Here is a 49,028-nt window from a genome sequence, read left to right as displayed (position 1 = left end):
AATTGGGTCGCTCGGGGTCAGTTCGAGAGGGAATCCGCCGTGTGGGAGATCAGGTCCCAGGCCTTGTCGACGTGGGTCTGGGTGGTCTGGGGGGCGCCTACGGCGAGGCGTAGCGTGTGCCGACCGGCGACCCGGGTGTGGGTCAGGTAGATCCGGCCGGTGGCGTTCACCGCCGCCAGCAGCCGCTCGTTCGGCCCGTCCGGGCCGCGCAGCCGGAAACAGACAAGGGCGTACGGGTGGTCGGCGACAAGTTCGAACCGCTCGTCGGCACGGACCCGGTCGGCGAACCCGGCGGCCAGCGCCACCCCTCGACGGATGTGCTCGCGCAGGCCCTCCACGCCGTACCAGCGCAGCACGAACCACAGCTTCAACGCCCGGAACCGCCGGCCCAGCGGCACCTGCCAGTCCCGGTAGTCGATCACCGCCCCGGAGTCGGTGGCCGCGTTGCGCAGGTACTCCGGCAGTACCGTCAACGCCTCGACCAACTCGCCCGCGTCGGCCACCCAGAACGCGTCGCAGTCGAAGCCGGTGAGCAGCCACTTGTGCGGATCGAAGCAGTACGAGTCGGCGTACTCCAGGCCGGCGTGACCGAAACGCAACTCCGGGCAGACCGCCGCCGCACCCGCGTAAGCGGCGTCGACGTGCAGGAAGACACCCAGCTCGGCGCAGATCGGGCCGATCTCCGGCAGCGGGTCCACGGCCGTGGTGCTTGTGGTGCCGACTGTCGCCACCACCAGGGCGGGCACCGCCCCGGCGGCCCGGTCCGCCTCGATCGCGGCGCGCAGCGCGGTCGGCGACATCGCCCGGGTCACCGGATCCACAGCGATCAGACACACCCTGTCGGCGCCGAGCCCCGCGATGCGGGCGGCCTTCTCCACCGACGAGTGACCCTCGGTCGAGGTGTACACCCGGTAGCGGTTGTCGACGCCGGCCTGGCGCCACCGGCCGCCGCCGGCCCGATGCACCGCGATCAGGGTGGCCACCAGGGTTGCCGAGGAGGCCGAGTCCTGGATGACACCGCCGCCGCTACCGGCGGAGCGGAACCGCGCCGGCAGGTCCAGCAGGTCGGCCAGCCAGTCGAGCAGCACCGTCTCCAACTCGGTGCAGGCCGGGCCGGTGGCCCACAGCATGCCCTGCACGCCCAGCCCGGCGCTGACCACGTCGCCCAGCACGCTCGGCCCCGAGGTGTTGGCCGGGAAGAACCCGAAGAAGCCCGGATGCTGCCAGTGGGTGAGCCCGGGTGCCACGAGCCTGTCCAGGTCGGCGAGGACCGCCTCGATCGGCTCACCCCGGGTCGGCGGTCCGGCCGGCAGCCCAGCGGCCACCGTGCCGGGCGGGTCCTGGGAGGTCACCGGACGCTCAGCGAGCGTGGCCCAGTAGTCGGCGACCCAGTCGACCACCGCGTAGCCGGCCCGGCGGAACTCCTCGGGCGTCATGTGTGCTGCCACCCGGCGAGTGGATCAAAAGACCAGCTCCGGGGGCAAGACAACGGATCGATTGTGTGCAGAAAACGCTTGCCCTAGCATCACTGATGCGCGGGATCGCACTCATGGGCGTCGATCAACTCCGCTAGCGTGGCGCGGTCCACTGGCACGGCCAGCGGACCAACGGCTCGTCGGCTCCGGGCACAGCCGGCCGGCCACCGCACGCCGCGCGTCCGACCTCCACCGGAGGAACCATGCCTCGCACCGCCCACCGGGCGGCGCTGCTCGCTGCCGCCACCGCCACCACGGTCGCAGCCGCCGGCGTGCTGACCACCCTGACCGCCTCGGCCGCCGCCGCTGGATGTCGCGTCGACTACCGCGTCACCAACCAGTGGACCGGCGGCTTCGGCGCCGACATCACAGTCACCAACCTCGGCGACCCGGTCAACGGCTGGACCCTCACCTGGTCCTACGCCGCCGGGCAACAGGTCACCCAGGCCTGGAACGCCACAGTCACCCAGTCCGGCGCCCAGGTGAGCGCCCGCAACGTCGACTACAACGCCGCCATCGCCACCAACGCCAGCGCCAACTTCGGCTTCAACGGCTCGTGGAACGGCAGCAACCCGGCACCGACCAGCTTCGCGCTGAACGGCACCACCTGCACCGGCGCCACCACCCCGACCGCCACGCCGACCACCGCATCACCCACTCCGCCGCGTCCGTCACCCACCGTCGCACCGCCGACGACTCCGACGCCGACCCCCTCACCACCCACCCCGCCGCCCGGGACGATGCAGGCGGAGAACCTGGAACGGGGCCTGGTCAGCGTCCGCTCCGGGTCGGCCAACCTGGTCTCCTGGCGGCTGCTGGGCACCGAGACCAACGGCGTCGCGTTCAACCTCTACCGGGGCACGAATCGGGTGAACGCCAGCCCGATCACCGGCGCGACCAACTACCTGGACAGTGGCGCGCCGGCCGGAGCGAACTACACAGTGCGGGCCGTGGTGGGCGGCGTCGAACAGACCCAGTCCGTGCAGGCCCTGCAGTTCCCCGCCGGCTACCTCGACGTGCCGTTGCAGGTCCCGCCGGGCGGCACCACACCCAGCGGTGAGGCGTACACGTACTCCGCGAACGACGTGAGCGTCGGCGACGTCGACGGTGACGGCGACTACGACTTCGTGGTCAAGTGGGAGCCGTCAAACGCCAAGGACAACTCGCAGTCCGGCTACACCGGCAACGTCTACATCGACGCGTACACCCTGCCGGGCTACCGGCTGTGGCGCATCGACCTGGGCCGCAACATCCGGGCCGGCGCCCACTACACCCAGTTCCAGGTGTACGACTACGACGGCGACGGCCGCGCCGAGGTGGCCATGAAGACCGCCGACGGCACCCGCTCCGGCACCGGCCAGGTGATCGGCAACGCCAGCGCCGACCACCGCAACTCCGCCGGCTACGTCCTCTCCGGCCCGGAGTACCTGACCATGTTCGACGGCAGCACCGGCGCCGCCCTCTCCACGGTCACCTACGACCCGCCGCGCGGCACCGTCTCCTCCTGGGGCGACAACTACGGCAACCGGGTCGACCGGTTCCTCGCCGGCACCGCCTACCTCGACGGGCAGCGCCCGTCGCTGATCATGGCCCGTGGCTACTACACCCGCGCGGTCATCGCCGCCTGGGACTTCCGCAACGGCACCCTCACCAAGCGGTGGACCTTCGACTCCAACGCCTCCGGTAACGGCGCCGCCGCCGGGCAGGGCAACCACAGCCTCTCCGTCGCCCATGTCGACGGCGACGGCCGGCAGGAGATCGTCTACGGCGCTGCCACCATCGACGACAACGGCCGCCTGCTGTGGTCGACAGGCCACGGCCACGGCGACGCCGGGCACGTCGGCGACCTCGACCCGTCCCGCCCCGGACTCGAGTACTTCAAGGTCAGCGAGGACGGCAGCAAGCCCAGCTCCTGGTTCGCCGACGCCCGCACCGGTCAGATCCTCTGGTCCACCCCGACCGGCGGCGACAACGGCCGGGGCGTCTCCGCCGACATCTGGGCCGGCAGCCCCGGCGCCGAATCCTGGTCGTCCGCGGTCAACGGCCTGGCCAACACCCGGGGCCAGAACATCGGCCGCAAGCCGTCCTCGACAAACTTCCTCGTCTGGTGGGACGGCGACCCGGTCCGCGAACTGCTCGACGCCACCCGGATCGACAAGTACGGCACCGGCGGCGACACCCGCCTGCTCACCGGCAGCGGCGTCGCATCCAACAACGGCACCAAGTCGACCCCGAGCCTCTCGGCCGACATCCTCGGCGACTGGCGGGAAGAGGTCGTCTGGCGTACCACCGACAGTCGGGCCCTGCGCATCTACAGCACCCCGACACCGACCAGCATCCGGATCCACACCCTGATGCACGACCTGCAGTACCGGGTCGCCATCGCCTGGCAGAACACCGCCTACAACCAGCCCCCGCACCCGAGCTTCTTCCTCGGCGACGGCATGAGCACGCCACCGGCGCCCGATATCTACCTGCGTTGACCGCCGGGGTGAACAAGCGGTAGAAGAAAGGAGAAGGCACCGGGCCGCAATCGCGGAATCCGCACAACTGCGGCCCGGTGCCCCACACCGCGGCACCCCCGACCCGTCCCGACCGGGGAGTGCCGTACCACCACCGGATACAAAGTTAGGCGGCCTCCGCGTCGCGAGGGTGACGCTGTCGTGAAGATCGTGTTTCGCGGCGCCGGAAACGCTGTGACCTGGGCCACCATGGCATCCCGGTCGCCGGAGCCCGCCCGGCGCCGGCCACCGCCTCAGCGCCGCAGGCCGCCGGCCACCTCGGACGCGATCAACTCGAACGAACGCACCCGGTCGGCGACGTCGTACACCATCGTGGTCAACATCAGCTCGTCCGCGCCGGTGCTGGCCAGCAGCTCACCCAACTGCCGCCGTACCGTCTCCGGGGAACCGCTGGCCTGACCCTGCCGGCGCTGCGCCAGGAACTCCCGCTCGAACTCGGTGTACGGGTACGCCGCCGCCTCGTCCGGCGTGGCCAGGGGCTCCGGCCGCCCCGACCGCAACCGCAGGAACGACAACCCGGCCGGCCCGGCCAACCACTCGGCACGCTCGTCGGACTCCGCACACACCGCGTTCACCGCCACCATCGCGTACGGCCGCTCCAGCCACCGCGACGGGCGGAAACTCTGCCGGTACAACGCCAGCGCCGGCAACGTGTTCTGCGCGCTGAAGTGGTGCGCGAAGGAGAACGGCAGACCCAACGCGCCGGCCAACTGGGCGCTGAACCCACTCGAACCCAACAGCCACACCGCCGGTCGCTGCCCGCGCCCCGGGGTCGCGGTGATCCGCCCCGACCCGGTCTCGTCGAAGTAGCCCATCAGGTCGTTCAGCTCCCGGGGGAAACCCTCCGCCGACAACCCCTCCATGGTCCGCCGTAGCGCCAACGCGGTCACCTGGTCGGTGCCGGGCGCGCGGCCGATGCCCAGGTCGATGCGGCCCGGATGCAGCGCCTCCAGGGTGCCGAACTGCTCGGCCACCACGAGCGGTGCGTGATTGGGCAGCATCACCCCACCCGAACCGAGCCGGATATCGCTCGTGTGCGCGGCCAGATGCGCGATCAGCACCGCCGGCGCCGAGGACGCGATGGCCGGCATGTTGTGGTGCTCAGCCACCCAGAACCGGTGATAGCCCAGCTCGTCGGTGCGGCGCGCCAGCTCGGTGGTGTGCCGTAACGCCTCACCGGCGGAGGCACCGGCGGCGACGGGGGCGAGGTCGAGGACAGACAACGGAACATCGATCACACGGCTGGCCAACCCGGCGTACGCCCGTTCTGTTCCCGACCCGGCCCACGACGTGATCAACCCGACCCGCGGGCCTGCTCGAAGATCAGGCTGGTCTGGGTGTGCTGCACCGCCGGATCCACCGCCAGATGGTCCAGCACGAAGTCGCGCAGCGCCTCCGCCGAGGCCGCCCGCACGTGCAGCACGTAGTCCTCCGCGCCGGCCACATGGAACACCGACACCACCCCCGGCAGGCGCACCGACCGTGCCCGGAACGCGTCCACCGCCGCCCGCGCGTGCTCGGTCAGGCGCACCGACACCAGCGCCTGCAACGGCAACCCCAACGCGGCCGGATGCACCTCGGCGTGGAAACCCCGGATCGCCCCGCACTCCCGCAACGCCCTCGTCCGCGCCAGACATGTCGACGGCGCCACCCCCACCCGTTCGGCCAGGGCATTGTTCGGCAACCGACCGTCGCCGGCCAGCTCGGTCAGGATGGCGCGGTCGGTGTCGTCGAGGGCCGCGAACGGCCGAACATCGTTCGATACGGGGGGCATGCCAGCATCCTGCACCGAACGCCGCCGCCCCCGAAAGCGAATATGGCGAATAATATTCGGAAGTATTGCCCGTGATGGGCGGGATGTTCGATCCTCTCGACATGACGACCGTGGACACCCGAGCCGTGCACGCCGGCCGCGACGACCTCACCGCCCTCGGCGTCCACGTGCCACCCATCGACCTGTCCACCACGAACCCGCTGCCCTCGGTGGACGCCGGCGGCGACGCCTACGAGACCCTCGCCACCGGCGGCACCCTCCCCACCGGCTCCAGCGCCGTCTACCAACGGCTGTGGAACCCGACAGTCGCCCGCTTCGAAACCGCCCTCGCCGAACTGGAAGACACCACCGAAGCCGTCGCGTACGCCAGCGGCATGGCCGCCCTCACCGCCGCCCTGCTCGCTGCCACCCGCGACGGCCGTCGCCACCTGGTCGCCGTCCGCCCCCTCTACGGCGGCACTGACCACGTGCTCGCCACCGGCCTGCTCGGCACCGAGGTCACCTGGGCCCGCCCCGACGACGTCGCCGCCGCCATCCGCCCCGACACCGCCCTGGTGATCGCCGAAACTCCCGCCAACCCGACCCTCGACCTGATCGACATCGCCGCCCTCGCCGACGCCGCCGGCCCGGTGCCCCTGCTCATCGACAACACGGTCGCCACCCCCGTACTGCAACAGCCCAGCCGCCACGGCGCCCGCCTGGTGCTGCACAGCGCCACCAAGAGCATCGGCGGCCACGGCGACGTCCTCGCCGGAGTCATCGCCTGCGACGCCGAGTGGGCCACCCGACTGCGCCAGATCCGCGCCCTCACCGGCGCCGTCCTGCACCCGCTCGGGGCGTACCTGCTGCACCGCGGCCTCCAGACGCTGCCGCTGCGGGTCCGCGCCCAGCAGGCCGGCGCCGAGAAACTCGCCCTCTGGCTCGCCACCCACCCGGCCGTCCGGCGGGTCCACCACCCAGGCGTCCACGACCCGGCCGGGCTCGTCGGCCGCCAGATGTCCGGCCCCGGCAGCCTCCTCGCCTTCGAGGTACGCGGCGGCGCGCCCGCCGCGGCAGCGGTCGCCGACGCCTGCCGCCTGATCACCCACGCCGTCTCCCTCGGTGGCGTCGACACGCTCATCCAGCACCCGGCGTCGCTTACCCACCGCCCGGTCGAGGGAGCGGCCAAGCCCGACGGCGGCCTGCTGCGGCTCTCGGTCGGCCTGGAGGACCCGGAGGACCTGCGCGCCGACCTGGCGACAGCGCTCGCCACGATCTGACCCGGGCACGATGAGCCGACCTTCCTCGGCGTGCGGGCTGTCGCCGGTCTGCGCTGCCGGTGGGTCACGACTTGGGGCCGACGTGGCGGTCCAGCACGGCGACCGCCTCGCGACGGGCGACCGACAGGCAGTTGCGGCGGTTCATCCGCCAGGCGATGCCGAGCAGGTCAAGCGCCCACTGGCAGAGCCCCATGATGTCGGTGGACTCGTTGACGAACATGTAGCGCGGGTAGACGTACGTCTTTCCCCGAACGGTGACCCGGTTCGCGATCCGGCAACCGTCGGAGTGGAACAGGCCGCGCAGAAAGTCACCGGGGACTGCCCGGACGATGCGCTCCTGCCAGTCGGCAAGAACTATCCGCCGCTCGTGCTTCTTGCCAGGCCCGTGTTGCGGCAGCAGGCAGGGCCAGTGTGTGCCGTAGCTCTGCACGCTGACGCAACCTTGCTGCCGAACCCGTTGGACGTTGCTTGCGAGCACCACTCGCATGGCCGCCTCGCAGGCGTCGATCAGGCCGGGCCAGGCGTTGCTGCATGAGACCCGCAGGACCGGCACCCGCGCTGAGGTCACCAGATGCCCGTCGCCGAGGTAGAGACCGAGCAGATAGGCGTAGGCGGCTTGGATTGTCGGGTTGTCGACGTCGGTCCGACATCGGAAGCACCGAAAGGCGGTGGTCCGCATCTTCGGCACCGGCCGATCCCTGCACCAGTGACGGACTGTCGGATAGGGCAGGCCGACGCTTCTGGCAACCTCTGCGACTGTCGCACCAGCCAGGTACAAGCTTCGTGCGCGTGCACGCACCTCTGGGGGATGCATGACGTCATCGTCGAACGCCCGTACGACATTTCGGTGTCCCCGGTGGGATTCGAACCCACACTGTCGGAGGTTTGAGCTCCGTTTCTCTACCGGTTGGAATACGGGGACTTTCGTGCACAACGCCTGTCGCGTCGCCCCATAGGTTACCCACTACGCTAGGAGCGGCGACACCCGGTACCGCGGGTGTCAGGGCGCAGACTGGGTGGGAGTGGCTCGTGGCCGAGACGCAGACGGATGCCGCGCGCAGGCGGGTACTGATCGCCGAGGACGAGGCGCTGATCCGGCTGGACCTGGCCGAGATGTTGGCCGAGGAAGGCTACGAGGTGGTCGGCGAGGCCGGTGACGGCGAGGCCGCCATCCGGCTGGCCGAGGAGCTCAAGCCCGACCTGGTGATCCTCGACATCAAGATGCCGATCATGGATGGGCTGGCCGCCGCCGAGCGGATCGCCGGTGCCCGGATCGCCCCGGTGATCATTCTGACCGCGTTCAGCCAGCGTGACCTGGTGGAGCGGGCCCGCGCGGCCGGTGCGATGGCGTACCTGGTCAAGCCCTTCCAGAAGAGTGACCTGGTGCCGGCGGTGGAGATCGCCCTTTCCCGCTACTCGGAGATCGCCGCCCTTGAGTCCGAGGTGGCCGGGCTGACCGACCGGCTGGAGGTCCGCAAGACCGTCGAGCGGGCCAAGGGTGCGCTGATGACCACGTACAACATGAGCGAGCCGCAGGCGTTCAAGTGGATCCAACGCACCGCCATGGACCACCGGATGACCATGAAGGAGGTCTCCGAGCGGATTCTCGCCGAGACCGCTGGCGGCGAGGTGGCCGAGCCGGCCTCCTGACCGGCACCTGTGCGGGCCGCCGCGAACGGTGGTCGCGCCCGTCGCCGAGGCGCGACGTCAGCGCCTAGCATCTGGCCGCATGGGCATTCGGTGGCTCGCGCGTACCCCGCGCTCTGATTTTCGTCGGTCTGTCCTGATGGTGTACGGCCTGCTCGCGGTGCTGTTGGCCGGTTGCCCCGCGCCCGGCGGTGAGACCGACGAACCGGAGCCGGCGTCGTTGCAGTGGCAGCGGGTCCAGCTGCCGTCGCCGGACGGGCCGGGGCGGGTCGTGCTGCGGGATCTGGCCGTCTGCGGCGCCAGTTGGTACGCCGGTGGCGCGGTGGCCGACGGACCGGGTGGCACCCGACCGGCGGCCTGGTCCAGCCGGGACGGTGCGCGGTGGACGCCGGTGCCGGTGGTTGCCGATTCCTACTACGGGCGGCGGAGCGTGTTGTTCTCGATCGCCTGCCGTGACGGGCGGGCGGCGGCCGTCGGGGGCAAGGTCGGCGGCGCGCACGGCAATCCGCGGGTGAGCACCTGGTGGCAGCGGGCAGACGGGACGCTCGTCGAGGTGGCGGCGTCGTTCGAGACGTACGGCGGGCCGAAGGCGGTGAACGTGTCCCGGCTGGCGGCCGGTCCCGCTGGCTGGCTGATCGTGGGCAACCGGGCCAGTGGGGCGGCGGCCTGGGTCTCGCCGGACGCCGCGGAGTTCACGTTGATCGAGGGTGCGCCGGAGCTGTCCTCCGACGAGCAGGGCGTGACCTGGGCGTTCGACGCGGTGGCCGGGCCGTCGGGGTGGTCGGCGGTGGGTGGGTTGCTGGCCCCGGGGCGGATCGACAGGGATCCAGTGGTCTGGACGTCGGCGGACGGGCGTGGTTGGCGTCGCACGGTGCTGCCGGGCACCGAGGCGTACGAGGAGATGCAGCGGGTGGTGCTTGTCAACGGCACGCCGGTGGCTGTGGGCCTGCGGGGTCGGGGCTTCGGCGCGTGGCGGCAGGAGCCGACGGGCTGGGCGGCGGCCGGGGGGTTCGGTGGGGTGGCCGGTGGGGTGCCCTCGGTTGGTGGGTTGGCGGCTTCGGCTGGGCAGATCCTGGCGGTGGTCTCCGACGGTGAGCGGTACGGCGGGTGGTTGTCGGTGGACCGGGGCGACAGGTGGCGGGTGGTCGAGTTGCCGGTGGCGGCGCCGGTGGGGGCGGGCCGGGCGGTGGGTCTGACCGCGGACGGCGGGCGGTGGTGGCTGGCGGTGGACGACGGGTCGGAGACGTCGCTGTGGGTCGGTCAGCCCGCCGGGACGCCGCAGTGAAGCCGATCGGCTACTTTCCGTAGTTACTTCAGGTGGTGTGGGCGTCCGTCCGGTCGGCGCCTCCGGCCGACGGTGGGGGCGTTTGCGGTGATTGATGACGTCCCGACTGGCGGACGGGTAGCCGCTCAAGGACCGGTCAGCGGATTGACCTGTTACGGGAGTGGCGGCATTCGGGGCCGTCTTCGTAACGGTTTCGCAGACCCCGCCCCAGCCTCTTCCGAGACCGTATGAGTGTGGGTACGCTCCGCCATCACGAGCCGTAATGCAGGGGGTCTCCTTGCTGGGCCGGTGGTGCCGCGCCACAGCCGTCGCCGCCGCCCGGATCAGGTGCCTGTCCTGCTTCTGGAGGAGGTCAGGAAGCCGTGAGGCGAAGCTATTCAAGGGCGCTGGGTACTGCCGCGCTCGCCGCGGTGCTGGTGGCCGCCGCGGGCTGCCAGGACACCGGCAGCAGCAACGGCGATGACGCCGCGTCCGGGGACTGCGGTGGCAAGATCGCCATCTTCGGTGCGTTCACCGGCGACAACGCGGGTCTGGTGCTGCCGTCGCTGAACGGCGCCAAGCTCGCGATCAAGCAGCACAACGACGCGAACGCCGACTGCCAGATCGAGATGATCGAGTTCGACACGCAGGGTGACCCGGCACAGGCCACCCCGGTGGCGAACCAGGTCGCGGGTGACACCTCGTTCCTCGGTGTCATCGGTGGTCACTTCTCCGGTGAGTCGGACGCCACCATGCCGGTCTACGAGGCCGCCGGTCTGGTGATGGTCGCCCCGTCGGCGACCCGTACCGACCTGACCCAGAAGGGCAACAAGTCCTTCTTCCGGGTGGTCGGCAACGACGGCACCCAGGCGGGTGCGGTGGCGACCTACCTGAAGTCGCAGAACGCGCAGCGGGTCTTCCTGATCGACGACGCCAGCGCCTACGGCGCCGGCATCACCGCCGAGCTGACCAAGAACCTGGGCGCCACGGTCGCCGCCAGCGACAAGATCCAGGAGCGGCAGTCGCAGTTCGAGGCGACCATCTCCAAGATCAAGGCGGCGAACGCCGACTTCGTCTTCTACGGTGGCTACACCCGTGAGGCCGCGCCGCTGGTCCGCCAGATGCGTGCCGCCGGTGTCGAGGCCAAGTTCATCGGTCCGGACGGTCTCTACGACCCGGCCTTCCCGGCGGGTGCCTCCGGCGGTGCCGAGGGCTCCATCATCACCTGCCCGTGCCTCCCGGCCGACAAGGCCGGCGGCACCTTCACCGCCGACTACCAGGCCGCGTACGGCCAGGCGCCGGGTTCCTACGGTGCTGAGGGCTTCGACGCCGCGCAGATCTTCGTGGACGCCTTCAAGGATGGCAAGAAGTCCCGTGCCGAGATCCTGGAGTACGTGAAGAACTACGACAAGCAGGGCGTGTCGAAGTACATCAAGTTCGACGCCAACGGTGATGTTGACCCGTCGCGGGTTGTCATCTGGTCGTACGAGATCAAGGGCACGGCGTTCGAGCCGCTGCAGGAGCTCAAGCTCAGCTGACGACCGGCACCGAGTGCGGCCGGGGTGGTTCGTTGCCCCGGCCGCGCTCCATGCAAGGAGACCTGGTGAATTTCGACGATCTCTTCGGCCACATCGGCCAGCACACCGTCGACGGGTTGTCCAAGGGGGCGATCTACGCCCTGATCGCCCTGGGCTACACCCTGGTGTACGGCGTCCTGCGCCTGATCAACTTTGCCCACTCCGAGGTGTTCATGGTCGGCACCTTCGCGGTGCTGGGTCTGTGGACCGCTTTCGGGGTGGAGAACAACCCGCCGATCGGCCAGGCGGTGCTGCTTCTGGTGCTCGGTCTGATAGTCGCGGGGCTGGCTTCGGGTGGCACCGCGCTGGCGATCGAACGGATCGCCTATCGCCCGCTGCGGCGCAAGAACGCGCCGCCCCTGATCTTCCTGATCACCGCCATCGGCCTGTCGCTGGTGCTTGTGGAGATCTTCGGCCTGGTGCTGCCGAAGCTGCTGGGCGAGGCGGTGCCCTCGATGTTCGGCCGGGCCCGGATCATCCTCGGCATGCCGACGATCATCGAGTCGAAGACGCTGTTCACGGTCTTCGGCACGTCGGTCACCAACATCCAGGTGATCGTGTTCGTGGCGGCGGTGGCGATGATGGCGCTGCTGGACTGGTTCATCAACCGCACCCGGTACGGCCGGGGCGTGCGGGCGGTGGCGCAGAACCCGGAGACGGCGGCGCTGATGGGCGTCAACCAGGAGCGCGTGATCATGCTGATCTTCGTGCTGGGCGGCATCATGGCCGGCGCGGCGGCGCTGCTGTGGAGCATGCGGTTCGGCTTCACCCAGAGCAGCATCGGCTTCGTGCTCGGCCTCAAGGCGTTCACCGCGGCCGTGCTCGGTGGCATCGGTAACCTGCGCGGCGCGCTTGTCGGCGGGCTCTTCCTCGGCATCGTCGAGGTCTACGGCGCCACCCTCTTCGCGTCGAACTGGGAGGACGTCATCGCCTTCGTGGTGCTGGTGGTGGTGCTGATGTTCCGGCCGACCGGCATTCTGGGTGAATCGCTGGGGAGGGCCCGAGCATGATCAACAAGATGCGAGAGCTGGACCGCGGCCGGGTCAACGCCCTGCACTCGGTCGCCGACCGGTGGAAGGCGTTGCCGAAATGGCAGCGGTCCCTGGCGTTCGTCGCCTTCGTGGTGTTCCTCTACTACCTGCCGCTGCTCGGCATCCCCGGCCTCACCTGGTTGCGTACCGACTCGATCTCGGGCGGCAGCAACTGGGCGGGTGTGCTGTTCACCTGCGCGGTCTACGTGCTGGTGGCGATCGGCCTCAACGTGGTGATCGGCCTGGCCGGTCTGCTCGACCTCGGCTACATCGGCTTCTTCGCCATCGGCGCGTACGCGGTGGCGTTGTTCGGTTCGGTGAACTCCCCTGTCGTGCAGTACTTCCAGCGGGAGTTCGACCTGCCGCCCACCTGGGCGGTGACCTGGGCCATCTGTGCCTTCATCGCGCTGGTGATGGCACTGATCTCCGGGGTGCTGCTGGGCTGGCCGACGCTGCGGCTGCGCGGTGACTACCTGGCCATCGTGACGCTCGGCTTCGGCGAGATCATCCGTATTGTGGCCCGCAACATGGAGGGTGTCACCCGGGGCCCGCAGGGCATCTCGGCGATTCCCGGGCCGGAGGGTCCGCCCTCACCGGACAACCAGATCTTCGGCCTGATCGACATCAAGCCCTGGTACTGGCTGGCGATCACCGTGGTGCTGCTCATGGTCTTCGCGGTGCGGCGGCTGGAGCACAGCCGGGTCGGCCGCTCCTGGCTGGCCATCCGGGAGGACGAGGACGCCGCTGCGGTGATGGGCGTCTACCCGTTCAAATTCAAGCTCTGGGCCTTCGCCATCGGCGCGGCCCTGGGCGGCTTCGCCGGCTTCCTGTTCGCCAGCCGGTACGCCTTCATCGACCCGACCCAGTTCAACGTGAACCTCTCCATCCTGTTCGTGGCGATGGTGGTGGTCGGCGGGTCCGGCAACATGGTTGGCGTGTCGGTGGGCGCGGTGCTGTTGGCGTACCTGCCGGAACGGTTCCGGGAGATCGCCGACTACCGTTGGCTGGCCTTCGGCCTGGCCATGGTGCTGGTGATGATCCTGCGGCCGCAGGGTCTGATCCCGAGCCGGCGGCGGGCCCGCGAGTTGAAGGACCGCGCGGCGGAGGCAGAGGAGGCGCCCGCTCATGTCTGATGAGACGAACACCCCGGCGGCGCCGAAGATCCCGGCCCAGCCGGGACCGGCCAGGACCCTGCTGGAGGTCGACAACGTCACGCTCCGGTTCGGTGGCGTGGTCGCGCTCAACGAGGTCAAGTTCGAGATCAGGGAAGGCGAGATCCTCGGCCTGATCGGGCCCAACGGGGCCGGCAAGACCACCTGCTTCAACGTGATGACAGGGGTGTACAAGCCGACCTCGGGCGCGGTGCGGTTCCGTGGCGAGCGGGTCACCGGTCGCAAGCCGCACCAGATCAGCCGGCTGGGCATCTCCCGGACGTTCCAGAACATCAGGCTGTTCCCGGAGATGTCGGCGCTGGAGAACGTCATGGTCGGGACGGACTCCCGGCACAAGACGAGCGTGCCCGGCGCGTTGTTCCGCCTCTACCGGGTGCGGCCGAAGCCTGAGGAACTGCCGGAGGTGACCGCCTCCGGTGGCATCGTGCGCACCTGGCAGCAGCTGCGGCGCTCCTTCGCCAAGACCTTCGGCCTGTCCCGGCACATCCTGGAGGAGCGGGCGGCCGAGGACAAGGCGATGGAGCTGCTGCGCTTCGTCGGCATCGCCGACCGGGCCAACGACGCGGCCCGCAACCTCCCGTACGGCTACCAGCGGCGGCTGGAGATCGCCCGGGCGCTCGGCACCGAGCCGAAGCTGCTCTGCCTGGACGAGCCGGCGGCCGGGTTCAACCCGGCCGAGAAGGAGGATCTGCTGGGGCTGATCCGCCGCATCCGCGACAAGGGCATCACGGTGCTGCTGATCGAGCACGACATGCGGCTGGTGATGGGTGTCACCGACCGGATCGTGGTGCTGGAGTTCGGCAGCAAGATCGCCGATGGCCTGCCGGACGAGGTCAGCCGAGACCCGCGGGTGATCGCGGCATACCTGGGGGAGCCCGCCGATGCTGCTTGAGTTGGACAACGTCAGCGTCTCGTACGGTCGGATCGAGGCGTTGCACGGCATCAGCCTCACCGTCAACGAGGGGGAGGTGGTGGCCCTGATCGGCGCCAACGGCGCCGGCAAGACCACCACCATGCGGGCGATCTCCGGCACCCGGGCGTTGTCCGGCGGTCGGATCACCTTCAACGGCGAGGACATCAGCAAGCTCCGCGCCGACCTGCGGGTGGTCCGGGGCCTGTGCCAGTCGCCCGAGGGTCGGCAGATCTTCCCTGGCATGACCGTGTTGGAGAATCTGGACATGGGGGCGTACACCCGGCGTGACCACGCCGGCATCGCCGCCGATCTGGAGCGGGTGCTGGAGATGTTCCCCCGGCTGCGGGAGCGGCGTAAGCAGGCCGGCGGCACCCTCTCCGGGGGTGAGCAGCAGATGCTCGCCGTCGGCCGGGCGCTGATGAGCCGGCCGAAGCTGCTGCTGCTGGACGAGCCGTCCATGGGCCTCGCGCCCATGATCATCCAGCAGATCTTCGACATCATCGTGGAGATCAACCAGCAGGGCACCACGGTGCTGCTGGTGGAGCAGAACGCGCAGCAGGCGCTCTCCCGGGCCCACCGGGCCTACGTGCTGGAGACCGGTCGGATCGTCAAGGAGGGCACCGGTCAGGAACTCCTGCACGACCCGTCGATCAAGGAGGCGTACCTGGGCGTGGCCTGAGGTACGTCGTACGGCGCCGGCCGTCCGCCCTGGTGGGTGGGCGGCCGGCGGCGTTCCGGCGCTGCCACGCCAGCCTTGTCGGCGGTACGGACTAGAGTCGCAGCCGTGACAGCTACGACCCCGCGCCTGCTCCTCGTCGACGGACACTCCCTGGCCTACCGGGCGTTCTTCGCCCTGCCTGTGGAGAACTTCTCCACCACGACCGGGCAGCCGACGAACGCGGTCTACGGCTTCACCTCGATGTTGATCAACGTGTTGCGGGACGAACAGCCGACCCACATCATCGTCGCCTTCGACGTCTCCCGCCGCTCGTTCCGCACCGAGAAGTACGCGGAGTACAAGGCGGGTCGCAGCGAGACCCCCACCGACTTCAAGGGCCAGGTCAGCCTGGTGAAGGAGGTCCTGGCGGCGCTGCGCGTGCCGGTGGTGGAGAAGGAGGGCTACGAGGCCGACGACGTCATCGCCACCCTGGCCTGCCAGGCCCGCGACCAGGGCATGGCGGTGCTGATCTGCACCGGCGACCGGGACGCCTTCCAACTCGTCGACGAGCAGATCACCGTGCTCTACCCGCGTAAGGGCGTCTCCGACCTGGCCCGGATGGACCCGGCCGCGGTCGAGGCGAAGTACGGCGTGACCCCCGGCCGCTACCGCGACCTGGCCGCCCTGGTCGGCGAGACAAGCGACAACCTGCCCGGCATCCCCGGGGTCGGCCCGAAGACCGCGGCGAAATGGATCAACGCCTACGACGGGGTGGAGGGCGTGATCGCCCGGGCCGACGAGATCAAAGGCAAGGCGGGTGACAGCCTCCGGGAACGGCTCGCCGACGTGATCCGCAACTACGAGATCAACCGGCTGGTCGCCGACCTGGAGCTGTCGCTGCGTCCCGAGGACGCCCGCTGGCCGGGATGGGACCGCGAGGCGGTGCACCAGGTCTTCGACACCCTTCAGTTCCGCATCCTGCGGGACCGTCTCTACCAGTACCTGGAGTCGGTCGAGCCGGAGGCGGAGTCGGGCTTCGACCTGACCGGTGAGGTGCTGGCCGCGCCCGGCGCGCTCGTGGGCTGGCTGGAGACACACGCGCCGGCCGGCACCGGCGTGGGCGTCGCGGTCAAGCTCGACACCGGCCCGAACCGCCGGCACACCGCAAGCGTCACCGGGATGGCCCTGGCCACCGCCGACGGCGCGGCTGCCTGGTTCGACCCGGCTCAGCTGGAGCCCGGCGACGAGGCGGCGCTGGCCGCGTGGCTGGCCGACGAGACCCGGCCCAAGGTGCTGCACGACAGCAAACCGGCAGTGCTCGCCTTCGCCGCGCACGGCTGGGACCTCGCCGGCATCGCCCGCGACACGCAGATCGCCGCCTACCTGGCCCGCCCCGACCAGCGGTCCTACGACCTGACCGACCTGGCCCTGCGCTACCTGCACCGGGAGCTGCGGGTCGACGCCCCGGAAACCGGCCAGCTGACCCTCGACGGGCTCGGTGGCGACAGTGAGGCCGAGCAGAACCTCATGCTGCACGCCCGGGCCACCCTCGACCTGGCCGACGCGATCGACGCGGAGCTGTCCCGCGACGGGGAGCAGTCGGCCCGGCTGATGGCCGGGGTGGAGCTGCCACTGATGCGGGTGCTGGCGCAGCTGGAGCGCACCGGCATCGCCGCCGACACCGACTACCTGACGGAGCTGGAGGCGCACTTCGCCGCCGAGGTGAAGGCCGCCGCGCAGGGCGCGTACGAGGCGGTGGGGCGGGAGTTCAACCTGGGCTCGCCCAAGCAGCTGCAGGAGATCCTCTTCGGCGAGCTGGACCTGCCCAAGACCAAGCGGATCAAGACGGGTTACACCACCGACGCCGACGCGTTGCAGTGGCTCTACGCGCAGAACCCGCACCCGGTGCTGGCCCACCTGCTGCGGCACCGCGACGTGGCCAAGCTCAAGTCGACTGTGGACGGGCTGCTCAAGTCGGTCTCCGACGACGGGCGCATCCACACCACCTTCAACCAGACGGTGGCCGCCACCGGTCGGCTCTCCTCCACCGAGCCCAACCTGCAGAACATCCCCATCCGCACGGAGGAGGGGCGTCGGATCCGCCGCGCCTTCGTGGTGGGGGAGGGCTTCGAGTGTCTGCTCACCGCCGACTACAGCCAGATCGAGATGCGGATCATGGCGCACCTGTCGGCCGACGACGCGCTGATCCAGGCGTTCAACTCCGGCGCTGACTTCCATGCCGCGACGGCGTCGTCGGTCTTCACGGTGCCGCTGGCCGAGGTCACCCCGGACCAGCGGCGCAAGATCAAGGCGATGAACTACGGCCTGGCGTACGGACTCAGCGCCTTCGGCCTGTCCCAGCAGCTCGGCATCAGCGCCGAGGAGGCGCGCGGGCTGATGGAGAACTACTTCGCCGGATTCGGCGGCGTGCGGGACTACCTCCAGGAGGTGGTCGCCCGGGCCCGGCAGGACGGCTACACCTCCACCATCCTCGGCCGTCGGCGTTACCTGCCCGACCTGGTCAGTGACAACCGGCAACGGCGGGAGATGGCCGAGCGGATGGCGCTCAACGCCCCGATCCAGGGCTCCGCGGCGGACATCATCAAGGTCGCCATGCTGCACGTCGACACCGCGTTGCGCGACGCCGGCCTGCGCTCCCGGATGCTGTTGCAGGTGCACGACGAGTTGGTCTTCGAGGTGGCGCCGGGAGAACGGGCGGCGCTTGAGGATCTGGTCCGTCGCGAGATGGGCGGGGCGTACCCGCTGTCGGTGCCGCTGGAGGTGTCGGTGGGTGACGGCCGCGACTGGAACAGCGCCGACCACTGATCCTTTACGGCGGGCCTGGAAGGGTCCCGGGACAGCCCCGCCTGGAGGGGGTTTCGGGGAAGTTGCTGCCTCGCGGGCCGGCTGACCCAGCGACTTCGCCGAAGGTGTCGCTGGTGCTGGTGCTGGTGCTGGTGCTGGTGCTGGTGCTGGTGCTGGTGGGGCGCGTGGTTCGTGGGTCTCAGCGGCCGGGGCCTCGGCGGGACTTGGGTGGGGAGCCGTGCCGTTCGAGGGCCTTGCGGGAGGGCCCGCCGGGCGGTGGCAACGGGGCCTTGACCGGGTCGTGACCCCAGTTCATCAGCGAGTACCGCCACCGGGTGTCGCGCACGTCGCCGCTGGGACGCTGCGCCATGTGCCGGCGGACGTAGCCGACCACCTTGCGCATGTGCTTGTAGTCGGCCTCGGTGAGCTGGCCGCGCTTGCGGCGGAGCAGGTCGATGATCCGGCGACCGGACTCGTGCCCGACCGTCTCGCCACCACCGCTGCCCTTGCGGCGCCAGCCCACATGCTTGGACTCGTCGCTGTTCAGCCACTTGGACAGCTCGCCGGGCTTCATGTTGACCGCCTCGGTGAACTCGCGGTAGGTCTGGTCCGGGTCGTCACGACGGCTCACGGCGCAACACCTCCGGGCGGTGGGCCACGTCCCGGCCCGAGTCGTCGTTACGGATGCGGTACTGCGGCTGCTCCGGTGTGGCGTTCACGGCGTGCCCGCGTACGTGGGTGCGTTCGGTCAGCTTCTCCTTGACCACACCGTGGGCCCGGCCGCTGTGGCTGGCCCAGGAGACGTGGTCGCCCGTGCGGAACTCCTCGTCGGCCATGGCGCTCGGGTACCCGGGCGACCCCGGCGGAAACGCCGCTGCCCCGTCCACCGGGTCCACGGGGACGGGGCAGCACTGTGGCTGTCGGCTTACCTGAGGACACGCCGGTCCGGGTCGAGTGAACGGGGCAGCGTGATGACGATCCACTCGTTGTCCTCGGCCACGCCGGGGGTGCGGCCGGTGGAGAACGGGAAGTTGTTGTCGTTGAGTACCGCCACCCGCCGCTTGTCCAGAATCACCACGTTCTCGATGGTCTGGAAGGGGAACGTGAAGGTGGTGTCGAAGCCGCCCAGCCGCTTGGGGTTGGCGACGTTCATCAGGTCGACGAGCAGCGTCTTGTCCAGCAGGCCGTCCCGGTCCCGGTCCCGGGCGTCGGCGACGTAGAGCCGTTTGACCACGGCGGTGGGGCCCTGACCGCCGTCCCGCTCGATGATCAGGAAGCGGTGTCTGTCGATCGCGATCGCGTCGCCGATCGCGAGGTTCGGCGCTTCGAGTCGGTAGGTGAGGTACTTGCCGGTGTAGCGGCCGGTCCGTCTGTCGAACTCGTTGAGCCGCAGGTGGCCGGGAGCGTCGCCGGCGACGGTGCCCTCCAGCAGCGGGTAGAGGTAGCGCCCGTCGGGGGAGGCGGCCAGGCCCTCGAAGCCCCGGCTGCTGGTGAGGGTGGCGGGGACGCCTGTGCGCGCGGCGGTTTCCGGGGCGACCACACCGTCGAGCGGGATCGGTGCCCGCAGCAGCCGACCGGCCCGGTCGACGTGCAGCAGGTACGGCCCGAACTCGTCACCGATCCAGTAGGTGCCGTCGGCCGCCTTGACGATCGACTCGACGTCGAAGTCGGCGCCGGTGAGCACTCGGTCGGTGCGGGTCAGCTGCCACGGGACGTGCCCGTCGGGGTCGGTGAGGTTGATCCCGCCGACCACGTCAACCTCACCGGTGGCGAACACCGGGGCGAGCCGCTGGATGCGCAGCAGGAAATCCGCCGAGTTGGCCTGGTTGCCGTAGCCGTTGTCCGACAGCACGTCGAAGGTGCCGTCGCCGTTGTCGGCGATGCCGGAGAAGCCCTGGATCGGCTGGTCGGCGAAGGGGGTCAGGTAGCCGTTCGTGGTGCCGGTGACGAGACTGCCGGAGGGTTCGCTGCCCGGTACGAAGGTGGCGGCCGGCAGCGACGCGAAACCCGTGAGCGTCGGCCTGGCCGTCGTCGGCGCACCCGCGAAGGACGCGGTACCGCCCAGGGTGAGGGCGAGGGTGAGGACGCCGGCACCGGCGAGTGCCCGCCGTAGACGTGCGGTGGTGATCTGTCTCATGTGCCCGGACGTTAGGGAGCGGGGGTGAACTGAGGGAGACATCAGGATGGCGTCCGTCGGGCGTCCGGCGACCGGTCTGCCGGGGCTGGACGGCTACGGAACGATGTCGCTCACCGGAAGCTTGATCTCGAAGGGCTCGGTCAGCTCGATCAGCTCCGCGCTGTCGGCGACGAGTTCGTACTGCCGCTCCCCGCCCGGCCCGATCCGGTCGCCGAGGCGGTACGCGTACACGTGCACCGGATCCTGTTCGATGCGCCAGTAGTAGGGGATACCGGCGGCGGCGTACTCGCCAGGTTTGGCGAACCTGTCGACCCGGCGGGTGCCCGGCGAGACGACCTCGACGGCCAGCACCACATCGGCCGGCCGCAGTCGGGACCTGTCGGACGGCAACCCGGCGCGGCAGAGCAGCACGTCCGGTTGCCGGCTGCTGTTGTGGCTGAGCCCGACGCCTACCGCCTGGGCGGCGCGCAGGTGTGCCGGTGCGTGGGCTCGCAGCCACGACGTCAGCAGGAACGAGATGTCCTGATGGCCCAGGGTGGGGGAGGGTGTCACGTGGACGACTCCGTCGACGAGTTCGACGCGGGGGGCGTCGTCCGGCAGGGCGAGCAGGTCCTCAAGCGTGTAGTCGGCACGCTGCTGCCGCATCGGATCCGGACACCAGGGGCCAGGTGATGTCGGGATGGGCTCGGCGCTCATGCCGGCCCTCCGCCGCGCTGCGGGCCGGCATGAGACACCACGGCATCGAGTCGATGATTCGCTCGATGGCGCTCGCTCATGACGTGAGCGTAACGCCACCCCGGGACGACGGCGTCGCACTCGCTGTCCGGAACGGCGTCGGCGACAGCCGGCCGGCTCAGCCGGCCGGCTTCTCGGTGACGAAGATGGCGGTGCCGGGGAAGAGTCGGCCGCGCAGCGGGCTCCACTGCCCCCAGATCCCCTCGTGTCCCTCCGGCCACTGCGGTTCCACCAGGTCCAGCAGCCGGAAGCCGGCACCGACCAGTTCGCGTACCCGGTCGCCGAGGGTGCGGTGCTGTTCGACGTAGCTGGCCCGGCCGTGTTCGTCCTGCTCCACGTACGGGCGGGTGTCGAAGTACGAGTGCACGGCGGTCAGCCCGCCCTCACCGGGGTCGTCCAGGAAGATCCAGCGCATCGGGTGGGTGACCGAGAACACCCACCGGCCGCCGGGACGCAGCACCCGGTGCACCTGGCGCATCAGCGCCGCCGAGTCCTCGACGAACGGGACCGCGCCGAACGCCGTGCAGGCGATGTCGAACGTCTCGTCGGCGAAGGGCAACGCCAGCGCGTCGGCCTGGGCCAGCGGCACGCGTACTCCGCTGCGGGCGTTGGCCTGCGCCGCGTGCCGCAACATGCCGGCGGAGAGGTCCAGCGCGACCGGCCGGGCCTGCTGGGTGGCCAGCCAGCGGGAACAGGACGCGGCCCCGCAGCCGACCTCCAGCACCCGCCGTCCGGCCACGTCGCCGAGCAGCCGGGCGTCGGCCTCGCGTAGTCCCTCCGGGCACCAGACGAAGTCCACGTCGCCCAGGAAGCTGCCGTGTTCGGCCTGGTACGCGTCGGCGTCGGCATCCCACCAGCGGCGGTTGGCGGTGCGGGCCTCGGCGTCACCGACCTGGCGCCGGGTCACCCGGTCGTCGTCGTCCACCAGGCCACGCTAGGCCCTGACGACGGGATGGCCGGCGGCGGCCCGCCGCCGCCGTACAGCGTGTCTGGTCGAAATCTCCGCTTTCGCGGCTGGTGCGCTGATGAGTAGGCGGGAGGGCTTGCACGCTGTGGTAATGCAGCAGGTAGGGTAGACGATGCGCTCGCGGATCGTGTGCCTCGGCAGGGAGCAGGTGCGCGGTCGACGGAGTCACATCAAGATCTCGTTCAGCGATTTCCAGGTGGGCCCGCCGACGGATCCGTTGGCGCGCACAGGTCACCGCGACACCAGCCTGCTGTGACACACCATCCGACCGGAGCAACCGCCCACATGACGAGCAGCATCGAGGCCCCCTCGAGCGCCACCAAGGTCACCGTCGACGATCTCGGCTCAGAGGAGGCTTTCCTCGCCGCGATCGACGAGACCATCAAGTACTTCAACGACGGCGACATTGTCGAAGGCACCGTCGTCAAGGTCGATCGGGACGAGGTCCTGCTCGACATCGGCTACAAGACCGAGGGTGTCATTCCCTCTCGGGAGTTGTCGATCAAGCACGACGTGGACCCGGCAGAGGTCGTCTCGGTGGGCGACCACATCGAGGCCCTTGTCCTCCAGAAGGAGGACAAGGAGGGTCGGCTGATCCTCTCCAAGAAGCGGGCGCAGTACGAGCGGGCCTGGGGCACGATCGAGAAGATCAAGGACGAGGACGGCGTCGTCCGCGGTTCGGTCATCGAGGTGGTCAAGGGTGGCCTCATCCTCGACATCGGGCTGCGCGGCTTCCTGCCGGCCTCCCTGGTCGAGATGCGGCGGGTGCGCGACCTCCAGCCGTACGTCGGCCGCGAGCTCGAAGCCAAGATCATCGAGCTGGACAAGAACCGCAACAACGTGGTGCTGTCCCGCCGGGCCTGGCTGGAGCAGACGCAGTCCGAGGTGCGCACCGAGTTCCTCAACAAGCTCCAGAAGGGGCAGGTCCGCAAGGGCGTCGTCTCCTCGATCGTCAACTTCGGCGCCTTCGTCGACCTGGGCGGCGTGGACGGCCTGGTGCACGTCTCCGAGCTGTCCTGGAAGCACATCGACCACCCGTCCGAGGTCGTCGAGGTGGGCCAGGAGGTCGAGGTCGAGGTCCTGGACGTCGACCTGGACCGCGAGCGGGTCTCGCTGTCGCTGAAGGCGACCCAGGAGGACCCGTGGCGTCAGTTCGCCCGTACCCACGCCATCCAGCAGATCGTGCCGGGTAAGGTCACCAAGCTGGTGCCGTTCGGCGCCTTCGTCCGGGTGGACGACGGCATCGAGGGTCTGGTCCACATCTCCGAGCTGGCCGAGCGTCACGTGGAGATCCCCGAGCAGGTCGTCCAGGTCGGCTCCGAGGTCATGGTCAAGGTCATCGACATCGACCTGGAGCGTCGCCGGATCTCGCTGTCGCTCAAGCAGGCCAACGAGGGCTTCGTCGAGGGCGAGGAGCACTTCGACCCGACCCTCTACGGCATGGCCGCGACCTACGACAACGAGGGCAACTACATCTACCCGGAGGGCTTCGACCCGGAGACGGGCGAGTGGCTCGAGGGGTACGACAAGCAGCGCGAGACTTGGGAGAACCAGTACGCCGAGGCGCGGCAGCGTTGGGAGGCGCACCAGAAGCAGGTGCAGACGTCCCGGGCCGCCGAGGCCGAGGCCGCTGCCAACCCGCAGCCTGCCCCCGCGGCCGGCGGCACCACCACCTCGACCAGCGCGGCACCCAGCCGCCAGGCCGAGGAGCCCGCGGGCACGCTGGCCACCGACGAGGCGCTCGCCGCACTGCGGGAGAAGCTCGCCGGCGGCAAGTGAGCCTGCGACACCTCCAGGGCCGGCGGGTCTGACCCGCGCCACGACCTGGATCTGTCGGCTGACGACGACGGGCCCCGCCCCGACCCGGACCACCGGGTCGCGGCGGGGCCCTTCCTCGTCAACCCCTCCCGCCCCGCCCATCCCGTTGATCATGGGGTTGGCGGCACTTTCAAGATCAACAACTGCCGTCAACATCATGATCAACGCTGGGTGGGAGGGTGAGGGAGGGGTGGGTGAGGGTTGGCGGGAAGGACATGATCGGGTTGACTGGGTGCCGTGCTGAGGGTGGGGTTGACCGGCGGGATCGGTTCGGGCAAGAGCGCTGTGGCGCGACGGCTTGTCGAGCGGGGCGCGATGCTCATCGACGCCGATCAGCTCGCCCGCGAGGTGGTCGCGCCCGGCACCGAGGGTCTCGCCGAGGTCGTCGCCGCGTTCTCCGACCGGGTGCTGAACACCGACGGGGCCCTGGACCGGGCTGCCCTGGGTGAGCTGGTGTTCGCCGACGAGCCGGCCCGGCGCAAGCTGGAGGCGATCATCCACGGCCGGGTCCGGGCCCGTACCGCCGAACTGACAGGTGCCGCCCCACCCGACGCGGTGGTGGTAAACGACGTGCCGCTGCTGGTGGAGGTGGGCTTGGCGGCCACGTACCACCTGGTGGTAGTGGTCCAGACGGAGGCGGAGACCCGGTTGGCGCGGCTGGCCCGCGACCGGGGGATGAGCCGGGCGGATGCCCAGCGTCGGCTCGCCGCGCAGGCCGACGACGCCCGCCGGGCGGCGGTCGCGGACGTGCTGCTGACGAACGACGGCACCCTCGATGACCTGCACGCCGCTGTCGACGCGCTCTGGCGGCAGCGGCTGGTGCCCTTCGAGACCAACGTGCGGCACCGGCGGGCGGTGCGGGTGAACCAGGTCAGGCTGGCCGAGCCCGACCCGACCTGGCCCCAGCAGTACGCGCGGCTGGCGGACCGGATCCGGCACGCCATCGCCCCGGCCGACCTGCGGATCGACCACATCGGTTCGACAGCCGTGGCTGGCCTGGCCGCCAAGGACGTCATCGACATCCAGCTCAGCGTGCCGTCTCTCGCCGACGCCGACGGTGCGTTGGCCGAGCGGCTGGCCGACGCGGGGTTTCCCGCCCTGCCGGGCCAGTGGTGGGACAGCCCGCGACCGGCCGGCAGCGGCCGGTGGGAGAAGCGGCTGCACGGCAGCGCGGACCCGGCCCGCCCGGTTCACCTGCACGTGCGGGTGACCGGTTCGCCAGGCTGGCGGTACGCCCTGCTGATGCGTGACCACCTGCGGGCCGATCCCGACCAGCGGTCCGCGTATCTGGTGCTCAAGCGGGAACTGGCGGCGTCCGCACCGGACAGCGGCGCGTACGCCACGGCGAAGGACCCGTGGTTCGACGAGGAGCACCTGCGGGCGGAGGAGTGGGCCGCGCGCACGGGCTGGCGTCCCTGAGAAGTGGCACCCGTCAGCGCTTGGCGGGCGGCGGCGTCAACCGTGGTACCCGGCCCGGGGTCAGGTCGAGCTGCGCCCAGGCGCCCGCCCGCGTCGGCAACTCTAGCCGGCGCAGCATCCCGTCCCGATCGACCCAGTAGCGCAGCGGCCCTCGGGCGGTGTCGACCTGCACCACGTCCACGGTACTGCCGGCGAGGGTGTCGCCGCGTACCCGTTGTGCGCTGCCCGGCACGCCGGAGCGCTGCGCGGCCCGGAGCGCGGCGGCCACCAGCGGGTCGAGGGCTTCCGTGCGATGCGGTCCGGCCCGCCATCCCGCGGTCGGTGGCGGCAGTGGTGGACGTGCCGCCCCGCCGGTCGTGGCGTCGTCGATCCGGGTGATCTTGCGACCGTGGTGGCGGACCAGGGTGCGTCGACCGTCGGCGTCGAGGTCGGTGACACAGAGGTACGCGGTGCCTGACGTCCAGCTCAGCCAGCCGCTGCCGCGCAGGTTGGTGGCGGCCGAGACGGGCACGGTCAGGGCGACAGTCGCCCCACCGGCGCTCCGCAGGCGGGCCGGCAACCGGCGCCACCGGTCCCGTTCGGCGGCGGTCAGCGCGCGGGGCAGGCCGGGCCGACCACCGAGCGCCTCCACCGGCCGCAGCGTCGGTCGGTCGGCCCGGTTCAGGGCCACCGTGACCGGTCCGACCCCGGCGACGTCGGCCTGAACCCGGTGCAGCCGGCCGGCCGGGTCCAGCCAGTAGCGGGTCGGGGTACCGGCATCGGAGGCGGCGGGGGTGCGGGTCGGCGACGCACCGGGGCCCGGCGTCGAGATCTCCAGGACGTCGACCGGCTCACCGTTGAGGTGTTCCCGGTCCACCCAACGGCCGAGCCAGCCGTCCACCTCGTCGGGCCGGTCGGCGGCGAGCGCGAAGATCAGCCCGAGCAGTGGATCGAGGCGCCGGTCGGCGGGCAGCCGCCAACCGTCGGCCGGTGGCACCAGCGGCGGCATGGCCGGCGTCGGCACGGCCGCCGGGTCGGGTCGGACCACCAGCACCGTGGGGGTGGCCTGGGCCAACCCACGGGACGCGCCCGCGCCCGGTCCCCCCACGTCGAGATAGGCCAACCCCCGCGCCCAGTCGACCCAGCCGAGCAGGTCGGTGCGGGTGGCGCCACTGCCGGCGGTGACGTGCAGACCGGCGCGCAGCTCCCGATAGTTGGTCACCCGCATGGCGGCCAGGCGTTCTCGTTCGCCCGTGGTCAGTTCCCGTGGCGGTGGCCCGTCCGGCGCCCAGTTGACAAGGGTCGCCACCAGCATCACCGCGGAGAGGACCGCGGTGAGGACCAGCCCGGTGAGGGTGAGGCGACGTCGGCGGTTGCCGTCGCGCCGCGGGCCGTCCGCCGCCGTGGCCGATCCGGCCAGATCCTCCTCCTCGGCCCGGTTACCGGCGGCCAGGTCGAGCAGCCCGCCGGGCACCACCGCCCGGCGGACGCCCGGCCGTGACTCCGGTAGCCGGGTGGGCGGCTCGGCGACGGCCAGCTTGAGCACCGCGGGCGGCACGATGCCGGCCCGGTGACGACGGTTGACCGCGCGGCGACGGCGGCTGTCGGACGGCGGTTGTGAGCTGCTCTCCACGGGAGGATGAACGGCGCGGACCACGCGGGGGTGACGAGCAGGGGCGCTCGCGGCGGCCGGTCAGCGCTCTCGGCGCGACCACGTCCGGTGCGCACGCCAGGCATGCCGGGTGCTGCGACCCTCGGTGCCGGGGGCGGCGTGGCCTGTGCGGCCCGCCACCGGCCCGGTCGGCCGCCGCGAGCGGCCTACGGGAAAAGCGTAGCGGGGTGAGAAGAACCACACAATGCGAATATCGAAGCCGATCACGTGCTGCACGTAGTCGGCCGGGGCCGCCGTGGGGTGCGCCGCCGGGCCCCCACCGTGGCCGGACTCCCGGTACGCCGCGGGCAGCGGGCGGAAGCGGATCGGCTGTCGTAGCCCCGGCGTACCGTTGACGGCATGGCGCTCGACATACCCCGGCTCGATGGCCGTTTCCAGGTCATAAGTGATTTTCAGCCGGCCGGCGACCAGCCGGCGGCGATCGACGACCTGGAGCGACGGGTCCGCCGTGGCGACCGGCACACGGTGCTGCTCGGCGCGACCGGCACCGGCAAGAGCGCCACCACCGCCTGGCTGATCGAGCGGTTGCAACGCCCCACGCTGGTGCTGGCGCCCAACAAGACGCTCTGCGCTCAGCTCGCGAAGGAGTTCAGCGAGCTGCTGCCGGACAACGCCGTGGAGTACTTCGTCTCGTACTACGACTATTACCAGCCCGAGGCGTACATCCCGCAGACCGACACGTACATCGAGAAGGACTCCTCGATCAACGAGGAGGTCGAGCGGCTCCGGCACTCGGCGACGATGTCGCTGCTCACCCGTCGTGACGTGGTGGTGGTCGCGACCGTCTCGGCGATCTACGGGCTGGGCACCCCGGAGGAGTACCTCGACCGCGCGGTGCGGGTCGCCGTGGGCCAGGAGCTGGACCGGGACCAGCTGCTGCGCCGGCTGGTCGACATCCAGTACACCCGCAACGACATGGCCTTCCAACGCGGCACCTTCCGGGTCCGTGGTGACACGCTGGAGATCATTCCGGCGTACGAGGAACTCGCCGTGCGGATCGAGCTCTTCGGCGACGAGGTGGAGAAGCTCTACTACCTCAACCCGTTGACCGGTGACGTGGTCCGCGAGGTGGACAATCTGTTGATCTTCCCGGCGACGCACTACGCGGCCGGGCCGGAGCGGATGGAGCGGGCGGTCCGCGACATCGAGGCGGAGCTGGGCGAGCGGCTGGCCGAGCTGGAACGGCAGGGCAAGCTGCTGGAGGCGCAGCGGCTGCGCATGCGCACCACGTACGACATCGAGATGATGCGGCAGGTGGGCTTCTGCTCGGGCATCGAGAACTACTCGATGCACATCGACGGCCGACTGCCCGGCAGCCCGCCGCACTGCCTGCTGGACTACTTCCCCGACGACTTCCTCACCGTCGTCGACGAGTCGCACGTGACGATCCCGCAGATCGGCGGCATGTACGAGGGCGACGCCTCGCGCAAGCGGATGCTCATCGACCACGGGTTCCGGCTGCCCAGCGCCGCCGACAACCGGCCGCTGCGGTTCGACGAGTTCCTGGAGCGGGTCGGCCAGATGGTCTTCCTGTCGGCCACCCCCGGCCCGTGGGAGCTGGAGCACGCTCAGGGCGAGTTCGTGGAGCAGGTGATCCGTCCGACCGGCCTGGTCGACCCGGAGGTGGTCGTCAAGCCCACGAAGGGCCAGATCGACGACCTGATGCATGAGATCAAGTTGCGTACCGAGCGTGACGAGCGGGTGCTGGTCACCACGTTGACCAAGAAGATGGCCGAGGATCTGTCGGACTACCTGCTGGAGAACGGCATCCGGGTGCGGTATCTGCACTCCGAGGTGGACACGCTGCGCCGGGTGGAGCTGCTGCGCGAGTTGCGTCGTGGTGACTACGACGTGCTTGTCGGCATCAACCTGCTACGGGAGGGCCTCGACCTGCCGGAGGTGTCGTTGGTGGCGATCCTGGACGCGGACAAGGAGGGCTTCCTGCGCAGTGGTCGATCGTTGATCCAGACCATCGGCCGGGCCGCCCGTAACGTCTCCGGCCAGGTGCACATGTACGCCGACAAGATCACTCCGTCGATGGCGGACGCGATCGACGAGACGAACCGGCGGCGGGCCAAGCAGATCGCGCACAACGAGGCGCACGGGGTCAGCCCGGAGCCGCTGCGCAAGAAGATCCACGACATTCTCGACGACATCTACCGCGAGGCGGAGGACACCGAGGCGACCCGGGTCGGCGGTGCGGTGCGCCAGCTGTCGCGGGGCAAGGCACCGGTCAAGGAGACGCGCAGCCGGGCCCGGGGCGGCGCCGCCACACCGGCCCGCGAGGGCATGGCTCGGGCCGAGTTGGCGCAGCTCATCCAGGAGCTCAACGACCAGATGCTGGCCGCCGCGCGGGAGTTGCAGTTCGAGTTGGCCGCCCGGATCCGGGACGAGGTCGCCGACCTCAAGAAGGAGTTGCGGGGCATGGACGCCGCCGGCGTGCGGTAGGCCCGGCCGGGTGGACAATCCACTTCCTACGGTGGGGGAATAGCGGAATGCGAGCGTCCTATTGCGCTACGTGATCGCCGTGCGTACTCTCCCTCGGTGGGGAGGCAGGGATGCCGTTGCCAACAAGTCCGGTCATTCGACGTGCGCGACTGGGCGCCGAGTTGCGTCAGCTACGCCGACGGGAGGCGCTGACCCTGGAACAGGTGTGTGAGCGACTCGGCTGGGCGTCCACCTCCAAGCTGTCCCGCATCGAGCTGGGGCAGAGCCGTCCCGACCTGGCCGACGTGCTCGACCTGCTCGACATCTACGAGGTGCCGTCGCGGCAACGTGACGCCCTGATCGTCATCGCCCGGGACGCGGCCACCAGCCGGGGCTGGTGGAAGTCGCTCGGCGAGATGGGGGAGCGGCAGCGCACCTACGCCGAGCTCGAAGCCGGCGCGGCGGGCATCGTGGAGTACCAGCCGGCGATCGTGCCCGGCCTGCTGCAGACCCCGGCGTACGCCCGACTGCGCATCGTCGCCGGTCAGCTGATCGACCCGAGTGTGGACGTGGAGGCCGACCTGCGGGCCCGGGCCGCCCGGCAGGGTGTGCTGCGCCGCGTCGAGCCGCCCCGCTACACGGCTCTGGTCACCGAGTTGGCCTGCGAGCCGGGGGATGATCCGGAGGAGGTGTGGCGTGAGCAGCTGCGCCACCTGCTCGACCTGGCCGTCCTGCCGCATGTGACGATCCGACTGCTGCGGTTCGGCGCGGGTCGCACCCCGTTGCCGTTGACTCCGTTCTCCTGCTACTCCTTCCCGGATCCGGCGGACCCGCGCACCGTCATGCTGGAGGCGCTGACCACTGACGTGCGGCTGACCACCGCGACCGACGTCGACAGGTACGAGCGGATGACCGACTGCCTGCTGGAGGCGGCGCTGCCGGAGGAGGAGACGGTGCGGCTGCTGGCCCGCCGGCTCGACGCGTGACGCGCCGGCACCTGTCTGGCTGAGGCCGGCAGGTGGGGCGGGCAGGACCGCGATCGTGGCGTCGGCACCGGGCCCGGCGCCCCCGAAGCCGTCGGGGCCGGTGCCGACGCGAGACGCACAATAGGTGGACGGTGTGACACTTTCTCGGTTCGGTGCGTGGTGCCCCGATGCCGTCAGGCGGGTACGTCGACGAAGTGTTCGACCCGCGGCGGCGCGGCGAAGTGCGGGCCGATCAGCTCACGCCACCCGGCGAAGCGTTCGGTGGCCCGGAAGTTCTGCTCGTGCGCCTCGACCGAGTCCCACTCGACAAGCAGCACGAAGCGGGAGGGGGACTCCAGGCCCCGGGTCATCCGTACCGAGCGGCAGCCGGGCGTGCCGGCCAGCAGCGGATGTCCCTGGGCGTACGCGGCGGCGAACGCCTCCTCGTGGCCAGGGATGACGTCGATGAGCGCTACCTCGAGGACCATGGCGGCAGCCTGCCACATCGGGGCCGGGGCCGTGTCGGCCCGGTCGGGTTTTCCGGTGCCGGCCGTCCGCGCCGCCGCACCGCACCACCTGGTGACCCATCCTCCTAGGTTGCTCAAAGAGGGTGGGGCCGCGGTCACGTCCCGGAGGGCGTACCGTGTGCCGGTTGCTGAGCGGCTGCCGGAGGAATGAGACTGTGAACGTGTCGGGACTGGTGTGGGCGGCCACGCTCGTGGCTCTGACCGCGGTCCTCGTGGTGGATCTGCTCATCATCGGACGTCGGCCGCACGAGCCGAGCGTGCGCGAGTCGAGCCTCTGGGTCGCCTTCTACGTCGGACTGGCCCTGTTGTTCGGCGGTGGTCTCTGGCTCACCGCCGGGGCGAGCGTGGCGGGGCAGTTCTACACCGGCTGGCTCACCGAGTACAGCCTCTCGGTGGACAATCTCTTCGTCTTCGTGATCATCATGGCCCGCTTCGCCGTGCCCCGGCAGTACCAGCAGAAGGTGCTGCTTGTCGGCATCGTCCTCGCCCTCGTCATGCGGGGCGGCTTCATCGCCGCCGGAGCAGCGTTGATCTCGCAGTTCACCTGGGTCTTCTACCTCTTCGGGGCGTTCCTGATCTACACCGCGATCAATCTCGCCCGGCAGGGCGAGTCGAGTGAGGAGGAGTTCACCGAGAACGTCCTGATCCGCTGGAGCCGGCGGGCGCTGCCCATCTCGCGCGGCTACGACGGCGCCCGGCTGACGGTGCGGGAGAACGGCCGGCGGATGTTCACACCGATGCTGATCGTCATGATCGCCATCGGTACCACCGACCTGATCTTCGCGCTCGACTCGATCCCGGCCATCTTCGGCATCACCCACGAGCCGTACCTCGTCTTCACCGCGAACGTGTTCGCGCTGATGGGGCTGCGACAGCTCTACTTCCTGCTCGGTGGGCTGCTCGACCGGTTGATCTACCTGAGTCACGGGCTCGCGGTGGTGCTCGGCTTCATCGGGGTCAAGCTGATCCTGGAGGCGCTTGCGGAGAACAATCTGCCGTTCATCAACAACGGCGAGCACGTCGGCTGGGCGCCGCACATCCCGATCTGGCTGTCACTGCTGATCATTCTCGGCACCCTGGCGGTGGCCACGGCGGCGAGCCTGGTCAGATCCTCGCGGGACCGGCGACGCGAGCTGACCGCGTCCCGTCGCTGAGCCGTACCACCCGGCCCGGCCGCACCGGGTACGCCAGAACGGCCCGCCGCCGGGCGCGGGGCCGGACAGCCGGCGACCAGGCAGCGACGCCGGGCAGCCGGGGCGGCGCTCACCGTGCCGGGCCGGCGCCGAGCCGGTGGGCGCCGAGCAGGGTGGCGTTGCGCTCGACGGACAGCGGCTCCTCCAGCACCCGGCGATGCCCGTGGCAGGCGTGCAGCATGCGTCGCTCGCGCCGCGGCTCGGTGGCCGTGACGATGCCGATGTGGTGGATCCGGCGACCCGGCCGGGCGAAGCTGTACAGATCCCCCACCCGCTCGGTGCCCAGCTCCAACCGGCGGGCCGCGGTGGCCTGGTCGCTGGCGTCGCGGGGGACCTGCACGCCGAGCCGCCGCCAGACCAGGTGCACCAGTCCGGAACAGTCGATGCCGTACGCCGACATCCCGCCCCACAGATATTCGACGTCGAGCAGACGGGCCGCGACGGACAGCACCTGCTCGGCGGTCGGTGGCGTGGTGGGCGCGGCGACCACGTGCGCCGCCGGCAGCCACAGCGCCCCGGTGTGCCCCGGGGCAAGGACGGGCTGCCACCCGTCGACCGGGGCACCGGCCCCGGCGAGCCGGGTGCCGAGGACGACCCCCGGTACGGCGACCGGACCGGCGGCGGTGGCGTGCAGGGCGGTGACAGCGGTGTCGACAACCATCTGGGCGGTGCCGTCGGCACCCGTGGCTGCCGTGGTCAGCTGCGTGATCGGCAACCAGCCCGGATAGCCACGCGGGTCGAGTCGGGCCGACGGTTGTTCGACAGCCACCACGTGCGCCCAGCCGTCCGGCCGGAGTTCGGTGACCAGCACCCGCTCGCCGAGCAGCAACTGGCTGAGCACCGCCTCACCGGCCTGTCGGGCGGCGTCCAGGCCGGCGACCCATGCCCCGACGTCGGCGGGTGCGCCGAGCGCCGGGGCGTCCACCGGCCGGACCGCGTCGGGGGAACTCCACAGGGCAGCCACGGCGACCCGGACCATCGCCTCGGTGCCCAGCGGCACGATCACACCCCCGGTCGGTCACGCCCCCGTTGCTCGGACCATAGGGAAACCCGAGCATTCCATCAATTCGTCAGTCTGGATTTTTACGGCGGCGGTTCGAGCGGTGGCGGGCCGCCCGGCGCTTCCGACGGGACGAGGTCCGTCGCGATCGGCCGGCACCGCAGTGGTCGGGGGGTGGGCGCGTACCGCGACGATCATCGGGTACGGCACGCTGTAGGTGAGGAGGAGTCGGATGAGTGAGCGCGTGGACGGGGCGGACTGGACACTTGTCGGTGCGCCCAACGCGCGGGACCTGGGTGGACTGATCGGGGTCGCGGGCCGGCGGGTACGCCCCGGACGGCTGATCCGTACCCCGGCGTTGGGCCGGCTGACCGACGAGGACCTGCCGGTGCTGGCGAAGCTCGGACCGGCCTGCGTGGTGGACCTGCGAGCCCGGTCGGAGGTGTCGGTGGCGCCGCCGGACCGGCTGGCGGGCGAGCCGACGGTGGTGCACCTGCCGGTGCACGACCCGGCGCATCCGGTCTTCACGTACGTCTCGGCGGTGCTGCTCGGTCACGACCTGAGCGGGTACGCGGAGTTGGCCCGGCAGGGCACACCGGCGGCGATGGCGGCGATCTACCGCTGGTTCGTCACCGGAGCCTCGGCCCGGGAGGGGTTCGCCGCGGCGGTCCGGTTGGCCGCCGACGAGCGGAACCTTCCGCTGGTCTACCACTGCTCGGCGGGCAAGGACCGGACCGGTTGGCTCACAGTTGTGCTGCTGCACGCCCTCGGGGTCGACGAGGCCGCGATCCGCGCCGACTACCTGGCCCACAATCCGATGACCGAGAGTCTGCGCGAGGTGCTCATCGACGCGATGCGGCAGCGGCATCCCGGGCTCGACGAGGCGGCGGTCCGGCCGGTGCTGGAGGTCCGCCCGGAGTATCTCGACGCGGCGTACGCACAGGTGCGGCGGACGCACGGGTCGTTCGGGGCGTACCTGCGCGACGGCCTGGGGATCACCGAGGAGACGGTGGCGGCGTTGCGGGCGAACCTGTTGGAGTGAGCGCGGTCAGGTCGTGGCGGGCCTGCCAGACCTGGCGCGAGATGTCGGCCACCAACTCGCGGGCGTCGGCGTCGGGCCGAGCGTCGGTCTGCTCGTCATCGACTGTGGTGCAGACGACGAGCAGGTAGGCGTCGGCGTCGTCGGGGTAGACCACCGCCGCCCCGTGCCGTACGCCGCGTACCCAGCCGTTCTTGTGAGCGAGCCGGACGCCGGCCGGCAGCCCTTCGGCGATGTCCTGACGGATCTGCTGGGCGCAGAGGACGTCAAGCATGGCGGCACAGCCGGCGGGCGAGGCGATCGGCCCGGGGCGGGTGGCGCCGGTGGCGACGGCGCCGAGCAGTGCGGCCAGGTCGGCGGCGGTGACCAGGTTGGTGATCTGGGCTTCGCGGGCGGCGAAGTCCTCGATGCCGCGCCCGGTGATGCTGTGCCGGGCGTCGACACGGTGCCAGACCTGTGCCACGGCGGGCAGTCCGACGTGTTCGATGACCAGGTTGGTGGCGAGGTTGCTGGAGCGGACGATCATGCGTTCGGCGAGCCAGCGCAGCGACGCCCGACCGTCCAGGCGGTCCCAGACGGCCGCGTCGTTGTCGTAGGCGCGGCGACAGGAGTACGGCGGGGCGTCCGGCCGGGCGGAGGTGAACCTGTTGACGACTTCGACCCGGGCGTCCGGGTCGAGGTGGCCGGCCTCGGCGGCGCGGTACAGCGCGGCGAGCACCGCCAGTTTCATCGTGCTCGCCGCGTAGTGGGTGGCCTCGGCGTGCCGGGTCCAGGTGGGCGGGGCACCGAGGGGCCCCGCCCATACCGAGATCGTGCCGGGCTCCCCGTCCAGCCGCGCGTGGAGGTCGTCTCCGGCCATCGATCGGCTCAGCCGGCGTGCTTGCGACGGGCGGCGGTGCGGGCCCGCTGGGTCTGGTCGAGCACCACCTTGCGGATGCGGACAGCGGCCGGGGTGACCTCGACGCACTCGTCCTCGCGGCAGAACTCGAGTGCCTGCTCCAGGGACAGCTTGCGCGGCGGGATCAGCTTCTCGGTCTCGTCGGCGGTCGACGAACGCATGTTCGTGAGCTTCTTCTCCTTGGTGATGTTGACGTCCATGTCGTCGGAGCGGGAGTTCTCCCCGACGATCATGCCCTCGTACACCTCGGTGCCGGGCTCGACGAAGAGCTGGCCGCGCTCCTGGAGGTTCGTCATCGCGAAGGCGGTGACGCTGCCGGAGCGGTCGGCGACAAGCGAGCCGTTGTTGCGGGTGCGCAGCTCACCGAACCACGGCTCGTACGACTCGAAGACGTGGTGCAGGATGCCGGTGCCCCGGGTCTCGGTGAGGAACTCGGTGCGGAAGCCGATCAGACCGCGCGCCGGGACGAGCCACTCCATCCGGACCCAGCCGGTGCCGTGGTTGACCAGTTGCTCCATCCGGCCCTTGCGGGTGGCCAGCAGCTGGGTGATCGCGCCGAGGTACTCGTCCGGCGCGTCGATGGTGAGCCGCTCCACCGGCTCGCAGGTCCGCCCGTCGATCTCCCGGGTGACGACCTGCGGCTTGCCGACGGTCAGCTCGAACGACTCGCGGCGCATCTGCTCGACCAGGATCGCCAGGGCCAACTCGCCTCGGCCCTGCACCTCCCAGGCGTCGGGACGCTCGGTGGGCAGTACCCGCAGCGACACGTTGCCGACGAGTTCCTTGTCGAGGCGGTCCTTGACCATCCGGGCGGTGACCTTGGCACCCTTGACCCGGCCGACAAGCGGCGAGTTGTTGGTGCCGATGGTCATCGAGATCGCCGGCTCGTCGACGGTGATCAGCGGTAGCGGGATCGGGTTCTCCGCGTCGGCGAGGGTCTCGCCGATCATGATCTCGGGAATGCCGGCGACCGCGATGATGTCGCCCGGTCCGGCGCTGTCGGCGGGCTTGCGCTCCAGGCCTTCGGTCATCAGCAGCTCGGAGATGCGGACCCGCTGGGTGCTGCCGTCGGTGCGGCACCAGGCCACGCTCTGGCCCTTGGCGATGGTGCCCTGGCGGACCCGGCACAGCGCGAGGCGGCCGAGGAACGGGGACGCGTCGAGGTTCGTGACGTGTGCCTGCAGCGGGGCGCTCTCGTCGTACGCGGGCGGCGGGATGGTGTCCAGCAGGGTGCGGAACAGTGGTTCGAGGCTCTGGCTGTCCTGCGGGACGGAGCCGTCGGCGGGTTGGGTGAGCGAGGCGATGCCGTCGCGGGCGCAGGCGTAGACGATCGGGAAGTCGATCTGCGCCTCGTCGGCGTCGAGGTCGAGGAAGAGTTCGTAGGTGTCGTCGACCACCTCTTTGATCCGGGCGTCGGGGCGGTCCACCTTGTTGATCACCAGGATGATCGGCATGCGGGCCTTGAGGGCCTTGCGGAGCACGAAGCGGGTCTGCGGCAGCGGCCCTTCGCTGGCGTCCACCAGCAGCACCACACCGTCGACCATGGTCAGGCCGCGCTCCACCTCGCCGCCGAAGTCGGCGTGACCGGGAGTGTCGATGATGTTGATGGTGACCGGGTCGGAGCCGTCCGCCGGCAGGTAGCGCACGCCGGTGTTCTTGGCCAGGATGGTGATGCCCTTTTCGCGTTCGAGGTCCATCGAGTCCATCACCCGCTCGGTCACCTCGCCCCGGGCGCCGTAGGCGCCGGACTGCCGCAACATGGCGTCGACCAGGGTGGTCTTGCCGTGGTCGACGTGAGCGATGATGGCGACGTTGCGGAGGTCGGTGCGAAGCTGCATGAGCTCCATCCTCCCGCCTGCGCGGGAGCCGCGTGGCGTCGGGGTCACCGGAGGGCGGGGCCGCGCGGTGACGGAGCGCACTGTCACACTTGCAGGGCAGTTCTGCCGAGGTGATCCGGGGGCGCCGTGCACGATCTGCTCAGTTCGGTGCAGAGCCTGCCGCCGTGGCTGATCTACGTGGTGGCGGCGCTGGTCGTGGCCGCCGAGACGGCGTTGATCATCGGGCTGGTCGCGCCCGGTGAGGCGACCCTGCTCCTGGTGGGCTTCCTCACATACACCGGTACGTTGCGGCTCGGTCCGGCGCTGCTGGTGATGATCGCCGCCGCCGCGCTGGGGGACGCGCTGGCGTTCCGCGCCGGTCGGCGCTTCGGGCCTCGGCTGCGGGCCAGCAGGTGGGGCGCCCGGGTGGGGGCGGAGCGGTGGGCCCGCGCCGACGCGATGCTCGACCGGATGGGTGGGCGGGGTGTGCTGACCGCCCGCTGGGTGGCGTTCGCCCGCACGTTGGTGCCCCGGTTGGCCGGTGCGGCCGGGATGCGGTACCGCCGGTTCGCGCCGTGGAACCTGGCCGGGGTGATCACCTGGGTGGGTGCCTCGGTGCTCGTCGGGCATCTGGCGGGAGAGTCGTACGAGACGGTTTCCCGGCTGCTGGGCCGGGCCACCGGAGCGGTGCTGGTGCTGGTGGCCGCGCTTGTCGCGGTGGTGCTGGCCGGCCGGTGGCTGGGTCGCAACCCCGATCCGGCACGGGCGTTGCTGACCAGGGCGGCCCGGTTGCCGCCGCTGCGGTGGCTGTCGGCCCGCTACGGGCTGCTGTTCTTCCTGCTGAGTCTGCGCCTCGGTCCGGCGTGGGCGTTGCTGGCGAACCTGGCGGCCGGGGTGGTGCTGCTGTTCGCGGTGGCGCTGGTGATCGCGTGGACCCTGCGTGCGGTGGTCCGGCACAGCGGGTTGTCCCTGGTCGACGGGGTGATCGCGAGCTGGTTCGCCGCTCGGCGGACGCCCGACGCGGTGGAGGCGACCCAGGCGGCGGTGTCGCTGCTGCGGGGCTCGTCGCTGATCGTGATGGTGGCGGTGGTGGCGCTGGTGCAGGCCTGGCGGCACCGACCGTGGCGGGCGGATCTGCTCAGCGTGGTCGGCACGGTAGGTGCCTTCGTGCCGCTCGTGGTGCTGGCGGCGGTGGCCGACCTGGCGGCCGGTGAGCGGGTGGTGCTGTTCTCCACCCAGAACGTGGTGGTGACCGCGAGCCTGTGCACGTTGGCGTGGCTGCTGTCGCGGGGCGCACGGTGGCCGGTGGCGGTGGCCGCGTGGACCGTGGCGGCGGCGGGTGTGGTCACCATCGGCGGGGCGCGGTTGTACCTGGGCCTGAGCACGGCCAGCGGCACCGTCGGCGCGGTGCTGCTCGGCGCCGCCTGGACAGCTGTGTTCATGGTCGCCTGGGCGACCCGGGACCGTGCGGTGGCCGGCGGTGGCTCGACCGGTCGATGAGGCCGTGCTCCGGGCGGTCGGCGGCTGTCGCGTGTGCGGCGGGCGGTGATCCGGGGGCGGGCCGGCGGCTGTCTCGCGGGGCCACGCGCAGCGCTGGGTAGCTGTTAGTGTGCGGCGGGTTCGTCACCGGCCGGAAGGGGTCGACATGGGGCGCGGGGGCGCACGGTGGGGCGTCGCGGTGGTCGCCGCGATGCTGCTGCTGACCGGCGGTGGATGTGCCACTGTGGACACTCCCGCGGCGGAGGTGCCGGCACCTGTGGCGCTTCCCGAGGAGGCGCCGGACGCTGCGGGGGAGCCCAGCGGATCGACGGTGCCGCAGGAGACGCCGTCGGCGGTGGAGTCGATGGGGGCCGCGCCGAAGGCCACCCCCAGCGCCAGCGCGTCGCCGTCGGCGACGAAGCGGAGCCCGAAGCCGAAGCGCACCACGGCCACCGCTCCCCGGGCGGTGCCGAAACCGCCGACGGAGACGAAGGTTCCGCCCGCTCCGCCGAAGCCGGCGCCCAGCAGTTGCGAGCCCAGCTACAAGGGTGATCAGGCCAGCCGCGCCCAGGCCAAGGCGGCGCTGACCGAGGCGGCCGGGCGGACGTACTGGCCGACGTCGGCGCCGGACATCAGTATCCCGTTGAGCCTGATCAAGGCGACCGCCTGGCAGGAGAGCGGCTGGCAGTCCAACATCGTGGCCTGCGACGGGGGCATCGGCCTGATGCAGGTGATGCCGGACACCGCGACCTGGATGAACCAGCGCTTCGGGCAGAGCTACGACGTGTGGGACCACCGGGACAACGCCTACCTCGGCGGCACCTACCTGGCCTGGCTGACCAAGTACATCGGCGACATGTACTTCGACGCCGACTACCGGCTCGACGCCGACCTGTGCACCTCCGAGCTGAACTCGTGCCTGTTGAACGCGGTAATCGCCGCGTACAACTACGGCCACGGGGCGGTGGCCCGGGAGGGACAGCCACTGACTGTCCCGAACCCGAGCTACGTGCGCAACGTCCGGGCGCTGATGTCGGAGTGTGTCTGCCTCGGGTTCTGATCGACTGTGACCCGGCCGGGCCACCAGAAGCGTTCCCCGAGCAGGAACGCCAGGGCCGGGACGACGACCGTACGGACCAGCAGGGTGTCCAGCAGCACGCCGAGGCAGACGATGATCCCGATCTGGGTCAGGGTGATCAGCGGCAGCACGCCGAGGACGGCGAAGACGGCGGCCAGCAGGATGCCGGCGCTGGTGATGACACCGCCGGTGACCCGTAGCGCGGAGAGCATGCCCTGTCGGGTGCCGACGGCGCGGGCGTCCTCGCGGGCGCGGGTGACCAGGAAGATGTTGTAGTCCACGCCGAGCGCCACCAGGAAGACGAAGGCGAGCAGCGGCACCGTGGTGTCCAGTGCGGGGAAGCCGAGCACGTGGTCGAAGAGCAGCCAGGCGCCGCCGAGGCTGGCGAAGTAGGACGCGACGACGGTGACCACCAGCAGCACCGGGGCGAGCAGGCCGCGGAGCAGCAGGACCAGCACGGCGCCGACCAGCAGCAGGATCAGCGGCAGGATGACGCGTAGGTCCTCGGCGTCGGCCGCCGCCGCGTCGTACGTGCCGGCCACGGTGCCGCCGACGATGGCGCCGGTGGGGGTGTCCCCGCCGGCCGGGGCGGGCGGTGCGGAGCCCGGTACGGCGGCGACCGCGTCCCGCAGGGCTTCCAGCGTGCGGTCGGAGGCGGTGGTGCCGGGCTCGGCGTCGAGCACCACGTCGACCTGGGCGACTGTGGGGCCGGCGGTGCCGGGGCGGGCCGAGGCGACCCCGGGCACCTCGGCGGCGGCAGCGGCGACCGCCGGTACGGTGTCGGGTCGGGTCATCACCGCGACCGGCTGGGTGGTGCCGGCGGGAAAGGCGCGGGCAAGGGTCTGTGCCCCGGCGACCGCTTCGGGCTGCACCCGGAACTGCTCGGTCTCCGACAGCCCGGTCCGCAGGCCGAGGCCGCCGAGGGCGAGCGCGGCCAGCAGCAGCGCGGCCAGGGCCGCGACCGGCACCGGGCGGCGGATCACGGCGGCGCCGAGCCGGCCCCAGATCCGCCCCTCCCGAGCCTCGCTGCCGACGTGCGGTACGAACGGCCAGAACAGGCCGCGTCCGAGCAGCACCAGTGCGGCGGGCAGCACCAGCAGGGCCGACGCCATGGCCAGCAGGATGCCGGTGGCGCAGGCGACGGCGAGGGCCCGGTTGAGTTCCCGCTCGCTGAGCAGCAGGGTGAGCACGCCGAGCATGACGGTGCCACCGCTGGCGAGGATCGGTTCGGCGGTGCGACGCAGCGCGGCGCGCATGGCCGCGAAGCGGTCCTCCTCGCGGCGCAGTTCCTCCCGGTAGCGGGCGATCAGGAGCAGGGCGTAGTTGGTGGCGGCCCCGAAGACCAGGACGCTGGCGATGCCGGAGACGGCGCCGCCGGCGAAGTTGATGCCGACGGCGGGGATGACCGTGTCGAGGGCCCGCAGGGCGATCTGTTCGGTGGCGGCCACGACGGCCAGGGGCACCATCCACAGCAGTGGGCTGCGGTAGGTGACGAGCAGCAGCACCGCGACGACTGCGGCGGTGACGGCGAGCAGGGTGGTGTCGGCGCCGTCGAAGACCTTCGTGAGATCGGCGGTGAAGGCCGGGGGGCCGGTCACCTCGACGGTCAACTCGGCGGGGAGCGCCGTCAACGCCGTGCGGACCTCGGCCACCGTGGCGGCCACCGCCTCCTGGCCGCCCTCGGTGCTCAGCGGCACGGCGACCAACGCCACTGTGCCGTCGGGCGAGAGTTGCGGCGGCGCGACCTGACCGCCGGCGGTGAACCCGCTGAGGGCACCGGTGCCGGTGGCGACGGCGGTGCGGTCGCCGTCGGTGAGTGGCGCGCCGTCGTCGCGGGTCACCACCACGATCGCCGGTTGGACGTCGCTGGCCGGCAGTTCGTCCTGAAGTCGCTCGACCTGGGTGGATTGCCAGCGGTCGGACAGGCCGGTGGCGGAGACGGGTGCCGGGTTGTCAGGGACCGGCAGCCAGAAGACGGCCGCGCCCACGACGAGCGCCGCGAGGAGGGTGAACCAGGCGTTCAGGCGACGGCCCGCCACGCGGGAGAACACGGACATCAAGACCCCCAGCCAAAAGTATCTAGACAGCCGAGATTTTCGCCTATCAAGAAAGATGCTGCAACATCTCCCTCGTGGAGAATCTCGACGGACGAGACGAGGGTCTCACTCGGCTATGCTGCGAACCCGGGGAATCGGGAGGAAGCGGCGGGACGTGGCAGCTCACGGGATGTACCGTCGGCGCGACACGCGCCGGGACGTGTTGATCGCCGAGATCACGGCCGAGCTGCGGCGGTACGGCGTGGACGCCCAGCACGTCGGTCACGCCTTCGCCGGCCAGCACGGCCTCAACGCCACCGACCTGCAGGCACTTATCGCGGTGATGGACGCCGAACTGCTCGGCGACCCGATCACGCCGGGGCGGCTCGGCGAACACCTCGGCCTCTCCTCCGGCTCGGTCACCGCCCTGATCGACAGGCTGGAACGCGCCGGACATCTGCGCCGGGACCGGGACACCACGGACCGACGCAAGGTGCTGCTGCGCTACGCCCAACGGGGCGCCGAGCTGGCGATGGGCTTCTTCCGGCCGCTGGGCGAGCGCACCGACCGGGTGATGGCCGGCTTCCGCGACGACGAGCTTGAGGTGGTGTACCGGTTCATGACGGCGATGGGGGCCTCGCTGCGGGAGCACCGGGACGAGGTCCGTGCCGCCCGGACCGAGCCGAACCGACGTCGGGCGGAGTGAGTCGTGCTCGATCGCCTGGCGGCCGGACTCGCCGCCACCGCGCTGCGGCTGCCACCGGCGCGCACCCGACGAGTCACCGTGACCCGGGACATCGCGCTGCGGGTACGCGACGGGGTGATCCTGCGCACCGACCACTACGCGCCGGACCTGCCCGCCGCGCCCACCGTGCTGATCCGTACCCCGTACGGCCGGGCCGGACCGATGCGGCTGCTCTGCCGGCTCGCCGCCGAGCAGGGATTCCACGTGGTCATCCAGTCCTGCCGGGGCACCGGCGGCTCGGGCGGTGAGTTCGAGCCGTTCGTGCACGAGCGCGACGACGGTCTGGACACGCTCGACTGGCTGCGCCGGCAACCGTGGTGGACCGGCGCGTTCGGCATGTTCGGCGCCAGCTACCAGGGATTCGTGCAGTGGGCGCTCGCGGCGGACGCGGGCCCGCAACTGCGGGCGATGGTGGCGGTCGCCACCGCCTCGACCACCCGCGACTCCACCTACGCGGGGGAGTCCTTCGCCCTGGACACCGTGCTGACCTGGGCCGAGCTGCTACAGGCGCAGACCGTGCCCTGGCTGGCTCGTCAGTGGGAACTCAAGCGCGGCCAGCCGAGGCTCACCGCCGCCCTGGCCCACCTTCCGCTCATCGAAGCCGACCGGGTCGCCACCGGGGTGACAGTGCCGTTCTTCCAGGAGTGGCTGCGCCACCACACCCCGCAGGCCGACTACTGGCGCAGCCGGGTCTTCGACGACCGACTGCACCTGGTCAGCTCCCCGGTGGCGATGGTCAGCGGCTGGCACGACATCTTCCTGCCGGCCCAACTGCGCGACTACCAGGCGCTGCGGGCCACCGGTGCCCGCCCGCGCCTGGTGGTCGGGCCCTGGACACACGGCAGCCCCGGACTGTTCGTGGCCGCGTTGCGCGAGGGGCTGCGCTGGCTCGACAGCCACCTCTGCGACGACCCGGCCGGTGACGAGCGGGCGGCCGGTGCCACCCCACGGCCCGAGCCGGTGGACGAGGCGCCCGTGCGGGTGCACGTCGGTGGGGCCGGCGGTGGCTGGCGTGACCTGCCCGACTGGCCGCCACCGGCCGACGCCACCCGCTGGTACCTGCACCCGGGGGCGGCCCTGCGCACGTCGGACCCGGTGCCGTCGGCGCCCGACGGATTCTGGTACGACCCGGCCGACCCGACGCCTTCGCTCGGCGGTCCACTGCTTGTGGCCCAGCGGGCCGGACCGTTCGACAACCGCCCGGTCGAGGCCCGCCCCGACGTGGTGACCTGGACCAGTGAGCCGCTGGCGGCCGGGATCGAGGTGGTCGGGCCGGTCCGCGCCCAGATCCACCTGCGCAGTGAGCTGACCCACCTGGACGTCTTCGTGCGACTGTGCGACGTGGACCGTCGGGGGCGTTCGTGGAACATCTGCGACGGCCTGGTCCGGGTCGATCCGCAGCGGTTCCCCGCCGACCACGACGGCGCCGTCGTGGTACCTGTCGAGATGTGGCCCACCGCCCACCGCTTCGCCCCCGGGCACCGACTGCGGCTACAGGTCTCCGGCGGCGCTCATCCCCGTTACGCGCGCAACCCCGGCACCGGTGAGCCACTCGGCGCGGCTGTAACACTGCGTGGTGGATTCCGGGAGATCATGCACGATCCGGATCATCCGTCCGCAGTGGTCCTACCGGTTGTCCACTCTGCCTCTCAGCCTTCTCCAAGCTGAATCAAAGCGCCTCTGAGCTGGGCATACGCTGGTAAGCCGAGCTATCGTGGTGATACGCCCGGCGCCGTGCACCCGATTGGCCGGGCCCGCCTGTGAGCCTCTTCGCCGCGTACGCGGTGTCACTGTCGTGCCTGGCCCCTGACGATCAGCGAAGGGGGATCCATGACGCGGGCACCGGCAAATCTTCTCGCCGTTCGTAGTCTGCTGCTTGAGCATCTCAACCGTGACCCCAACCGCAGTCGCGACGAGGATCTCGAACCCAACGAGGTCGGCATCGTCGGCGACGTCAACCACCGAGGGGGCTACCACTGCGGGTCGGACCGGGTCGTCGCCAACGACTACTCGGTGGTCGAGTCGCCCCGCGACCGCAACGGCCTGACCCTCGACGCCGCCGCCCTGGACGTGGGGATGTTCCAGGTCAACTCCGGCGGCCGTACCCACAACCTGGTCACGTTCTCGACCTGGTGCGTGGCGCAGTGCGTGGCCAACGCCCCGGACACCCGGGACATCCGCGAGATCATCTACTCACCGGACGGCACAGTGGTCCGGCGCTGGGACCGGCTCGGTCGTCGCAGCACCGGCGACCGGTCCCACCTGTGGCACACCCATTTCAGTTTCTTCAGGGACTCGATCAAGGCCAACCGCGACCAGCGACCCCTGTTCCGCCGCTACCTGACCACCATCGGACTGCTCAGGTCCGAGGAGGGGGAGAACGACATGACACCCGAGGAGCACAACTGGCTCAGGACCGTTCACCGCAACCTCACAGTCCTGGACGGGCGCAACCCGATCGGGCAGACCTACACCCGGATGTCGATGGGCGAGGACCACACGGACCCCGCCTTCCGGGTCGCCCATCCGACACTGCGCAGCATCGGCGCCCAGCTCACCGCGCTGCAGAGCACTGTGGAGTCGCTTGTGAACCGGGACTTCACCGATGAGCAGGCGATCGTCGCCGGAGTGCTGGCCGGCCTCTCCCCGCAGGAGATAGCCGCGGCGATCCCGCCCACCGTGGCCGAACAGGTCGTCAGTGAGTTGAGTCGGCGGCTGGCGGCCTGAGACGACGGACCGACGAGTGGCGGCCGGCTACCGGCCGCCACTCGTCGCCGTGCGTTCAGCCCCGAGGGACCGTACGAGTCAGAGCGGACGGACGTTGTCCGCCTGCGGGCCCTTCTGGCCCTGGGTCACGTCGAACTCGACCTTCTGGCCCTCGGTCAGCTCGCGGTAGCCGCCGGACTGGATGGCCGAGTAGTGGACGAAGACGTCGGGTCCTCCGCCGTCCTGCTCGATGAAACCGAAGCCCTTTTCGGAGTTGAACCACTTCACGGTGCCGGTTGCCATGCGTACTCTCTCCCTGTTCCATGCGGGCGACCCCTGGCTTCCGCGCCGGTGATCGCCCAATACCTTCCCGACAGTAACCGGTGAATAGCGTATTTGCCGGCCGAAGCGCCTCAGGCGGTGCGGCGGATGCGCGCCGGGGGCGGCCAGGATCAGGGTTCACCCTCAGGGGCGCCGCCGGGAGGATGGGGAGGAAACCCGATTCCCACGGTGGCGGCCAGGTCCTAGCGTACGAGGCATGGCGGACCAGTTGGCTCAGGTCGGAGAGCTCCCCGTGGTCGTGCTGATGGCGGTGCTCGGGGTGGTCATGCTCTTCGACGCGGTGCCGCTGTTCGGGGTGCTCGTGCCCGGCGACGTGGCGGTGCTCGCCGCCGTGGCGGTCGGTAGCCCCACCACCGGGTTGGCGACCTTCGTCGCCGTGGTCACCGGATGCCTCACCGGTTGGTCGCTGAGCTTCCTGGTCGGCCGGCGGTGGGGTGACCGACTGCGGCACAGCCGTTTCGGCGGCTGGGTCGGCGAGACGCGGTGGACGGCGGCGGAGGCGATCCTGCGCCGCGACGGTGGCCGGCTGGTACTGATCGCGCCCTTCCTGCCGGTGTTCAACGCGTTGCTGCCGCTCGCCGCGGGCGGGCTGCACATGTCGTACCGACGGTTTCTCGGGTTCGCGGCGCTCGGGGCGGCCGGCTGGGCGGGCCTCTACCTGGTGGTGGGCACCGCGTCGCGGACACTGGCCGGGCTGCTGCCGGCCGGAGCGAGTCCGCTGCTGGTGACCATGCTCGGCGGACTGCTGCTGGCGGCACTGGTGCTGCTGGGCACCCGGCGGCGGCTGCGCGCGGTCACCCGCTGAATCGCGGGTGGCTGTCGGACCTGTCGGGCAGGATCAGGACATCACCGCACCGACCCGGGAGGAACCCTGCCGTGAGCACCGCACCGCAGCTCATCCGTCGCTACTTCGCGCTCGCCGGTGAACCCGACAGCGATGCCTACTTCGCGCTCTTCGCCCCCGACGCGGTCGTCGAGGACGAGGGCCGGACCCACGAGGGCATCGCCGCGATCCGGGCATGGCGGCAGGAGGTGCCGCTGGTGTCGTACGAGATCACCGACGTGACGCAGACGCCGGAGGGGACGGTGGTCACCGCCACCATCACCGGCGACTTCCCCGGCAGCCCCCTCGCCGGTCTGCGGTACCGCTTCGAGGACTACGACGACAACCAGATCCGCCGACTGCGCATCGCTCCCTGACCGGCGCGGCGGTCACCAGCCGCGGGCGCGCCACTCGGCCAGGTGGGGGCGTTCCGCGCCGAGCGTCGAGTCCCGACCGTGCCCCGGGTAGAACCAGGTCTCGTCGGGCAGCCTGTCGAACAGCTTGTGCTCGACATCGTCGATGAGGGCGGCGAACCGCTGCGGATCCCGGTCGGTGTTTCCTACTCCACCCGGGAAAAGGCTGTCACCGGTGAAGAGGTGCGGCACGCCACCGGGGTCGCGGTAGAGCAGCGCCACCGAGCCCGGGGTGTGGCCCCGGAGGTGGATGACCTCCAGAGCGCAGTGGCCGACCGGCACGACGTCGCCGTCGGTGAGGGGCTGCGCCTCGATCGGCAGCCCGTCCGCGTCGTCGGCGTGTACCAGCGCGCGGGCCCCGGTCTTGGCCACCACCTCTTCCAGGCCCACCCAGTGGTCCATGTGCTGATGGGTGGTCACCACCGTGGCGAGCCCCGCGTCGCCGATCAGCTCCAGCAGGCGCGGCGCCTCGTTCGCGGCGTCGATGAGCACCTGCTCGCCGGTGTCGGCACAGCGCAGCAGGTACGCGTTGTTGTCCATCGGACCGACCGACACCTTGGTGATGGTCAGCTTGTCGAGTTCGCGTACCGCCGGCGGGCCGCCGGGCGTGACTTCTCCGCTGTAGGTCATGGCTCCTAGATCCATTCGGGCGGGCGGGGCAACTGCCCGTCGGGGGTGACGGTCAGCGTGGTGCCAGGGTCCCGACCGGTCAGCCACGCGGCGAGGTCGGCCGCGGCACCGGCGATGACCGGCGCCTGGGCCCGGTCACCGAGCACCAGTTCGTGGCTGCTGCCGTCGAAGCGCAGCACCATCGCCGGTGCGTCGTCGCGATCGGCGAAGCCGCTTGTCACCTCGTGCAGCAGTCGGTGACCGAAGGCCGGTGACCAGTCCGTGGGCCGGTACCCGGCCGCCAGGTCGACGTGGTGGACCTCCAGCTCCCGCAGCCGACCCCAGACCAGCATGGCGGCCGGCCAGGAGCCGTTGCGGGTCTCGACGGTGGCACCCCACGCGGGCGCCGGCATCGCGGCGACGGCCTCGGCGAACCGGTCCGCACTGCGCCGCAGGTCGTCCAGCTGTTCCTCGGCGGTACGCGTGGCACCCGCCTCGATGTCGGCGGTCCGGGCCGCGGCGCTGGCGTACATCGGGATCCGCTCGCCGGTGCGTGCCGAGGTGAGCAGGTTGACGAAGCCGTCGGCGTTGCGGCAGACGTGGGCCAGCACGTGCCCTCGGCTCCACCCCGGCAGCAGGGACGGCGCCGCGAGGTCGGCGGCGTCGAAGGAGGCCGCCGTCCGCAGCAGGCGGGCCGTGGCGTCGTCCACGTCGCCGGTCAGCAGCAGCGGATCCATCGTCACGTTGCTGACCCTAGCGGGCCCGTGTCTACCGCGTCGCCGGGGAATTCACTTCCGGTGCGGCGTGGTCCGACCTACCGTCTGTGCCAGCGACTTCCTCGACCCGGGGCGCGGACGCCTCGCCTGCTGCGGCGCGGTCCGGTGACCATCGAGGGAGGTCGAGCAGGTTCGCGCGCGGCGCCGGAGCGGAGGAGGTGGTGGTCATGCCGGTCACCGCACCCGTGGATCACCCGCACCGACCCTGAACGAGGAGCCATGACCATCACGTTGACCGCCCTGGGCTGGGACACCGACCGGGCGGCGTACCTGCGACGTATCCGTACCGACAAGCGTCCCGGCCGGGTGGCCCGCGTCGACCGCGGCGTCTGCACCGTGCTCACCGAGGACGGCCCGGTGCGCGCCTCGACTGGCGGAGCCGTACTGGCCGCTGCCGTCGGTGACGCCACCCGGCTGCCCGGCGTCGGCGACTGGGTGCTGCTGTGCGCCTGGCCCGACGGGCGGGTGACGGTGGAGGCGGTGCTGCCGCGGCGTACCGCGTTGATCAGGCGCACCGCCGGCAAGGACGCCAGTGGTCAACTGCTGGCCGCCAACCTTGATGTGGCCGCGGTGGTGGAGCCGGTGCATCCGGCGCCGGACGCCGCCCGCATCGAACGGCTGCTCTCCCTGGTGCACGAGTCGGGTGCCCGGCCGCTGGTGGTGCTGACCAAGACCGACCTGGCGGCCGATCCGGCGGCGGTGGCGCGGCAACTCTCGGCCCTCGCGCCCGGCGTGCCGGTGCTGCCGGTGAGCGCCGAGCGCGGCACCGGACTGGCGCCGCTGCGCGCCGAGGTCGGCCCCGGCCGCACCCTCGGGCTGCTCGGACCCTCCGGTGCCGGCAAGTCGAGCCTGGTCAACGCGCTCGTGTCGGCGGTGGTGATGCCCACCCAGGCGATTCGTCGGGTCGATGGCAAGGGTCGGCACACCACCACCTGGCGGGCGCTGGTGCCGCTGCCCGGCGGGGGTGCCGTGGTGGACACCCCCGGGGTGCGGGCCGTCGGCCTGCTCGACGGCTCGACCGGGCTCGACCGTGCCTTCGCCGACATCGCCGAACTGGCCGCCGACTGCCGGTACGGCGACTGCGGACACGAGGCCGAACCGGGTTGCGCGGTGCGGGCGGCGCGGGATTCCGGGGCGTTGACCGCCCGCCGCTGGGAAAGCTGGCGCCGGCTGCAACGGGAGATCGCCCACGAGACCCGCCGCCACGCCACCCGCCCCACCCGCACGGCACGCGCCCCCCGCCGCACCCCCCACCCCCACTGACCCACCCCACCCACCCCACCCCCACCCCCACCCTCCCTCCCGGTTCGCGATCATGCAGTTGTGGTGGG

Annotated in this window: 42 protein-coding genes and 1 tRNA gene; 24 read left to right on the top strand and 19 right to left on the bottom strand. The window is 71.1% G+C overall.

The window, feature by feature from the left end:
- Nucleotides 1–17: 17 nt before the first annotated feature.
- Complete coding sequence (locus Van01_RS28275) at nucleotides 18–1,448, bottom strand: pyridoxal-dependent decarboxylase (protein WP_239099360.1); 1,431 nt, start codon at nucleotides 1,446–1,448, stop codon at nucleotides 18–20.
- Nucleotides 1,449–1,678: 230 nt separating this feature from the next.
- Here Van01_RS28275 and Van01_RS28270 point away from each other — a divergent pair, with 230 nt between their 5' ends.
- Nucleotides 1,679–3,958, top strand: coding sequence for a rhamnogalacturonan lyase family protein (locus Van01_RS28270; RefSeq protein ID WP_204013949.1), 2,280 nt, complete (start codon nucleotides 1,679–1,681; stop codon nucleotides 3,956–3,958).
- Between the two features lie 272 nt (nucleotides 3,959–4,230).
- Here Van01_RS28270 and Van01_RS28265 read toward each other — a convergent pair whose 3' ends face one another.
- A complete protein-coding gene (locus tag Van01_RS28265; RefSeq protein WP_373306299.1) occupies nucleotides 4,231–5,235 on the bottom strand; it encodes an LLM class flavin-dependent oxidoreductase in 1,005 nt (334 codons plus the stop codon).
- A 56-nt stretch (nucleotides 5,236–5,291) separates the two neighbouring features.
- Complete coding sequence (locus tag Van01_RS28260) at nucleotides 5,292–5,771, bottom strand: Lrp/AsnC family transcriptional regulator (RefSeq protein WP_204013943.1); 480 nt, start codon at nucleotides 5,769–5,771, stop codon at nucleotides 5,292–5,294.
- 83 nt (nucleotides 5,772–5,854) lie between these two features.
- Here Van01_RS28260 and Van01_RS28255 point away from each other — a divergent pair, with 83 nt between their 5' ends.
- Complete coding sequence (locus Van01_RS28255) at nucleotides 5,855–7,030, top strand: trans-sulfuration enzyme family protein (RefSeq protein ID WP_204013941.1); 1,176 nt, start codon at nucleotides 5,855–5,857, stop codon at nucleotides 7,028–7,030.
- A gap of 64 nt (nucleotides 7,031–7,094) precedes the next feature.
- Here the strand turns inward: Van01_RS28255 and Van01_RS28250 are convergent, their stop codons facing one another.
- Entirely contained in the window at nucleotides 7,095–7,844 is a 750-nt protein-coding gene (locus Van01_RS28250; RefSeq protein WP_204013938.1) for a terminase gpP N-terminus-related DNA-binding protein, read from the bottom strand.
- 34 nt (nucleotides 7,845–7,878) lie between these two features.
- Nucleotides 7,879–7,952 (bottom strand) — tRNA-Leu (locus Van01_RS28245).
- Between the two features lie 107 nt (nucleotides 7,953–8,059).
- On the opposite strand from Van01_RS28245, the gene Van01_RS28240 reads away from it, so the two are divergent.
- The 8 genes from Van01_RS28240 to polA all read left to right on the top strand — a co-directional run bounded on the left by Van01_RS28240 (nucleotide 8,060) and on the right by polA (nucleotide 18,118).
- Nucleotides 8,060–8,680 (top strand): ANTAR domain-containing response regulator, encoded by a 621-nt coding sequence (locus tag Van01_RS28240; RefSeq protein WP_204013935.1) that lies wholly within the window; start codon nucleotides 8,060–8,062, stop codon nucleotides 8,678–8,680.
- Nucleotides 8,681–8,759: 79 nt separating this feature from the next.
- Complete coding sequence (locus Van01_RS28235) at nucleotides 8,760–9,962, top strand: hypothetical protein (RefSeq protein ID WP_204013933.1); 1,203 nt, start codon at nucleotides 8,760–8,762, stop codon at nucleotides 9,960–9,962.
- Between the two features lie 362 nt (nucleotides 9,963–10,324).
- Nucleotides 10,325–11,479: a branched-chain amino acid ABC transporter substrate-binding protein gene (locus tag Van01_RS28230; RefSeq protein WP_204013931.1), complete on the top strand. Its 1,155-nt coding sequence runs from the start codon at nucleotides 10,325–10,327 to the stop codon at nucleotides 11,477–11,479.
- 65 nt (nucleotides 11,480–11,544) lie between these two features.
- The gene (locus Van01_RS28225) at nucleotides 11,545–12,528 is read left to right on the top strand and encodes a branched-chain amino acid ABC transporter permease (protein ID WP_204013929.1); all 984 of its coding nucleotides are present in this window, start codon (nucleotides 11,545–11,547) and stop codon (nucleotides 12,526–12,528) included.
- An 8-nt stretch (nucleotides 12,529–12,536) separates the two neighbouring features.
- The gene (locus Van01_RS28220; RefSeq protein ID WP_239099359.1) at nucleotides 12,537–13,682 is read left to right on the top strand and encodes a branched-chain amino acid ABC transporter permease; all 1,146 of its coding nucleotides are present in this window, start codon (nucleotides 12,537–12,539) and stop codon (nucleotides 13,680–13,682) included.
- Entirely contained in the window at nucleotides 13,675–14,613 is a 939-nt protein-coding gene (locus Van01_RS28215) for an ABC transporter ATP-binding protein (protein WP_204013925.1), read from the top strand. The genes Van01_RS28220 and Van01_RS28215 overlap by 8 nt, the downstream gene beginning before the upstream one ends.
- Nucleotides 14,603–15,313, top strand: a complete 711-nt coding sequence (locus tag Van01_RS28210; RefSeq protein ID WP_099844786.1) for an ABC transporter ATP-binding protein — start codon at nucleotides 14,603–14,605, stop codon at nucleotides 15,311–15,313. Before Van01_RS28215 ends, Van01_RS28210 begins: the two co-directional genes overlap by 11 nt.
- A 105-nt stretch (nucleotides 15,314–15,418) precedes the next feature.
- On the top strand, nucleotides 15,419–18,118 hold the full coding sequence (gene polA, locus Van01_RS28205; protein WP_204013923.1) for a DNA polymerase I: 2,700 nt from the start codon (nucleotides 15,419–15,421) through the stop codon (nucleotides 18,116–18,118).
- 178 nt (nucleotides 18,119–18,296) lie between these two features.
- On the opposite strand, the gene Van01_RS28200 is transcribed toward polA, so the two are convergent.
- The 5 genes from Van01_RS28200 to Van01_RS28180 all read right to left on the bottom strand — a co-directional run bounded on the left by Van01_RS28200 (nucleotide 18,297) and on the right by Van01_RS28180 (nucleotide 21,894).
- Nucleotides 18,297–18,728 (bottom strand): DUF3140 domain-containing protein, encoded by a 432-nt coding sequence (locus Van01_RS28200; protein ID WP_204013921.1) that lies wholly within the window; start codon nucleotides 18,726–18,728, stop codon nucleotides 18,297–18,299.
- Complete coding sequence (locus tag Van01_RS28195) at nucleotides 18,715–18,933, bottom strand: hypervirulence associated TUDOR domain-containing protein (RefSeq protein ID WP_204013918.1); 219 nt, start codon at nucleotides 18,931–18,933, stop codon at nucleotides 18,715–18,717. The genes Van01_RS28200 and Van01_RS28195 overlap by 14 nt, the downstream gene beginning before the upstream one ends.
- Before the next feature lie 89 nt (nucleotides 18,934–19,022).
- Nucleotides 19,023–20,234, bottom strand: coding sequence for an esterase-like activity of phytase family protein (locus Van01_RS28190; protein ID WP_204013916.1), 1,212 nt, complete (start codon nucleotides 20,232–20,234; stop codon nucleotides 19,023–19,025).
- 93 nt (nucleotides 20,235–20,327) lie between these two features.
- Complete coding sequence (locus tag Van01_RS28185) at nucleotides 20,328–20,930, bottom strand: Uma2 family endonuclease (protein WP_239099358.1); 603 nt, start codon at nucleotides 20,928–20,930, stop codon at nucleotides 20,328–20,330.
- A gap of 157 nt (nucleotides 20,931–21,087) precedes the next feature.
- Nucleotides 21,088–21,894, bottom strand: coding sequence for a class I SAM-dependent methyltransferase (locus Van01_RS28180; protein WP_204013914.1), 807 nt, complete (start codon nucleotides 21,892–21,894; stop codon nucleotides 21,088–21,090).
- Between the two features lie 327 nt (nucleotides 21,895–22,221).
- Between Van01_RS28180 and rpsA the strand changes: the two genes are divergently transcribed.
- Nucleotides 22,222–23,715 carry a 30S ribosomal protein S1 gene (rpsA, locus tag Van01_RS28175; RefSeq protein ID WP_204013912.1) on the top strand — a complete coding sequence of 498 codons (1,494 nt, stop codon included), beginning with the start codon at nucleotides 22,222–22,224 and terminating at the stop codon, nucleotides 23,713–23,715.
- Nucleotides 23,716–23,991: 276 nt separating this feature from the next.
- Nucleotides 23,992–25,173, top strand: a complete 1,182-nt coding sequence (coaE, locus tag Van01_RS28170; RefSeq protein WP_204013911.1) for a dephospho-CoA kinase — start codon at nucleotides 23,992–23,994, stop codon at nucleotides 25,171–25,173.
- A 13-nt stretch (nucleotides 25,174–25,186) separates the two neighbouring features.
- On the opposite strand, the gene Van01_RS28165 is transcribed toward coaE, so the two are convergent.
- Nucleotides 25,187–26,785: an amino acid adenylation domain-containing protein gene (locus tag Van01_RS28165; protein ID WP_204013909.1), complete on the bottom strand. Its 1,599-nt coding sequence runs from the start codon at nucleotides 26,783–26,785 to the stop codon at nucleotides 25,187–25,189.
- Nucleotides 26,786–27,163: 378 nt separating this feature from the next.
- On the opposite strand from Van01_RS28165, the gene uvrB reads away from it, so the two are divergent.
- Together uvrB and Van01_RS28155 are read left to right on the top strand one after the other, a co-directional pair.
- Nucleotides 27,164–29,272 carry an excinuclease ABC subunit UvrB gene (gene uvrB / locus Van01_RS28160; RefSeq protein ID WP_204013907.1) on the top strand — a complete coding sequence of 703 codons (2,109 nt, stop codon included), beginning with the start codon at nucleotides 27,164–27,166 and terminating at the stop codon, nucleotides 29,270–29,272.
- Between the two features lie 110 nt (nucleotides 29,273–29,382).
- Nucleotides 29,383–30,237 (top strand): helix-turn-helix domain-containing protein, encoded by an 855-nt coding sequence (locus Van01_RS28155; protein WP_204013905.1) that lies wholly within the window; start codon nucleotides 29,383–29,385, stop codon nucleotides 30,235–30,237.
- Between the two features lie 173 nt (nucleotides 30,238–30,410).
- Here the strand turns inward: Van01_RS28155 and Van01_RS28150 are convergent, their stop codons facing one another.
- Complete coding sequence (locus tag Van01_RS28150) at nucleotides 30,411–30,704, bottom strand: antibiotic biosynthesis monooxygenase family protein (protein WP_204013902.1); 294 nt, start codon at nucleotides 30,702–30,704, stop codon at nucleotides 30,411–30,413.
- A gap of 194 nt (nucleotides 30,705–30,898) precedes the next feature.
- Between Van01_RS28150 and Van01_RS28145 the strand changes: the two genes are divergently transcribed.
- Entirely contained in the window at nucleotides 30,899–31,897 is a 999-nt protein-coding gene (locus Van01_RS28145; RefSeq protein WP_204013899.1) for a TerC family protein, read from the top strand.
- Between the two features lie 109 nt (nucleotides 31,898–32,006).
- Here Van01_RS28145 and Van01_RS28140 read toward each other — a convergent pair whose 3' ends face one another.
- Nucleotides 32,007–32,936, bottom strand: a complete 930-nt coding sequence (locus tag Van01_RS28140; RefSeq protein WP_239099357.1) for a C40 family peptidase — start codon at nucleotides 32,934–32,936, stop codon at nucleotides 32,007–32,009.
- A gap of 232 nt (nucleotides 32,937–33,168) precedes the next feature.
- Here Van01_RS28140 and Van01_RS28135 point away from each other — a divergent pair, with 232 nt between their 5' ends.
- Entirely contained in the window at nucleotides 33,169–33,978 is an 810-nt protein-coding gene (locus Van01_RS28135) for a tyrosine-protein phosphatase (protein WP_204013897.1), read from the top strand.
- Here Van01_RS28135 and Van01_RS28130 read toward each other — a convergent pair.
- The gene (locus Van01_RS28130) at nucleotides 33,932–34,834 is read right to left on the bottom strand and encodes a serine hydrolase (protein WP_204013895.1); all 903 of its coding nucleotides are present in this window, start codon (nucleotides 34,832–34,834) and stop codon (nucleotides 33,932–33,934) included. The genes Van01_RS28135 and Van01_RS28130 overlap by 47 nt on opposite strands.
- Nucleotides 34,835–34,842: 8 nt before the next feature.
- Complete coding sequence (typA, locus tag Van01_RS28125; protein ID WP_204013893.1) at nucleotides 34,843–36,711, bottom strand: translational GTPase TypA; 1,869 nt, start codon at nucleotides 36,709–36,711, stop codon at nucleotides 34,843–34,845.
- Nucleotides 36,712–36,837: 126 nt separating this feature from the next.
- On the opposite strand from typA, the gene Van01_RS28120 reads away from it, so the two are divergent.
- Nucleotides 36,838–38,190, top strand: a complete 1,353-nt coding sequence (locus tag Van01_RS28120) for a DedA family protein (RefSeq protein WP_204013891.1) — start codon at nucleotides 36,838–36,840, stop codon at nucleotides 38,188–38,190.
- A 145-nt stretch (nucleotides 38,191–38,335) separates the two neighbouring features.
- Nucleotides 38,336–39,229 carry a transglycosylase SLT domain-containing protein gene (locus Van01_RS28115; protein ID WP_204013889.1) on the top strand — a complete coding sequence of 298 codons (894 nt, stop codon included), beginning with the start codon at nucleotides 38,336–38,338 and terminating at the stop codon, nucleotides 39,227–39,229.
- Here the strand turns inward: Van01_RS28115 and Van01_RS28110 are convergent.
- Entirely contained in the window at nucleotides 39,175–41,304 is a 2,130-nt protein-coding gene (locus Van01_RS28110; RefSeq protein WP_204013887.1) for an MMPL family transporter, read from the bottom strand. The two genes, Van01_RS28115 and Van01_RS28110, sit on opposite strands and share 55 nt — an antisense overlap.
- 169 nt (nucleotides 41,305–41,473) lie before the next feature.
- Here Van01_RS28110 and Van01_RS28105 point away from each other — a divergent pair, with 169 nt between their 5' ends.
- From Van01_RS28105 to Van01_RS28095, 3 genes are all read left to right on the top strand, one after another.
- Nucleotides 41,474–41,989, top strand: coding sequence for a MarR family winged helix-turn-helix transcriptional regulator (locus Van01_RS28105; RefSeq protein ID WP_204013955.1), 516 nt, complete (start codon nucleotides 41,474–41,476; stop codon nucleotides 41,987–41,989).
- 3 nt (nucleotides 41,990–41,992) lie between these two features.
- The gene (locus Van01_RS28100) at nucleotides 41,993–43,696 is read left to right on the top strand and encodes a CocE/NonD family hydrolase (protein ID WP_204013885.1); all 1,704 of its coding nucleotides are present in this window, start codon (nucleotides 41,993–41,995) and stop codon (nucleotides 43,694–43,696) included.
- Between the two features lie 162 nt (nucleotides 43,697–43,858).
- The gene (locus Van01_RS28095) at nucleotides 43,859–44,755 is read left to right on the top strand and encodes a hypothetical protein (protein ID WP_204013882.1); all 897 of its coding nucleotides are present in this window, start codon (nucleotides 43,859–43,861) and stop codon (nucleotides 44,753–44,755) included.
- Between the two features lie 78 nt (nucleotides 44,756–44,833).
- Here the strand turns inward: Van01_RS28095 and Van01_RS28090 are convergent, their stop codons facing one another.
- Nucleotides 44,834–45,037, bottom strand: coding sequence for a cold-shock protein (locus Van01_RS28090; RefSeq protein ID WP_093401468.1), 204 nt, complete (start codon nucleotides 45,035–45,037; stop codon nucleotides 44,834–44,836).
- Between the two features lie 235 nt (nucleotides 45,038–45,272).
- Between Van01_RS28090 and Van01_RS28085 the strand changes: the two genes are divergently transcribed.
- Both Van01_RS28085 and Van01_RS28080 read left to right on the top strand, forming a co-directional pair.
- Entirely contained in the window at nucleotides 45,273–45,881 is a 609-nt protein-coding gene (locus Van01_RS28085) for a DedA family protein (protein ID WP_204013879.1), read from the top strand.
- Between the two features lie 71 nt (nucleotides 45,882–45,952).
- Entirely contained in the window at nucleotides 45,953–46,276 is a 324-nt protein-coding gene (locus Van01_RS28080) for a nuclear transport factor 2 family protein (RefSeq protein ID WP_239093158.1), read from the top strand.
- 12 nt (nucleotides 46,277–46,288) lie between these two features.
- Here Van01_RS28080 and Van01_RS28075 read toward each other — a convergent pair whose 3' ends face one another.
- Together Van01_RS28075 and Van01_RS28070 are read right to left on the bottom strand one after the other, a co-directional pair.
- Entirely contained in the window at nucleotides 46,289–46,942 is a 654-nt protein-coding gene (locus tag Van01_RS28075) for an MBL fold metallo-hydrolase (protein ID WP_204013876.1), read from the bottom strand.
- A 5-nt stretch (nucleotides 46,943–46,947) separates the two neighbouring features.
- On the bottom strand, nucleotides 46,948–47,664 hold the full coding sequence (locus Van01_RS28070; protein ID WP_204013873.1) for a maleylpyruvate isomerase family mycothiol-dependent enzyme: 717 nt from the start codon (nucleotides 47,662–47,664) through the stop codon (nucleotides 46,948–46,950).
- A gap of 252 nt (nucleotides 47,665–47,916) precedes the next feature.
- On the opposite strand from Van01_RS28070, the gene rsgA reads away from it, so the two are divergent.
- Nucleotides 47,917–48,960, top strand: coding sequence for a ribosome small subunit-dependent GTPase A (gene rsgA / locus Van01_RS28065; protein ID WP_204013870.1), 1,044 nt, complete (start codon nucleotides 47,917–47,919; stop codon nucleotides 48,958–48,960).
- Nucleotides 48,961–49,028 lie beyond the last annotated feature (68 nt).

Origin of the sequence: Micromonospora andamanensis, assembly GCF_016863495.1 — a bacterium.
GTDB lineage: Bacteria > Actinomycetota > Actinomycetes > Mycobacteriales > Micromonosporaceae > Micromonospora > Micromonospora andamanensis.
The sequence above is the reverse complement of the archived record's forward strand: the minus strand, read 5'-3'. Positions and strand labels throughout refer to the sequence as shown.

What these genes read in the sequence shown, in the direction of transcription:
- Van01_RS28270 (WP_204013949.1), top strand. Translation starts at nt 1,679, where the DNA reads ATGCCTCGCACCGCCCACCGGGCGGCGCTGCTCGCTGCCGCCACCGCC.
- Van01_RS28260 (WP_204013943.1), bottom strand. Translation starts at nt 5,771, where the DNA reads ATGCCCCCCGTATCGAACGATGTTCGGCCGTTCGCGGCCCTCGACGAC.
- Van01_RS28255 (WP_204013941.1), top strand. Translation starts at nt 5,855, where the DNA reads ATGTTCGATCCTCTCGACATGACGACCGTGGACACCCGAGCCGTGCAC.
- Van01_RS28250 (WP_204013938.1), bottom strand. Translation starts at nt 7,844, where the DNA reads ATGCATCCCCCAGAGGTGCGTGCACGCGCACGAAGCTTGTACCTGGCT.
- Van01_RS28235 (WP_204013933.1), top strand. Translation starts at nt 8,760, where the DNA reads ATGGGCATTCGGTGGCTCGCGCGTACCCCGCGCTCTGATTTTCGTCGG.
- Van01_RS28220 (WP_239099359.1), top strand. Translation starts at nt 12,537, where the DNA reads ATGCGAGAGCTGGACCGCGGCCGGGTCAACGCCCTGCACTCGGTCGCC.
- Van01_RS28215 (WP_204013925.1), top strand. Translation starts at nt 13,675, where the DNA reads ATGTCTGATGAGACGAACACCCCGGCGGCGCCGAAGATCCCGGCCCAG.
- Van01_RS28210 (WP_099844786.1), top strand. Translation starts at nt 14,603, where the DNA reads ATGCTGCTTGAGTTGGACAACGTCAGCGTCTCGTACGGTCGGATCGAG.
- Van01_RS28195 (WP_204013918.1), bottom strand. Translation starts at nt 18,933, where the DNA reads ATGGCCGACGAGGAGTTCCGCACGGGCGACCACGTCTCCTGGGCCAGC.
- Van01_RS28190 (WP_204013916.1), bottom strand. Translation starts at nt 20,234, where the DNA reads ATGAGACAGATCACCACCGCACGTCTACGGCGGGCACTCGCCGGTGCC.
- Van01_RS28185 (WP_239099358.1), bottom strand. Translation starts at nt 20,930, where the DNA reads ATGAGCGCCGAGCCCATCCCGACATCACCTGGCCCCTGGTGTCCGGAT.
- rpsA (WP_204013912.1), top strand. Translation starts at nt 22,222, where the DNA reads ATGACGAGCAGCATCGAGGCCCCCTCGAGCGCCACCAAGGTCACCGTC.
- uvrB (WP_204013907.1), top strand. Translation starts at nt 27,164, where the DNA reads ATGGCGCTCGACATACCCCGGCTCGATGGCCGTTTCCAGGTCATAAGT.
- Van01_RS28155 (WP_204013905.1), top strand. Translation starts at nt 29,383, where the DNA reads ATGCCGTTGCCAACAAGTCCGGTCATTCGACGTGCGCGACTGGGCGCC.
- Van01_RS28150 (WP_204013902.1), bottom strand. Translation starts at nt 30,704, where the DNA reads ATGGTCCTCGAGGTAGCGCTCATCGACGTCATCCCTGGCCACGAGGAG.
- Van01_RS28135 (WP_204013897.1), top strand. Translation starts at nt 33,169, where the DNA reads ATGAGTGAGCGCGTGGACGGGGCGGACTGGACACTTGTCGGTGCGCCC.
- Van01_RS28130 (WP_204013895.1), bottom strand. Translation starts at nt 34,834, where the DNA reads ATGGCCGGAGACGACCTCCACGCGCGGCTGGACGGGGAGCCCGGCACG.
- typA (WP_204013893.1), bottom strand. Translation starts at nt 36,711, where the DNA reads ATGCAGCTTCGCACCGACCTCCGCAACGTCGCCATCATCGCTCACGTC.
- Van01_RS28115 (WP_204013889.1), top strand. Translation starts at nt 38,336, where the DNA reads ATGGGGCGCGGGGGCGCACGGTGGGGCGTCGCGGTGGTCGCCGCGATG.
- Van01_RS28110 (WP_204013887.1), bottom strand. Translation starts at nt 41,304, where the DNA reads ATGTCCGTGTTCTCCCGCGTGGCGGGCCGTCGCCTGAACGCCTGGTTC.
- Van01_RS28105 (WP_204013955.1), top strand. Translation starts at nt 41,474, where the DNA reads ATGTACCGTCGGCGCGACACGCGCCGGGACGTGTTGATCGCCGAGATC.
- Van01_RS28095 (WP_204013882.1), top strand. Translation starts at nt 43,859, where the DNA reads ATGACGCGGGCACCGGCAAATCTTCTCGCCGTTCGTAGTCTGCTGCTT.
- Van01_RS28090 (WP_093401468.1), bottom strand. Translation starts at nt 45,037, where the DNA reads ATGGCAACCGGCACCGTGAAGTGGTTCAACTCCGAAAAGGGCTTCGGT.
- Van01_RS28085 (WP_204013879.1), top strand. Translation starts at nt 45,273, where the DNA reads ATGGCGGACCAGTTGGCTCAGGTCGGAGAGCTCCCCGTGGTCGTGCTG.
- Van01_RS28075 (WP_204013876.1), bottom strand. Translation starts at nt 46,942, where the DNA reads ATGACCTACAGCGGAGAAGTCACGCCCGGCGGCCCGCCGGCGGTACGC.
- rsgA (WP_204013870.1), top strand. Translation starts at nt 47,917, where the DNA reads ATGACCATCACGTTGACCGCCCTGGGCTGGGACACCGACCGGGCGGCG.